Origin of the sequence: Curtobacterium sp. ZW137 (genome assembly GCF_003762905.1) — a bacterium.
In the GTDB taxonomy this organism is placed as follows: Bacteria; Actinomycetota; Actinomycetes; order Actinomycetales; family Microbacteriaceae; genus Curtobacterium.
In genome coordinates, this window is record NZ_RJKS01000002.1 from 344,185 (window position 1) to 401,855 (window position 57,671).

General features: G+C 71.4%; 51 protein-coding genes and 1 tRNA gene (2 of these 52 only partly in view). 16 read left to right on the plus strand and 36 right to left on the minus strand.

Annotated features, from left to right (window positions below; translation table 11 throughout):
- Both fbaA and EDF55_RS06805 read left to right on the plus strand, forming a co-directional pair.
- Positions 1–753: the 3' portion of a class II fructose-bisphosphate aldolase gene (fbaA, locus tag EDF55_RS06800; protein ID WP_123654182.1), read on the plus strand. Its footprint begins 276 nt before the window's first position; the window shows 753 of its 1,029 coding nt (coding positions 277–1,029); its start codon lies off the left edge, out of view; the stop codon is at positions 751–753.
- A 67-nt stretch (positions 754–820) separates the two neighbouring features.
- Positions 821–2,083, plus strand: a complete 1,263-nt coding sequence (locus EDF55_RS06805) for a M18 family aminopeptidase (protein ID WP_123654183.1) — start codon at positions 821–823, stop codon at positions 2,081–2,083.
- 141 nt (positions 2,084–2,224) lie between these two features.
- On the opposite strand, the gene EDF55_RS06810 is transcribed toward EDF55_RS06805, so the two are convergent.
- Positions 2,225–2,893, minus strand: coding sequence for a DUF6264 family protein (locus EDF55_RS06810; RefSeq protein WP_123654184.1), 669 nt, complete (start codon positions 2,891–2,893; stop codon positions 2,225–2,227).
- Positions 2,890–3,954: a 4-hydroxy-3-methylbut-2-enyl diphosphate reductase gene (locus tag EDF55_RS06815; protein ID WP_395869977.1), complete on the minus strand. Its 1,065-nt coding sequence runs from the start codon at positions 3,952–3,954 to the stop codon at positions 2,890–2,892. The genes EDF55_RS06810 and EDF55_RS06815 overlap by 4 nt, the downstream gene beginning before the upstream one ends.
- Positions 3,955–4,044: 90 nt before the next feature.
- Between EDF55_RS06815 and xseA the strand changes: the two genes are divergently transcribed.
- From xseA to EDF55_RS06840, 5 genes are read left to right on the plus strand one after another with little or no spacing between them, the layout of a single operon-like run.
- Entirely contained in the window at positions 4,045–5,283 is a 1,239-nt protein-coding gene (gene xseA, locus EDF55_RS06820; RefSeq protein ID WP_123654185.1) for an exodeoxyribonuclease VII large subunit, read from the plus strand.
- A gap of 36 nt (positions 5,284–5,319) precedes the next feature.
- Positions 5,320–5,553, plus strand: coding sequence for an exodeoxyribonuclease VII small subunit (locus EDF55_RS06825; protein ID WP_123654186.1), 234 nt, complete (start codon positions 5,320–5,322; stop codon positions 5,551–5,553).
- Complete coding sequence (locus EDF55_RS06830; RefSeq protein WP_165931448.1) at positions 5,550–6,188, plus strand: DUF4245 domain-containing protein; 639 nt, start codon at positions 5,550–5,552, stop codon at positions 6,186–6,188. Before EDF55_RS06825 ends, EDF55_RS06830 begins: the two co-directional genes overlap by 4 nt.
- A 37-nt stretch (positions 6,189–6,225) precedes the next feature.
- The gene (locus tag EDF55_RS06835) at positions 6,226–6,840 is read left to right on the plus strand and encodes a carbonic anhydrase (protein ID WP_123654188.1); all 615 of its coding nucleotides are present in this window, start codon (positions 6,226–6,228) and stop codon (positions 6,838–6,840) included.
- A 38-nt stretch (positions 6,841–6,878) separates the two neighbouring features.
- Positions 6,879–8,291 carry a class II fumarate hydratase gene (locus EDF55_RS06840; protein ID WP_123654189.1) on the plus strand — a complete coding sequence of 471 codons (1,413 nt, stop codon included), beginning with the start codon at positions 6,879–6,881 and terminating at the stop codon, positions 8,289–8,291.
- Positions 8,292–8,538: 247 nt separating this feature from the next.
- Here EDF55_RS06840 and EDF55_RS06845 read toward each other — a convergent pair whose 3' ends face one another.
- The 3 genes from EDF55_RS06845 to EDF55_RS06855 all read right to left on the minus strand — a co-directional run bounded on the left by EDF55_RS06845 (position 8,539) and on the right by EDF55_RS06855 (position 12,154).
- Positions 8,539–9,861, minus strand: a complete 1,323-nt coding sequence (locus tag EDF55_RS06845; RefSeq protein WP_243698327.1) for a PhoH family protein — start codon at positions 9,859–9,861, stop codon at positions 8,539–8,541.
- A 272-nt stretch (positions 9,862–10,133) separates the two neighbouring features.
- Entirely contained in the window at positions 10,134–11,267 is a 1,134-nt protein-coding gene (locus tag EDF55_RS06850; protein ID WP_123654190.1) for an aminotransferase class V-fold PLP-dependent enzyme, read from the minus strand.
- A gap of 101 nt (positions 11,268–11,368) precedes the next feature.
- The gene (locus EDF55_RS06855) at positions 11,369–12,154 is read right to left on the minus strand and encodes an isoprenyl transferase (RefSeq protein ID WP_185017199.1); all 786 of its coding nucleotides are present in this window, start codon (positions 12,152–12,154) and stop codon (positions 11,369–11,371) included.
- 75 nt (positions 12,155–12,229) lie between these two features.
- Between EDF55_RS06855 and EDF55_RS06860 the strand changes: the two genes are divergently transcribed.
- On the plus strand, positions 12,230–12,934 hold the full coding sequence (locus EDF55_RS06860) for a hemolysin III family protein (protein ID WP_123654191.1): 705 nt from the start codon (positions 12,230–12,232) through the stop codon (positions 12,932–12,934).
- Between the two features lie 303 nt (positions 12,935–13,237).
- Here the strand turns inward: EDF55_RS06860 and EDF55_RS06865 are convergent, their stop codons facing one another.
- Together EDF55_RS06865 and mca are read right to left on the minus strand one after the other, a co-directional pair.
- Positions 13,238–13,516: a hypothetical protein gene (locus EDF55_RS06865; protein WP_123654192.1), complete on the minus strand. Its 279-nt coding sequence runs from the start codon at positions 13,514–13,516 to the stop codon at positions 13,238–13,240.
- On the minus strand, positions 13,513–14,403 hold the full coding sequence (gene mca / locus EDF55_RS06870; protein WP_123654193.1) for a mycothiol conjugate amidase Mca: 891 nt from the start codon (positions 14,401–14,403) through the stop codon (positions 13,513–13,515). Before mca ends, EDF55_RS06865 begins: the two co-directional genes overlap by 4 nt.
- Positions 14,404–14,436: 33 nt before the next feature.
- Here mca and EDF55_RS06875 point away from each other — a divergent pair, with 33 nt between their 5' ends.
- Together EDF55_RS06875 and greA are read left to right on the plus strand one after the other, a co-directional pair.
- Positions 14,437–14,928: a DUF4307 domain-containing protein gene (locus EDF55_RS06875; RefSeq protein WP_123654194.1), complete on the plus strand. Its 492-nt coding sequence runs from the start codon at positions 14,437–14,439 to the stop codon at positions 14,926–14,928.
- 74 nt (positions 14,929–15,002) lie between these two features.
- Complete coding sequence (gene greA, locus EDF55_RS06880) at positions 15,003–15,491, plus strand: transcription elongation factor GreA (protein WP_123654195.1); 489 nt, start codon at positions 15,003–15,005, stop codon at positions 15,489–15,491.
- A gap of 80 nt (positions 15,492–15,571) precedes the next feature.
- Here greA and ilvA read toward each other — a convergent pair whose 3' ends face one another.
- Together ilvA and EDF55_RS06890 are read right to left on the minus strand one after the other, a co-directional pair.
- Positions 15,572–16,816 carry a threonine ammonia-lyase gene (gene ilvA, locus EDF55_RS06885; RefSeq protein WP_123654196.1) on the minus strand — a complete coding sequence of 415 codons (1,245 nt, stop codon included), beginning with the start codon at positions 16,814–16,816 and terminating at the stop codon, positions 15,572–15,574.
- A 45-nt stretch (positions 16,817–16,861) separates the two neighbouring features.
- Complete coding sequence (locus EDF55_RS06890; protein WP_243698305.1) at positions 16,862–18,151, minus strand: AI-2E family transporter; 1,290 nt, start codon at positions 18,149–18,151, stop codon at positions 16,862–16,864.
- 92 nt (positions 18,152–18,243) lie between these two features.
- On the opposite strand from EDF55_RS06890, the gene EDF55_RS06895 reads away from it, so the two are divergent.
- Positions 18,244–19,551: a winged helix-turn-helix domain-containing protein gene (locus tag EDF55_RS06895; RefSeq protein ID WP_123654197.1), complete on the plus strand. Its 1,308-nt coding sequence runs from the start codon at positions 18,244–18,246 to the stop codon at positions 19,549–19,551.
- Here the strand turns inward: EDF55_RS06895 and EDF55_RS06900 are convergent.
- Together EDF55_RS06900 and EDF55_RS06905 are read right to left on the minus strand one after the other, a co-directional pair.
- On the minus strand, positions 19,548–20,450 hold the full coding sequence (locus EDF55_RS06900; protein WP_123654198.1) for a M48 family metalloprotease: 903 nt from the start codon (positions 20,448–20,450) through the stop codon (positions 19,548–19,550). The two genes, EDF55_RS06895 and EDF55_RS06900, sit on opposite strands and share 4 nt — an antisense overlap.
- Before the next feature lie 22 nt (positions 20,451–20,472).
- On the minus strand, positions 20,473–21,039 hold the full coding sequence (locus tag EDF55_RS06905) for a LemA family protein (RefSeq protein WP_123654707.1): 567 nt from the start codon (positions 21,037–21,039) through the stop codon (positions 20,473–20,475).
- Positions 21,040–21,260: 221 nt separating this feature from the next.
- Between EDF55_RS06905 and EDF55_RS06910 the strand changes: the two genes are divergently transcribed.
- Both EDF55_RS06910 and EDF55_RS06915 read left to right on the plus strand, forming a co-directional pair.
- A complete protein-coding gene (locus EDF55_RS06910) occupies positions 21,261–23,627 on the plus strand; it encodes an Ig-like domain-containing protein (RefSeq protein ID WP_123654199.1) in 2,367 nt (788 codons plus the stop codon).
- Between the two features lie 200 nt (positions 23,628–23,827).
- On the plus strand, positions 23,828–25,507 hold the full coding sequence (locus tag EDF55_RS06915) for a class I adenylate-forming enzyme family protein (protein ID WP_123654200.1): 1,680 nt from the start codon (positions 23,828–23,830) through the stop codon (positions 25,505–25,507).
- Between the two features lie 42 nt (positions 25,508–25,549).
- Here EDF55_RS06915 and EDF55_RS06920 read toward each other — a convergent pair whose 3' ends face one another.
- Together EDF55_RS06920 and EDF55_RS06925 are read right to left on the minus strand one after the other, a co-directional pair.
- On the minus strand, positions 25,550–26,869 hold the full coding sequence (locus EDF55_RS06920; protein ID WP_260233432.1) for a threonine/serine exporter family protein: 1,320 nt from the start codon (positions 26,867–26,869) through the stop codon (positions 25,550–25,552).
- 48 nt (positions 26,870–26,917) lie between these two features.
- Positions 26,918–27,199, minus strand: a complete 282-nt coding sequence (locus EDF55_RS06925) for a hypothetical protein (RefSeq protein WP_123654201.1) — start codon at positions 27,197–27,199, stop codon at positions 26,918–26,920.
- A 154-nt stretch (positions 27,200–27,353) separates the two neighbouring features.
- On the opposite strand from EDF55_RS06925, the gene EDF55_RS06930 reads away from it, so the two are divergent.
- The gene (locus EDF55_RS06930) at positions 27,354–28,472 is read left to right on the plus strand and encodes an acyl-CoA desaturase (protein ID WP_260235850.1); all 1,119 of its coding nucleotides are present in this window, start codon (positions 27,354–27,356) and stop codon (positions 28,470–28,472) included.
- 73 nt (positions 28,473–28,545) lie between these two features.
- Here the strand turns inward: EDF55_RS06930 and EDF55_RS06935 are convergent.
- From EDF55_RS06935 to EDF55_RS06965, 7 genes are all read right to left on the minus strand, one after another.
- Positions 28,546–28,619, minus strand: a tRNA-Leu gene (locus EDF55_RS06935).
- A 125-nt stretch (positions 28,620–28,744) separates the two neighbouring features.
- Positions 28,745–30,223, minus strand: a complete 1,479-nt coding sequence (locus EDF55_RS06940; RefSeq protein ID WP_123654203.1) for an NAD(P)/FAD-dependent oxidoreductase — start codon at positions 30,221–30,223, stop codon at positions 28,745–28,747.
- A gap of 44 nt (positions 30,224–30,267) precedes the next feature.
- Complete coding sequence (locus EDF55_RS06945) at positions 30,268–30,816, minus strand: DUF501 domain-containing protein (protein ID WP_123654204.1); 549 nt, start codon at positions 30,814–30,816, stop codon at positions 30,268–30,270.
- Between the two features lie 56 nt (positions 30,817–30,872).
- Positions 30,873–31,409 (minus strand): septum formation initiator family protein, encoded by a 537-nt coding sequence (locus EDF55_RS06950; protein WP_185017203.1) that lies wholly within the window; start codon positions 31,407–31,409, stop codon positions 30,873–30,875.
- Between the two features lie 192 nt (positions 31,410–31,601).
- Positions 31,602–32,885, minus strand: coding sequence for a phosphopyruvate hydratase (gene eno / locus EDF55_RS06955; protein WP_123654205.1), 1,284 nt, complete (start codon positions 32,883–32,885; stop codon positions 31,602–31,604).
- Between the two features lie 99 nt (positions 32,886–32,984).
- Positions 32,985–34,229 carry a histidine--tRNA ligase gene (hisS, locus tag EDF55_RS06960; protein WP_123654206.1) on the minus strand — a complete coding sequence of 415 codons (1,245 nt, stop codon included), beginning with the start codon at positions 34,227–34,229 and terminating at the stop codon, positions 32,985–32,987.
- Between the two features lie 292 nt (positions 34,230–34,521).
- Positions 34,522–35,205, minus strand: a complete 684-nt coding sequence (locus tag EDF55_RS06965) for a MazG family protein (protein WP_123654207.1) — start codon at positions 35,203–35,205, stop codon at positions 34,522–34,524.
- 83 nt (positions 35,206–35,288) lie between these two features.
- Here EDF55_RS06965 and nhaA point away from each other — a divergent pair, with 83 nt between their 5' ends.
- Positions 35,289–36,467, plus strand: a complete 1,179-nt coding sequence (nhaA, locus tag EDF55_RS06970) for a Na+/H+ antiporter NhaA (protein ID WP_185017205.1) — start codon at positions 35,289–35,291, stop codon at positions 36,465–36,467.
- A 295-nt stretch (positions 36,468–36,762) separates the two neighbouring features.
- Here nhaA and mfd read toward each other — a convergent pair whose 3' ends face one another.
- The 16 genes from mfd to EDF55_RS07050 all read right to left on the minus strand — a co-directional run bounded on the left by mfd (position 36,763) and on the right by EDF55_RS07050 (position 56,934).
- The gene (mfd, locus tag EDF55_RS06975) at positions 36,763–40,356 is read right to left on the minus strand and encodes a transcription-repair coupling factor (protein ID WP_123654208.1); all 3,594 of its coding nucleotides are present in this window, start codon (positions 40,354–40,356) and stop codon (positions 36,763–36,765) included.
- A 77-nt stretch (positions 40,357–40,433) separates the two neighbouring features.
- A complete protein-coding gene (pth, locus tag EDF55_RS06980; RefSeq protein ID WP_123654209.1) occupies positions 40,434–41,018 on the minus strand; it encodes an aminoacyl-tRNA hydrolase in 585 nt (194 codons plus the stop codon).
- A 30-nt stretch (positions 41,019–41,048) separates the two neighbouring features.
- Positions 41,049–41,678, minus strand: coding sequence for a 50S ribosomal protein L25/general stress protein Ctc (locus tag EDF55_RS06985; protein ID WP_123654210.1), 630 nt, complete (start codon positions 41,676–41,678; stop codon positions 41,049–41,051).
- A gap of 412 nt (positions 41,679–42,090) precedes the next feature.
- On the minus strand, positions 42,091–43,491 hold the full coding sequence (locus tag EDF55_RS06990) for an RbtT/DalT/CsbX family MFS transporter (protein WP_123654211.1): 1,401 nt from the start codon (positions 43,489–43,491) through the stop codon (positions 42,091–42,093).
- A 585-nt stretch (positions 43,492–44,076) separates the two neighbouring features.
- Entirely contained in the window at positions 44,077–45,042 is a 966-nt protein-coding gene (locus EDF55_RS06995; RefSeq protein ID WP_123654212.1) for a hypothetical protein, read from the minus strand.
- 8 nt (positions 45,043–45,050) lie between these two features.
- On the minus strand, positions 45,051–45,701 hold the full coding sequence (locus tag EDF55_RS07000) for a response regulator transcription factor (RefSeq protein ID WP_123654213.1): 651 nt from the start codon (positions 45,699–45,701) through the stop codon (positions 45,051–45,053).
- Complete coding sequence (locus EDF55_RS07005) at positions 45,698–46,927, minus strand: sensor histidine kinase (RefSeq protein WP_123654214.1); 1,230 nt, start codon at positions 46,925–46,927, stop codon at positions 45,698–45,700. The genes EDF55_RS07000 and EDF55_RS07005 overlap by 4 nt, the downstream gene beginning before the upstream one ends.
- A 76-nt stretch (positions 46,928–47,003) precedes the next feature.
- Positions 47,004–47,915 (minus strand): hypothetical protein, encoded by a 912-nt coding sequence (locus EDF55_RS07010; RefSeq protein ID WP_123654215.1) that lies wholly within the window; start codon positions 47,913–47,915, stop codon positions 47,004–47,006.
- A gap of 41 nt (positions 47,916–47,956) precedes the next feature.
- Entirely contained in the window at positions 47,957–49,324 is a 1,368-nt protein-coding gene (gene manD / locus EDF55_RS07015; protein WP_243698307.1) for a D-mannonate dehydratase ManD, read from the minus strand.
- A complete protein-coding gene (locus EDF55_RS07020; RefSeq protein ID WP_123654216.1) occupies positions 49,321–50,592 on the minus strand; it encodes a mannitol dehydrogenase family protein in 1,272 nt (423 codons plus the stop codon). Before EDF55_RS07020 ends, manD begins: the two co-directional genes overlap by 4 nt.
- Complete coding sequence (locus EDF55_RS07025; RefSeq protein WP_123654217.1) at positions 50,589–51,476, minus strand: sugar phosphate isomerase/epimerase; 888 nt, start codon at positions 51,474–51,476, stop codon at positions 50,589–50,591. The genes EDF55_RS07020 and EDF55_RS07025 overlap by 4 nt, the downstream gene beginning before the upstream one ends.
- Positions 51,473–52,678, minus strand: coding sequence for a Gfo/Idh/MocA family protein (locus tag EDF55_RS07030; RefSeq protein ID WP_123654218.1), 1,206 nt, complete (start codon positions 52,676–52,678; stop codon positions 51,473–51,475). Before EDF55_RS07030 ends, EDF55_RS07025 begins: the two co-directional genes overlap by 4 nt.
- Entirely contained in the window at positions 52,675–53,511 is an 837-nt protein-coding gene (locus EDF55_RS07035) for a sugar phosphate isomerase/epimerase (protein ID WP_123654219.1), read from the minus strand. Before EDF55_RS07035 ends, EDF55_RS07030 begins: the two co-directional genes overlap by 4 nt.
- Before the next feature lie 128 nt (positions 53,512–53,639).
- Positions 53,640–54,590 carry a carbohydrate ABC transporter permease gene (locus tag EDF55_RS07040; RefSeq protein WP_243698308.1) on the minus strand — a complete coding sequence of 317 codons (951 nt, stop codon included), beginning with the start codon at positions 54,588–54,590 and terminating at the stop codon, positions 53,640–53,642.
- Positions 54,587–55,594: a carbohydrate ABC transporter permease gene (locus EDF55_RS07045; protein ID WP_123654220.1), complete on the minus strand. Its 1,008-nt coding sequence runs from the start codon at positions 55,592–55,594 to the stop codon at positions 54,587–54,589. The genes EDF55_RS07040 and EDF55_RS07045 overlap by 4 nt, the downstream gene beginning before the upstream one ends.
- Positions 55,594–56,934 (minus strand): ABC transporter substrate-binding protein, encoded by a 1,341-nt coding sequence (locus EDF55_RS07050; RefSeq protein ID WP_185017206.1) that lies wholly within the window; start codon positions 56,932–56,934, stop codon positions 55,594–55,596. Before EDF55_RS07050 ends, EDF55_RS07045 begins: the two co-directional genes overlap by 1 nt.
- Before the next feature lie 171 nt (positions 56,935–57,105).
- Here EDF55_RS07050 and EDF55_RS07055 point away from each other — a divergent pair, with 171 nt between their 5' ends.
- Positions 57,106–57,671, plus strand: the 5' portion of a protein-coding gene (locus EDF55_RS07055; RefSeq protein ID WP_123654221.1) for a LacI family DNA-binding transcriptional regulator. It continues 478 nt past the right edge of the window; 566 of the gene's 1,044 nt are visible here — the first part of the coding sequence; the start codon lies at positions 57,106–57,108; the stop codon falls past the right edge of the window.

A 57,671-nucleotide genomic window follows, 5' to 3' on the forward strand; every position in this document is an offset into this window, starting at 1 on the left:
CACACGGACCACTGCCCGAAGGACGCCCTCGACGGCTTCGTCCTCCCGCTCATCGCGGCGAGCGAGGAAGAGGTCCGCCACGGCCGCAACCCGATCTTCCAGTCGCACATGTGGGACGGCTCGGCCGTGCCCCTCGACGAGAACATCGAGATCGCCCGCACCATGATCGAGAAGACCCGCAACATCAACGCCATCCTCGAGGTCGAGATCGGCGTCGTCGGCGGCGAGGAGGACGGTGTCGAGCACGAGGGCACGAACGACGCCCTGTACACGACCTCCGGTGACGTGGAGCGCGTCGTCGACGCCCTCGGCCTGGGCGACAAGGGCCGCTGGATCGCCGCCCTCACCTTCGGCAACGTGCACGGCGTCTACAAGCCGGGCAACGTGAAGCTCCGACCCGAGCTCCTCGGCGAGATCCAGGCAGCGGTCGCGGCGAAGCACGGCACCGGCGAGAACCCCCTCGACCTCGTCTTCCACGGCGGCTCCGGCTCGACCGACGACGAGATCTCCGAGGCGGTCCGCAACGGCGTCATCAAGATGAACATCGACACCGACACGCAGTACGCGTTCACACGCTCGATCGCCGGGTCGATGTTCACCAACTACGAGGGCGTCCTGAAGATCGACGGCGAAGTCGGCAACAAGAAGCAGTACGACCCGCGCGCATGGGGCAAGGTCGCCGAGACGGCGATGGCCGCCCGCGTGGGCGAGGCCGCGAAGATCCTCGGCTCGGCCGGTCACAGCCAGAGCTGATCCACAGAGCACCATCCGGGAGGGCCGGGGCGCGTCCGCAGGGCGCGTCCCGTGCCACGATGGTCGGGTGACCGTCGACGCCATCGCCTCCGAGTTCGCCCACTTCGTCACCGAGTCGCCGACGGCGTTCCACGCCGCGGCCGTGACCCGCGACCGGCTCGTCGCCGCCGGCTTCGCCGAGCTCGCCGAGCAGGACGCCTGGCCGACCGAGCCCGGCGCGTACGTCGTCGTCCGTGACGGCGCGGTGATCGCCTGGCGCGTCCCGACCGGGGCGACCGCGACCACCCCGTTCCGCATCCTCGGCGCGCACACCGACTCCCCCGGCTTCCGCATCAAGCCGAACCCCGTCGTCCGTGTCGGCGGCTGGGAGCAGTTGAACGTCGAGGTCTACGGCGGTCCGATCCTGTCGACGTGGATCGACCGGGACCTGCGGATCGCCGGCCGGGTCGTCCACGCCGACGGCACGGTCACGCTGCTCGACACCGACGCCGTCGCCCGGATCCCGAACCTCGCGATCCACCTCGACCGCGGCGTCAACGCCGGGAACGAGATCGACCGGCAGCGGCACACCCTTCCCGTGGTCGGCACGGACGGCACCGCTGCCGGCGGCGTCGACGCGCTGCAGTGGCTCCGCGGCCGCGTCGGGGAGACCGCCGTCTCGTGGGACCTCTTCCTGGCCGACACGCAGGCTCCCGCGCGGGTCGGGATCGACGGGTCGTTCCTGGCGTCGGGCCGGATGGACAACCTCACCAGCGTGCACGCCGGACTCCGCGGGATCATCGACGCCCCGACCGACGGTGCGCACATCCCGGTGTTCGCGGCGTTCGACCACGAAGAAGTCGGCTCCGCGACCCCGTCCGGCGCGGGCGGCCCGTTCCTCGAGGACGTCCTCGGCCGCGTGCAGGAGGGCCTCGGCGCCACCCGCTCCGAGGCCGCCCGGGCGTTCCGCGCCTCGTGGCTGCTCTCGAGCGACGCCGGGCACCTGGTGCACCCGAACTACGCGGAGAAGCACGACCCGACCAACCGGCCGCGGCCGGGCGGCGGTCCGCTCCTCAAGATCAGCGCGAACCAGCGCTACATGACCGAGGCGAAGGGCGAAGCCGTCTTCGCTGCGGCCTGCGACGCGGCCGGGGTGGCGTACCAGCCGTTCGTGAACGTCAACACGATCCCGGGCGGCTCCACGATCGGTCCGATCGCGGCGACCCGGCTCGGGATCCCCACGGTCGACATCGGCGTCGGGCTGCTCTCGATGCACTCGGTCCGCGAACTCGTGCACGTCGAGGACCTCGCGGCGCTGCACGGCGCCGTCACGAGCTTCCTGGCGGGCTGACGGCGGCGGGCCCTGCCTCGGCGGCCCTCGGCTGGGCCCGAACCTGGGCTTGGGCTTGGGCTTGGGCCCGAGCCTGGGCCTGGGCCTGGGCCATGGCCTCGGCCTCGGCCTCGGCCTGGGCCTTGCCGGTCCGGGTCCCGGTCAGGAACCGGCGTGCTGCACGAGCCACGCCATGAAGTGGCCGTCCTGCATCACGACGGTGAGGAACGCCGACATCGTGACCACGGTCGCGACGACGCCACCGAGGAGCGGCACCCAGACGGTGCGCTTCCGGCGGCGGAGACGGACGATCGACCACCAGGCGACGAGGACGAACACCACGACGCTGCCGAGGGCGCTCACGATCGCCGCCGTCGTCAGCTCACCCGGGTCGGACAGTGCCGTGTACCGGAGCTCGAGTTCGCGGGCGACGCCGGACGCCACGGTGCCGACGGACAGCGACTGCACGACCGAGACGAGCCCGAACGCGAGCAGCATCACGGAGAGCAGGAAGTCGGCGGGCGATGCGCCGAAGCGGGCGGCGACGGGGCCGTCGGCCGGTGCCTGGTCCCGGGCCGGAGCGGGCGTCCGGGACGCTGTGGTCGTCGGTGGCGCAGTGCTCGTCCGGGGTGCCCCGGTGGCGGCTGCCTGCTGTGCGGCGCGGGCCTGTTCGCGGCGTTCCTGCTCCGCGAGGACCGGGTTGACCCAGCCGTCGGGGGCGTACTCGCCGTACTGCGGGGCCGGACGACCCTGGACGCGGACGTCCGCCGTGCCGGCGTGGTCAGGAGCCGCGCGGTCCGGGACCGCGGACCACCCGTCGTCGGCGCTCACCGGTTCCGCCCGCCCAGCGCGCGCGTCGGGTTGCCCGCCGCGTCGGTGCGGAGTTCCTTGGGCAGGGAGAACATCAGGTCCTCGTGCGCGGTCACGACCTCTTCCACGCTGCCGTAGCCCGCGTCCGCCAGCTGTTCGAGGACCTCGTGCACGAGTTCTTCGGGCACCGACGCACCGCTCGTGACGCCGACGGTCAGCACGCCGTCGAGCCACTCCTGCCGGATCTCCTCCGCGTAGTCCACGCGGTGGGCCGCACGTGCGCCGTGCTCCAACGCCACCTCGACCAGGCGGACGCTGTTCGACGAGTTCGCCGAGCCGACGACGATCACCAGGTCGGCCTGCGGGGCGACCTTCTTGATCGCGACCTGCCGGTTCTGCGTGGCGTAGCAGATGTCGTCCGAGGGCGGGTTCTCGATGGTGGGGAACTTCTCGCGCAGGAGCCGGACGGTCTCCATCGTCTCGTCGACGCTCAGCGTGGTCTGGGAGAGCCACACGAGGTTGTCGGGGTCGTCCACCACGAGGTCGGCGACGTCCTCGGGTCCGTTCACCAGGATCGTGCGCTCGGGTGCGTGCCCCATCGTGCCCTCGACCTCTTCGTGGCCGGTGTGCCCGATGAGGATGATCGTGCGCTCGGCCTTCGCGAACCGGGTGGCCTCGCGGTGCACCTTCGTGACGAGGGGGCAGGTCGCGTCGATGGCGTGCAGGTCGCGCTCGGCGGCACCGGCGACGACCGCGGGTGAGACGCCGTGGGCACTGAACACGACGTGCGATCCGCGGGGCACCTCGGAGACGTCGTCGACGAACACGGCACCGCGCTGCTCGAGCGTCGACACGACGTGCACGTTGTGGACGATCTGCTTCCGGACGTAGACGGGTTCGCCGTACTGTTCCAGGGCCTTCTCGACGGCGACGACGGCGCGGTCGACCCCGGCGCAGTACCCGCGGGGCGCTGCGAGCAGGACCTTCTTCGTCCCCGTGACCGGGTCGTTCCGCAGCCGACCGCGCGGCGCGGGGCTGCGCGGCGGGGCGAGTGGGACCGAGTGGCCGTTGGTGATCGTCACGTCCCCGATGATAGGTGAGCGGGACCGACACCGGCTGGGCGCACGTCAGCGGTGTCCGGCACGATGGGACCGCACCACCAGGAGGAGCGCATGGCGATCGAACAGGGACCCCCGACGGCCGACAACCCGTGGCCCGTCGCGCTGCTCGGCGCGAAGATGCGGGACTGGATCGACCGCCTCGGCACCGCCTGGGTCGAGGGCGAGATCACGCAGTGGAACGTCGCCGGCGGCAACGTCTACGGCAAGCTCAAGGACGTCGAGGTCGACGCGACCGTGTCGTTCTCGATCTGGTCGAGCGTCCGCTCCCGGGTCCCCGCCGACCTGAAGCAGGGCGCGCGGGTCGTCGCGGCCGTCAAGCCGAACTACTGGGTCAAGGGCGGCTCGCTGACGATGCAGGTCGTCGAGATGAAGCACGTCGGCCTCGGCGACCTCCTCGAGCGTCTCGAACGCCTGCGCCGGACCCTCGCGGAAGAGGGCCTCTTCGACCCCGCGCGCAAGCGTCGGCTGCCGTTCCTCCCCCACCGCATCGGGCTGGTCACCGGCAAGGACTCCGACGCCGAGAAGGACGTCAAGCGGAACGCCCAGCTGCGCTGGCCGCAGGTGGAGTTCCGGACGATCCACGCCGCGGTGCAAGGCGAGCGTGCCGTCGCCGAGGTGACCGCCGCGATCCAGGAACTCGACGCCGACCCCGAGGTCGACGTCATCATCATCGCCCGCGGTGGCGGCGACTTCCAGAACCTGCTCGGCTTCAGCGACGAAGGACTCGTCCGTGCCGCTGCCGCCGCGACGACCCCGATCGTCTCGGCGATCGGGCACGAAGCCGACCGACCGATCCTCGACGAGGTCGCGGACCTCCGGGCGTCGACCCCGACCGATGCCGCCAAGCGCGTGGTGCCCGACGTCGCCGAGGAACTCGCGAACGTCCGGCAGGCCCGGGCCCGGCTCGGGCTGCGGCTCTCGCACACCCTCTCGGTCGAGGCGGACCGGATCGCGGCGCTCCGCTCCCGTCCGGCGCTCGCCTCCACCGCCTGGCTCGTCGACACCCGCGCCGAAGAAGTGGCGCGCGACCTCTCCCGCGCCCGGGAACTCCTCGACCGCCGCATCGAGCGGTCGCACTCGGACGTCGGACACCTGACCGGCCGACTCCGGGCGCTCTCGCCGCGCGACACCCTGCGTCGCGGCTACGCCATCGTGCAGACCACGGACGGCGCGGTCGTCCGTGCCGCGGCCGACCTCGACGGCCGGGCGGACGTCCGGGTCACCCTCGGCGCCGGCACCGCGACCGGAACGCTCGAGTCGGAGGGCCCGGGCCCCGACGGCGAAGGCTGATCCGGAGCGTCGGTGGACCCTCGGTAGGATCAGGGGGTGTCATCCGAGGAACAGTCCGAGTCCGACGTCCGGTCCCTGAGCTACGAGGCCGCGCGCGACGAACTCGTGCGCGTCGTCGCCGAGCTCGAGCAGGGCTCGGCCACGCTCGAGCGCTCGCTGTCGCTCTGGGAACGCGGTGAGGCGCTCGCCGCCCGCTGCGAGGAGTGGCTCGTCGGCGCGCGCGCCCGACTCGACGCCGCCCGTGCCGCAACCGAGGACGCCGACCGGTGACCGACCCCGAGACCGGCCGCCCGATCGTCGCGGAGCTCGGCCGCCCCGAGACCGCCGAAGAGACCTGGGCCCGCAAGGACACCGCGCGCCGCGCCCGTCGGCAGCACCAGACCGCGTTCAACCTCGTCCTCGCGCTGATCGCATCGCTCGGCATCGTGGTCTTCCTCGTCGCCGTCGTCGCACGCCCCGACAGCACCGTCGACCGTGACGTCGACTACCGTCAGGTCGCCTCGCAGGCGGACGTCCCCGGCGTCACCCTCGCGGCGCCGGCGCTCCCGAGCTCGTACACGTCGAACCGTGCGGACTACAAGGACCGGGCCGCGGACGGCGTCGACGTCTGGACGGTCGGCTTCCTCACCCCGGACGACCAGTTCGTCGGCCTGCAGCAGGGCATCGGCGCGAACCCGACGTGGGTCGCGAACCAGCTCGACCAGCACGCCGCGACCGGCAGCCGCACGATCAGCGGCACGAAGTGGACCGTGTACGACCGCCGCGACGAAGGCAAGGACGCCGGCAACCAGGCGTACTCGCTCGTCGCGACCTTCGGCAAGAGCACCATCGTGCTCGCCGGCACGGCGGACGAGAAGTCCTTCACGACCATCGCCACGGCCGTGGCGAAGCAGCTCGGCGCCTGAGCGCGCAGCACCACCCGAACCCGAGGAGCAGGACCCCATGACCGATCGCGCCGCGTCCACCCCCGCCGAGGCACTCCGTCTCCTCGTCGAGGGGAACGCCCGGTTCGCCGCCGACAAGCGACGCACCGGCCGCATCGACCCCGAGCGTCGCAGCGAACTCGCCGGCTCGCAGGCCCCGTTCGCCACGGTCCTCGGCTGCTCCGACTCCCGCGTGCCGTTCGAGCACGTGTTCGACGCCGGCATCGGTGACGTCTTCGCCATCCGCAACGCCGGCCAGATCGTCGACGACGTCGTCCTCGGCTCGATCGAGTTCGCGGTCGTCGCGCTCGGCACCCCGCTCGTCGTGGTCCTGCGGCACACCAAGTGCGGGGCCGTCGCCGCGGCCCGTTCCGGCGAGCCGGTCCCCGCACCGCACCTGCAGGTCCTCGTCGACGCGATCGCCCCGAGCGTCGAACGGGTGCGCGCGACCGACGCCGACCTGCCCCAGGAAGCCATCGGAGCCGCCCACCTCGAAGCCACGCTCGCCGCCGTGCTCGAGCGCTCCGGTGCCGTGTCCGACGCCATCGCCGAGGGTAGATTGGCCGTCGTCGGTGCGACCTACGACCTCACCACGGGCGAAGTGTCGATCGACACCGTCGTGGGCGACGCCTGATCCACGACATCAGCCCCACCAGGAAGGACCACGACGACGTGACCGACACCACCACGCAGCCCGCGACGACCGACTACCGGATCGAACACGACACGATGGGCGAGGTCCGCGTGCCCGCGTCCGCGCTCTACCGCGCGCAGACGCAGCGCGCCGTCGAGAACTTCCCGATCTCCGGCACCGGGCTCGAGTCGGCGCAGATCGTCGCCCTGGCCCGGATCAAGCGCGCCGCCGCGATCGTGAACGGCCAGCTCGGCATCGTCGACGCCGCCGTCGCGGACGCCATCGTGCAGGCCGCCGACACGATCATCGCCGGTGAGCACCACGACCAGTTCCCGGTCGACGTCTACCAGACCGGCAGCGGCACCTCCTCGAACATGAACATGAACGAGGTCCTGGCGACCCTCGCGTCGCGGAGCGGCACGGACGTGCACCCGAACGACCACGTGAACGCCTCGCAGTCCTCGAACGACGTCTTCCCGACCTCGGTCCACGTCGCCGTGACGGACGCGCTGATCCGGTCGCTCGTCCCTGCGCTCACGCACCTGGCCGAGTCGCTCGAGGCCAAGGCCACGCTCTGGGCCGACGCGGTGAAGTCGGGCCGCACGCACCTGATGGACGCCACCCCGGTCACCCTCGGCCAGGAGTTCGGCGGGTACGCGCGCCAGATCCGTCTCGGCATCGAGCGTGTCAACGCCACGCTCCCCCGCGTCGCCGAGGTCCCGCTCGGCGGCACCGCCGTCGGTACCGGCATCAACACGCCCACCGGCTTCCCGCAGCGGGTCATCGCCCAGCTCGCCGAGGACACCGGCCTGCCGATCACCGAGGCGCTCGACCACTTCGAGGCGCAGGGCGCACGTGACGCCCTCGTCGAGGCGTCGGGCGCGCTCAAGGTCCTCGCCGTCAGCCTGACCAAGATCAACAACGACCTGCGCTGGATGGGTTCCGGCCCGAACACCGGCCTCGGCGAACTGCACATCCCGGACCTGCAGCCCGGCTCGTCGATCATGCCCGGCAAGGTGAACCCGGTCATCCCGGAGGCCACCCTGATGGTCGCCGCGCGGGTCATCGGCAACGACGCCACGGTCTCGTGGGCCGGTGCGTCCGGTGCCTTCGAGCTCAACGTCGCGATCCCGGTGATGGGCACCGCGCTGCTCGAGTCGATCCGCCTGCTCGCCAACAGCTCCCGCGTGCTCGCCGACAAGACCGTCGACGGGCTCCAGGCGAACCTCGAACGCGCCCGCGCCTTCGCGGAGTCGTCGCCGTCGATCGTGACGCCACTGAACCGGGTCATCGGCTACGAGGCCGCGGCCAAGGTCGCGAAGTACGCCGTCGCCGAGGGCATCACCGTCCGCGAAGCGGTCGTGGCGCTCGGCCACGTCGAGCGTGGCGAGGTCACCGAGGCCCAGCTCGACGAGGCCCTCGACGTCCTCAGCATGACCCACCCGAACTGAGCCGACGCGCGTCGCCACCACGACGGCTGACGCGACCACACGGCCGACGGGAGGCCCGGTGCCAGCTGGCACCGGGCCTCCCGTCCGTCCCGGCGTCCCCACGTCGGCCAGCGCGTGCTGGCGGCGCACAACGGAAACCGCCTCGAACCACGGACGTCCGTGGTTCGAGGCGGTTTCCGTTGTGCAAGTCCGGCCCGCACCAGCCGCGGCCGCGGCGGGCGGCGCGGGCGGCGCCGCGGCCGCGGCGCTACACCAGGTCGGGCGAGTCGAGCATCTCCGTCACCAGGGCGGCGATCGCCGAGCGCTCGGACCGCGTCAGCGTGACGTGTGCGAACAGCGGGTGTCCCTTGAGCCGCTCGATGACCGACGCGACCCCGTCGTGCCGACCGACCCGCAGGTTGTCGCGCTGGGCGACGTCGTGGGTGAGCACGACCCGCGAGTTCTGCCCGATGCGGGAGAGCATCGTGAGGAGCACGTTGCGCTCGAGCGACTGCGCCTCGTCCACGATCACGAAGGCGTCGTGCAGGGAGCGACCACGGATGTGGGTGAGCGGGAGCACCTCGAGCATGCCGCGCTCGACCACCTCGTCCAGCACGTTGTCGGAGACCAGCGCGCCGAGCGTGTCGTACACGGCCTGCGCCCACGGGTTCATCTTCTCGCCGGCGTCGCCGGGCAGGAAGCCGAGCTCCTGGCCGCCCACCGCGTAGAGCGGCCGGAACACCATGATCTTCTTGTGCTGCTGCCGTTCGAGCACCGCCTCGAGACCGGCGCACAGGGCGAGCGCCGACTTCCCCGTGCCGGCACTGCCGCCGAGGGACACGATGCCGATCTCCGGGTCGAGGAGCGCGTCGATCGCGAGACGCTGTTCGGCAGAACGACCGCGGAGGCCGAACACCTCACGGTCGCCGCGCACCAGGGCGACGGAGCCGGCGGTGTGTACCCGACCGAGTGCGGATCCGCGCTCGGAGTGGATGACCACGCCGGTGTTCACCGGGACTCCGGCCAGCTGCGCGGACGCGATCTCCTCACGCTCGTAGAGGTCGGACATCTGCTCGCCGGACACCTGCAGCTCGGCGATGCCCGTGTAGCCGGAGTCGACGGCGAGTTCGGCGCGGTACTCCTCGGCGGCGAGGCCGACGGACGCCGCCTTGACGCGGAGCGGGAGGTCCTTCGAGACCACCACCACGTCGAGGCCGTCGTTCGCCAGGTTCATCGCGACCGCGAGGATCCGCGAGTCGTTGTCGCCGAGCTGGAGCCCGGACGGCAGGACAGACTGGTTGGAGTGGTTCAGCTCGACGCGGAGCGAGCCGCCCGCGCCGACCGCCACCGGGAAGTCGAGCCGCTCGTGTTCGACACGGAGCTCGTCGAGGATGCGGAGGGCCTGCCGCGCGAAGTACCCGATCTCCGGGTCGTTGCGCTTGGACTCGAGTTCACTGACGACCACGACGGGCAGCACCACGGCGTGCTCGTCGAAGCGGAACAGGGCCCGCGGATCGCTCAGCAGGACCGAGGTGTCCAGCACGTAGGTGCGCTGGGCGGTCCTGGTCGACGCGTCGACCGAAGCCGACACCGACGCTGCTGACGAGGTTCCGTGGGAGACGTTCTGAGAGGTCACGACCACTCCATCCCCGGGCCGCGAACGACCCGGTCCTTGTCCTCGACACGGCCACGGAGCGGGTCCCGAAGCACCGACTGTGGCCGCTTCGATCGGGCGCGGTGCCCGATGCGGCAAAGCTACGTCCGGCCACCGACAGGGTCGCCATCGACACGCGGATCGCTCGGTTACGTTCGCGTGAACGGGACCTGAGAGCGAGCGGCGGGCGAGCCGGCCCCGCCGCGCGACTAGAAGGAGGTGGCGTAGGAGATGCAGGCGTCCCGGAACATGTCGAGCGTCTCGTCCGTCGTCGACGCGAACACCGACACGCGGACGGTCCCGAGCCGGGTGCTGGTCGTCACGCCGTGGTTGTGCAGCGCGGCGGACAGCGCGGTGAGGCGCCCCTCGGCCGGCCGGAGCACCACGATGCCGGCACGCTCGGCCGGGTCGCGGCTCGACTCGACCTCGAGCCCGAACTCGTCGGCGATCGCGAAGACCCGCTCGACCCGGTCCGCGACGCGCTCCTGCACCGCCCGGACCCCCACGGCCGTGAGGCGCTCGAGCGAGACCGCGAGCCGTGCCTGGGCGACGGGGTCGATCCGCGTCATCGTGAACCCGGCGGCACCCGGGCGGACCGAGGGCACCTCGACGGGCCAGCCGGTGGTGCCGTGCGGGCCGGAGAGCGCCGGCTGGAGGCGCTCGAGCGCACGGTCACTGAAGGCGGTGAAGCCGGTGCCCCACCCGGCGTGCAGCCACTTCTGGCCGCCGGTGGCGACGACGTCGGCGACCTCGTACGGGGCGTCGACCACGCCGAAGCCCTGGATCGCGTCGACGATGAGCAGGCGGTCGCCGATCACGTCACGGATCCCGGCCAGGTCGGCGAGGTACCCGGTGCGCCAGTCGACGAGCGACACGGCGACGGCGGTGATCGCGTCCTCGGGCGAGGCGGGCGTGGCGGCCAGCCAGGACTCGACGAGGGACGGCGTGACCCAGCCGGCACCGGACTCGATGACGACGGGACGGACGCGGCCGCCGGTGGCGGACGCGGCGCTGGCGAGTGCGAGCGGCATCGACGGGTACTCGTCCGCGGCGACGAGCACGCCGCCGGTGAGGCCGAACGCGGTGTGCAGGAGCCCGGGGGTCGTCGCGGTCTGCGAGACGACCTGGTCCGCGCGGCGACCGACCAGGCGCGCGGCAACGGCGCGGACGCGGGCGTCCTGCTCGTCGAGCGTCTCCATGGCGCCGAAGCGCATGTGCTCCTGGATGGTGCCGAGGACGCGCTGTTCCTCGAGCACGGCGGTCTGCACCGGGCCGAACGCGGCGTGGTCGAGGTACCCGGGTTCCTCGGCGAAGCCGGCGACGTACTCGTCGATCTCGATCACAGTGGTGCACCTTTCACAGAAGCAGAACCCTGTGAGTGTACTGGGACCCGACCCGGCCGCCGAACCGGAGGGCCCGACGCGTCAGCCGCCGAACCGACGCGTCAGCCGCCGAACCGACGCGACCGCAGCCCGAAGTCACGCACGGCCCGGAGGAAGTCGACCTCGCGCAGGTCCGGGTAGAACGCCTCGACGAAGTAGAACTCGCTGTGCGCGCTCTGCCACAGCATGAAGTCCGACAGGCGCTGCTCCCCCGAGGTGCGGATCATCAGGTCCGGGTCCGGCTGGCCCTGCGTGTACAGGTGGTCGCCGATGAGCTCCGGCGTGAGCACCTCGGCGAGGGTGTCGAGCGTGCCGCCGCCCTCACCGTGCGCCCGGACGATGCTCCGCATGGCGTCGGCGATCTCCCGCCGGCCGCCGTACCCGACCGCCAGGTTGATGTGCAGCCCGGTGTGGTCGGCACTCCGTGCCTCGGCCTCGGACAGTGCGGTGACGAGCTCCTCCGGCAGGCCGTCGTTCGACCCGACGTGCTGCACGCGCCACGACCGGTGGTGCGAGAGGCGGTCGGCCAGCGCGGCGATGATGCCGATGAGCTGCTCGAGTTCGTCGCCGCCGCGGCCCTTGAGGTTGTCTGCGGAGAGCAGGTAGAGCGTGACGACCTGGACGCCGAGGTCGTCGCACCAGGACAGGAACTCGGGGATCTTCGCCGCGCCGGCCCGGTGGCCGTGCGCCGCGGTCTCGAGCCCGAGCTGCTTCGCCCAGCGACGGTTCCCGTCGACGATCATCGCGACGTGCTTCGGCTTCGGTGCGTCCTCGATCTGGCGACGGATGCGCTGCTGGTACGCGCGGTAGAGGATCCCGCGTCCCGCCCAACCCAGCTTGCCCGTCACGCGACGAGCGTAGTGCACCGGACCTCGGTGCGGACTCCCAGCCGTCGGTCTGCCGGCCCTCCGTATCGTCGGAGCATGCAGCAGGACCTGGACACCGGAACCCTCCCCCACGTCCCGTTCACGGAAGAAGCGGCGACCGCCGTCGACGAACGGCCCGCCTGGCGTGGGTGGATCCACCTCGGCACGTTCCCGTTCGCCGTCGCGATGGGGATCGTCCTGGTCACCCTCGCCGCCTCACCCGCCGCGAAGGCCGGTTCAGCGGTGTTCATGGCGACGTCGCTGATCATGTTCGGCGTCTCCGCGACCTACCACCGCTTCCCCTGGGGGCCGGTCGTCAAGCGCGTCCTGAAGCGCATCGACCACACGAACATCTTCCTGCTCATCGCGGGGACGTACACGCCCGTCGCGGTGTGTGCGCTGCCGCACACGCTGATGCTCGTGGTGCTGTGGGTGATGTGGGGCGGCGCGCTCCTCGGCATCGCCTTCCGGGTCTTCTGGATCGGCGCGCCCCGGTGGCTCTACGTGCCGCTGTACCTCGCGCTCGGATGCGCGGCACTCGGGATCCTGCCGCAGCTCTTCGCCGCGAGCGTCCCGATGACGGTCCTGGTCCTGTCCGGTGGACTCGCGTACGTCGTGGGTGCGCTGGTCTACGGGTTCAAGCGACCGAACCCCTCGCCGACGTTCTTCGGCTTCCACGAGGTCTTCCACGCACTCACCGTCGCCGCCTTCGCGGCGCAGTGGGCGGGCATCCTGTTGGTGGCGCTGCACCCGGTGCGTTGACGCTCGGCCCCGGTTCGCCCGGCGGCGCACCACGCGCGTTCCTTCCCATGACGCCCGCACTGGGAAGTCGAATCGCGCGTACGAGGTGGAAAGAAAGCACCCCCTACGCGCGATTCCACTCCCTACGCGCGATTCCGCTCACCACGCGCGGGTCGACCCACCACGCGGGGGTCGACCCACCACGCGGGATTCCACCCACCACGCGCGGGCCGACCCACCACGCGCGAGTGAGCGCACCGACAGGGCGGACGGGAGGCCCGTGGCGGGACCGCCACGGGCCTCCCGTCCGCCGATGGGTCGCGTCTACCCGCGTTCCGTGTCGTCGCCGACGTCGGTACGGCCCGGCTCGTCCGTGGGGACGGTCTCGCCACGCGCCTCGGCTTCCAGGCGCTCCCGGATCTCGGCGCGGTAGCGGGTCCGTCGGATGCGGCGGGTCATGTCGATGACGAGCAGGATCGTCACGACGGCGACGAGGGCGATCGCGATGAACCCGACGACGCCCGGTGTGACGTCCACGTCCGGGACGGTCGAGGTCGGGCTGGGGCTCGGGGTGGCGGCGAGTACTGCCGCGATGGTGCTCACGCGTTGACGTCCTGTTCCGGTGGGATCCCCGCGAAGAGGTCGGACTCCGGCAGGTCGGTGGGCACACGTGCCTCCACCAGCTGGTAGTCCTCGGTCGGCCACACCGTCGCGAGGAGGTCGTTCGGCCAGTAGAAGAAGGGGCTGTCGGGCGGCACCTGGGACGCGTGCGCACGGAGCGCTGCGTCCCGGGCGTCGAAGTACTCGTGCACGTCCACGTGCGTCGTCGCGAGGTCCGGGCGGTCCGCGAAGCGCTCCACCCACTCGCCGAGCTGCGGGACCAGGGGGCTGTCCGGGTCGCGTTCCTTCAGGGCCTCGTAGAAGGCGGTGAAGCGGCGCGGGTTCATGGTGCGCTCGTAGTACAGCTTCGAGATCGCCCAGGGTTCCCCGGCGTCCGGGTACTTGTCCGGGTCGGCGGCGTCGCGCCAGGCGGCCACCGAGACCTCGTGCGTGCGGATGTGATCCGGGTGCGGGTAGCCACCGTTCTCGTCGTACGTGACCAGCACGTGCGGGCGGAACCGGCGGACCACGCGGACCAGTGCCTCGGTCGAGAACTCGAGCGGGACGGTCGAGAACGTGCCCGGGCGGACGGTCTCGCCCTTCTCCGCGTCCGGCAGGCCGGAGTCGTGGTACCCGAGCCAGAGGTGGTCGATCCCGAGCGCCGCCTGTGCCGCCGCCATCTCCCCGCGGCGGAAGCCCGCCATGTCGCGGTGCGCACGACTGGTCGCGGGTTCGCCGAGCTGGTCGTTGAGGATGTCGCCGGCTTCGCCGCCGGTGCAGGAGACGACCAGGACGTCGTCGCCCGCGGCCGCGTACTTCGCCGCGGTGGCCGCTCCCTTGCTCGACTCGTCGTCGGGATGGGCGTGGACGGCCATCAGACGGTGTGGCACGGGGATCCTCACGGTTCTCGATCGGGGACGCGGGTGATCCACGGAGACCGTGAACTACCCTGGGATCAGGATAATCACCCCGGGAGCCCCGAACTGTCCGAACAGCACAACCCGAGCACCACACGAACCACCGCAGCCGCCCTGGACGACCGCTACGGGCGGACCGCCGGCCGCACCCGCCGGACCCGGACGATCGCGATCGCCGCGGCCGCCGCGATCGTCGTCGTGTTCGGCGCCTGGGTGATCTGGGCGGGCCCCGGCCAGACCTCGCACGGCATCGACAGCGACGACGTGGGCTACGAGATCCTCTCGGCACACCGCGCGGTCGTGCACTCGCAGGTGTCGGTCGACCCGGGCACCGAGATGGACTGCGCCATCCAGGTGCTCGACAAGTCGTACACGATCGTCGGCTGGAAGGTCGTCTCGCTCCCCGCGGTGACCGAGCGCACCCGGTCCATCTCGACCGAGGTGAACACCACGACACGCGGCGTGACCGGCTTGATCCACACCTGCTGGGTTCCCTAGACTGCCGTGATTCGCCTGACGAGACCGACCGCTCCGGTCGGTCTCGTTCTTTCATGGCCGAAGGGATGACTTCCATGAGCAACGACACGCAGGCCATCTGGCTCACGCAAGAGGCACACGACCGTCTCACCGCTGAGCTCGAGGAGCTGAGCGGCGAAGGCCGTGCCGAGATCGCCCGCCGCATCGAAGCCGCGCGCGAAGAAGGCGACCTCAAGGAGAACGGCGGCTACCACGCAGCCAAGGACGAGCAGGGCAAGATCGAGGCGCGCATCCGCGTCCTCACCGAGCTCCTCAAGCACGCCACGGTGAGCGAAGCCGAGTTCGACGGCACCGTCGAACCCGGCACCGTCGTGACCGCGACGATCGCCGGCGACCCGTCGACGTTCCTCGTCGGCAGCCGCGAGATCGTGGCCGAAGGCTCGGACCTGACCGTCTACAGCCCGGTCAGCCCGGTGGGTGCCGCGATCGTCGGTCTCCGTGCCGGTGACACCGCGACGTACACCGCGCCGAACGGCAAGGAGATCACCGTCGAGGTGACGGACGTCGAGCGCTACGAGCCGTAGGGCCCGCACCCCGCACCGACAGGAGGCCCGTGGCGGGATCGCCACGGGCCTCCTGTCCGTCGTCGGGAGAGCCGACCGCCTCAGTGCAGCAGCTGCTCCGGGCGGAAGCCCGCCTCGTGGAGCCGCTGGATGACCTCTTCGGCGTGCTCGGGGCCGCGGGCTTCGATCGAGAGGTCCAGGGCGACCTCGCTGATCACGAGCCCCTGGCCGTGGCGGGTGTGCAGGACCTCCACCACGTTCGCGCCGGCGTCGGAGATGACCTGGGAGACCCGGGCGAGCTGCCCCGGGCGGTCCGGCAGCATGATCCGGATGCCGATGTAGCGCGACGCGGCGACGAGCCCGCGCGTGATGACCCGCTCCATCATGAGCGGGTCGATGTTGCCGCCGCTGAGGAGCACCACCGTGCGCCCGGTGTCCCGCACCGCGCCGGCCATGATCGCCGCGACGCCCACCGCACCGGCGGCTTCGACCACGAGCTTCGCGCGCTCGAGGAGGACCAGGAGCGCCCGGGCGGTGTCGTCGTCGGAGACCGTGACGATCTCGTCCACGAGGTCGCGGATGATCGGGAAGTTCAGTTCGCCGGGGCGGGCGACCGCGATGCCGTCGGCGATGGTCGGGCTCGTGGTGATCGTGACCGGTTCGCCGGCGTCGAGCGAGTCCGGGTACGACGCTGCGTTCTCGGCCTGCACACCGATGACCCGGATCGGCCGCCCGAGACGCTCGGCGAGGCCCTTCACGGCGATCGCGATGCCGGAGATCACACCGCCGCCGCCGATCGGCACGACGACCGTGTCGACGTCGGGGACCTGGTCGACGATCTCGAGGCCGAGCGTGCCCTGCCCGGCGATCACGTCGGGGTGGTCGAACGGCGGGATGAACACGGCGCCGGTCCGGGCCGCGAAGTCCTTGGCGGCCGACAGCGCTTCTTCGACGGAGTGCCCGCGGAGCACGACCTCGGCGCCGTAGTGCCGGGTGGCCTGCAGCTTCGGCAGCGCCACCCCGACCGGCGTGAAGATCGTCGCCGGGATGCCGAGCTCCCGAGCGGCGAGGGCGACGCCCTGCGCGTGGTTGCCCGCGCTCGCGGCGACGACGCCCTTCGCGCGCTGCTCGGCGGTCAGGGCGGAGAGCCGGTTGTAGGCGCCCCGGACCTTGTACGCACCGGTGCGCTGCAGGTTCTCGCACTTCAGGTGCACCGGGGAACCGAGGACCTCGGCGAGGAACTGCGAGGTCTCCATCGGGGTGACCCGAGCCACGCCCGCAATCGTCACGCGCGCCCGCTCGATGTCGTCGATGGTCGGGATCGTCGGCGCAGTGGTGTCGGTCACGGTCCCATCATCGTCGGTCCGGCCCGTCCTGACGAACCCGTGACGTCAGTTCGTGCTGGCGGTTCCCGGAGCGGCAGCCGGTTCCTTGTCGCTGCCGGGAGCCGGGACGTCGTCACGCGTGGTGTGGCGGCGTCGGCGCAGCAGCTGCAGCTGCCCGTGCTGCCCGCGCTTCGGTGTCGCTTCGAGGACGTGGTCCGAGTCGAGCCGGCGCCAGCGACCGCTCGCGATCGTGGTGACCATCGCGTTCAGTGTGGCGATGAGCGGCACGGCGAAGAACGCGCCGGCGATGCCCGCGAGACCGGACGCCGCGGTGACGCCGAGGACGACCGCGAGCGGGTGCACCTTGACCGCGTTGCCCATCACGAGCGGCTGGAGGATGTGCCCCTCGATCTGCTGGACCAGCAGGACGACCGCGAGCACGAGGACCGCGGCGACCGGCCCGTTGAAGATCAGGGCGACGAAGACGGCCAGGAAGCCGGTGACGATCGCACCGACGACGGGGATGAACGCGCCGAGGAACACGAACGCCGCGATCGGGATCACGAGCGGCATCCCGCCGAAGAACAGCCCGACGATGAACGCACCGAGGCCGATGCCGACCGCGTCGACGAACGCGACGAAGATCTGCACCCGGATGAAGCTCGTCAGGGTGATCCAGCCGGCCACGCCGGCACCGTCCACCGCGGCACGGGCCTTCTTCGGGAAGAGCCGGACAGTCCAGCGCCAGACGTTCTTGCCGTCGACGAGCAGGAAGATCGTCGTGAACAGGATGATGAACAGCGCTTCGAACGCGTGGGTCGCCCCCGAGCCGGCGCTCGCGACGCCGGACAGGATCGACGCCGAGTTGTCCTGCAGCCACTTCGTGCCGTCGTCGAGCCACCCGTTGACGTCGCTCTGGGTGATGCCGAGGCCGGAGTTCAGGACGAGGTCGCGGATGTTCGCGTACTGCGACACCGTGCGGTCACGGAGCGACGGGTACGACGCGATGACCTGGTCGACGACGAGCCACAGCAGCGCACCGATGGCCGCGAGACCGCCGAGCAGGCTGATCACGATCGCGAGCCACTTCGGCACGTGGTGCCGCTGCATCCAGTTCGAGATCGGCACGAGGAGCGCCGAGACCACGATGCCGACGAGGAACGGGATCAGGATCTCGCTGAAGATCGTCATCAGCCAGATGAAGAGCGCGATCACGCCGACGACGACGAGCACCCGCCAGGACCACGCGCCGGCGATCCGGATCCCCGTGGGCACCGACTCCTCGACCACGGGGTCGGGGTGCGACTTCCGCTCCACGACCACTGGTTCGACGACCGTCTTCCTGCCCCATGCCATGGCTGGAGTGTATCTGCGCGGCGGCCGACGTGTTCCAGATGCGGCATATGACCAGAGCGTCGCACGTCGGCGGTGCTCAGTAGGGTCGAGGCGTGCCCAGGACCACGCTCTCCGCCGCCGAGGCCCGCCGCGTCGCACTCGCCGCGCAGGGATTCGGACGGCCGCCGCTCGACACCGTCCCGACCCGGGGCATCAGCGCCGGGATCGGTCGGCTGGGGCTGCTGCAGATCGACTCGGTGAACGTCTTCGAGCGCAGCCACTACCTGCCGCTCTTCGCCCGGCTCGGCGCCTACGACCGGCAGGCCCTCGACCGCCTCACCCTGACCAAGCGCGGCTCGCACCTGGAGTACTGGGCCCACGAAGCGGCGTTCATCCCGCGCGACGACCTCCGGCTGTTCCGCTGGAAGATGGACGCGTTCCGGGTGCGTGACGCCGGCCCGACGCGGATCGACGGCGTCACCCGCACCGAGGCGGTCCGGCGCGAGCTGCACGCGCTCCTGGCGAGCGAGGGCCCGATGCCGGCGAGCGCGGTCGAGCACGAGTCGAACGTCCGGCGCGGTCCCTGGTGGGGCTGGAGCGACGTGAAGCTCGGGCTCGAGCAGATGTTCCGCTGGGGCGAAGCGGTGAGCGCCGGCCGGTCCGGGTTCGAGCGCGTGTACGCGCTGCCCGACCAGGTCCTGCCCGCCGGGTTCCTGGACACCGCACCGGCACGCCCCGACGCCATCCGCGAACTCGTCGCCCGGGCGTCCCGCGCCCTCGGGGTCGGCACGCGGGCGGACATCGCCGACTACTACCGGCTCCGGTCGGACGACACCGGCACGGCGATCGCCGAACTGCAGGACGCCGGCGTGCTCCTGCCCGTCCAGGTGGAGGGCTGGCGCGAGCGGGCGTGGATGCATGCCGAGGCCCGGGTGCCGCGGGCGCTCACGACCGACGCGGTCGTCAGCCCGTTCGACCCGGTCGTGTGGTTCCGGCGGCGGGCCGAGCGGATGTACGGCTTCCACTACCGGATCGAGATCTACACACCGGCGCCGAAGCGGGTCTTCGGCTACTACGTGCTCCCGGTGCTGCAGGACGACGCCCTGGTCGGTCGTGTCGACCTCAAGAGCGACCGGCAGCGCGGGGTCCTCCGCGTGCGGACGGCGTGGGAAGAGCCCGACGCCACGCTCGACCCGGAGCGCCTGGCCGCGACGATCCGCCGGGCCGCTGCGTGGCAGGGGCTCGACGACATCGAGGTGACCGACCGCGGCACCGCAGCCGCACGGCTCGCCGGAGCGCTGGGCGTCCCGCTCGCGCCCCACGTCGAGGCGGACGACGCCGACGCGCCCGAACCTGCCGAGGGCGACCCGCTCGAACCGGCCGGGCTCGCGGCACAGGACGCCGCGCAGGACGTCGGCTAGAAGCGGTCCTGGATGCCGCGGAGCCGCGCGATGCGGTCCGGCAGCGGCGGGTGCGTCGAGAAGAGCCGGTCCATCACACCCGGCTTCATCGGGTCCGCGATCCACAGGTGCGCCATCGAGGAGTTCTGCGTCCGCATCGGCTGCCCGTAGGCGCCGAGCTTCTCGAGCGCCCGCGCCAGCCCCTCGGGGTGCCGGGTGGTGAGCGCCCCGGTGGCGTCGGCGAGGTACTCGCGCTGCCGGGACACCGCCGCCTGCACGCCCATCGCGGCGATCGGTGCCACGATCACGGCGACGATCCCGGCGATGAGCAGGATCGGGTTCGCGCCGCCGCCGTTGTCGTTGTTCCGGTTCCGCCCGCCGGACAGTCCGCTGAAGATCGAGATGCGCAGGAGCACGTCGGCGATGAGCCCGACCGCGACCACCAGCCCGAAGACCATCGTCGACACCCGGATGTCGTAGTTCCGGACGTGTCCGAGTTCGTGCGCCATGACGCCCTCGAGCTCCTGGTCGTCCATGATCTCGAGCAGCCCGGTCGTCGCGGCCACGACCGCGTGCTCCGGGTCCCGGCCGGTCGCGAAGGCGTTCGGGGACGGATCGCGGATGACGAAGACGCGGGGCATCGGCATGCCGGTGGCGATCGCCAGGTTCTCCACCGTCCGCCAGAGCCGCGGCTCGGTGTTCCGGTCGATCTCGATGCCGCCCGCGATGGCGGTGGCCTGCCGCGCGGCGGTGAAGTACTGCAGCACGGCGTAGCCGAGTGCGACGACGAGGACGATGACGCCGATCGAGACGTTCCCCGCCAGGTACCCGCCGAGGAACCCGAGCGCGCCGATGATGACCAGGAACACCAGGACGATGACGACGGTGTTGCGCTTGTTCCGCGCGATCGCGCTGTACATCAGCGGCTTCCGGGACGGTGGGTCAGAACTGGACGCGCGGCGGTTCGGCGATCGCCGAGGGCTCGGCGGTCTCGAAGAAGGACGCTTCGCTGAACCCGCGGCGCTTGGCGAACGTGGAGTTCGGGAAGACCTTGATCTTCGTGTTGAGCTCGCGGACCCCGCCGTTGTAGAACCGCCGGGCCGACTGGATCTTGTCCTCGGTGTCGACGAGCTGGGTCTGCAGCTGCAGGAAGTTCTGGCTCGACTGCAGCTGCGGGTAGCCCTCGGCCACGGCGAACACGCTCTTCAGCGCCTTCTGCATGTGGCCCTCGGCGGCGGAGGCGGCGTCCGCGTCCCCGGCGCTGAGCGTCTCCGCACGGGCCTTCGTGACGTCGGTGAAGACGGCCTTCTCGTGGGTGGCGTACCCCTTCACCGTGTCGACGATGGTGGGGATCAGGTCGGCGCGCCGCTTGAGCTGCACCGAGATGTCACTCCATGCTTCGTCCACGCGGACCTTCAGCGTGACGAGCGAGTTGTACGTGACCCAGAGGTAGATCCCGACGATCACGAGGACCACGACCACCACGCCGACGACGATCAGGGTCGTGATGAGTCCGGTGTCCATGCGGGAGTGCTCCTCGTCGGGTCGGGTTCGGCCAGGTCAGGCCATCGACGATTCTAACGACGCTGCGTGCACGTGCCGCGCGCGAGCGGTGGTTCACGGGCGATTCCCCAGGCACGCACACCGGGCGTCCGGACAGGGGCCGGATCGCGCGGATCATCCGCGAGGTGTATTGACCGATGGGCCGTCGTCACGTGGGATGGAGGGGCATGAACACGCACGGGGACGACGTGGACACCAGGGCAGTCGGGGGCGACGGCCCCGTTCGTCGTGCCCGCGTGGGGGTGCTCGGCGGTCTCACCGCAGCCCTCGCGGCGGCGCTGCTCGCGCTGAGCGTCGCGCCCGCCGCGGCCGCGACGGGAGCCACCACTGCCGCGGCGGCGAACGGCGCCACCGCCGCCGCAGTCCCCGCGACGCCGACACCGACACCGGCGCCCACCCAGTCGCTGACCCGCCCGAGCGCCGCACCGACCGGCACCCCGACGTCGACCCCGAGCACCCCGCCGACCGGCCGACCGCCCGTCGACCCGACGATCGCCGACCCGGGCGACCTCACGAGCGCCACGGGCCGCTTCCACGGCACCGCGACCCCCGCCCACCGGGTCCGCGTGATCGATCCGAGGGTGACGAGTTCCTCGGTCTGCACGGCGACGACGAGCACCACCGGCGCCTGGTCCTGCTTCGGCCGCGTGCACACCGGCGCACAGCAGGTCTTCACGGTGCAGGACGTCTCCGACACCTCGCGCCACACCGCCGACGCTCCGGCTGCCGACGTCGTCGTGCCGCCCACCATCACCACGCGGGACCCCACCACCGGCACCGTCGTCGGCAGCGGCGACACGGGGACCACCGTGACCGTGTCGGTCTCCGGCTCGCCCGCGGTCCGCACGGCCACGGTCGGGTCCGACGGCCGCTGGGTCGTGTCCTGGTCGACCGGCGCGGCACCGCACCCGAGCGGCACGGTCACGATGACGGCCACCCAGACCGTCAGCACCGCGCGGGGCTACCGGTCCGACCTCCGGAGCGCCGCGTCCGCCCCGGTCTCGGTCACGTTCGACCGGACGCCACCGGCAGCGCCTCGGATCACCGCGCCGCGGACCGGACAGCGCGTCGCCGACCAGCCGCTCACCGTGCGCGGGACCGGGGAGCCCGCGGCTGCGGTGACGGTCTACGTCGACCGTGCCCCCGTCTGCGGTGCGACCGTCGGCAGCGACGGCGCGTGGTCGTGCTCGACCCGGGGCGTCCCGCTCGCCGCGGGCGCACGATCGGTCACCGCACTGCAGCACGACGCCGCGGGCAACCACTCGGCGTCCTCGACCGCCGTCGTGGTCCGGGTCGTCGGCGCATCCGGCAGCACCCCGGGTGCCACGGCCACCGGTCCGGGCAGCACCGCGTCCGGCAGCACGACCCCCGGCGGCCCGACGGCCGGCGGGACGACGCCGGACCCGGGCGGGGACGGCAGCAGCACGGGTGCACCGGGCACGGGCACGGGCGGCTCCGGTGGTGGCGCGGGCGGGAACGGCTCCGGCGACGGCAGCGCAGGCGCTGGCGCGGGTTCGAGCGGCGGCGCGGGCCACGGCATCGACTGGTCCGGTCCCGCCGGCGACTGGTCCGTCGCGACGACGTTCGACCAGACCGTCCCCACGATCCAGTCCTCGTTCTCCTGGCGCACCCTGCTGGTCGCCGCGGCCGTCGCAGCGGCGTTCCTCCTCCTCGTCGCGGGCCCGGTCCGACTCGTCGCCCGGTCGCTCCGCGGCCGCGTGTCCCTGCGACTCGCCTCGTTCACCGGCCGGAACCGTCCGCGTTCCGAGCGCCGCCGCGGGGACGACTCCCTGCCCGGGTGGGTGTCGGTCGGCATCGCCGTGGTGCTCGCCGCCGTCCTGACCCTGCTCGGGGTCGGCGTCGAACTCGAGGCGCGCTACGTCCGCCTCGCCATCGCCGTCCTCCTCGGCACCGCGGTGCTCACAGCAGGGGCGGTCCTGGCGACGCGGTGGGCCGCCGGAGCGGACCGGCACATGGTCGGCTACCGGGTCTCACCGTGGCTCGTGCTCACCGCCCTCGTGGCCTGCGCCGTCACCCGTACGGCGGACCTCTCCCCCGCGGTCGTGGTCGGCGTGCTGCTCGTCCCGGTCGGCCGGACCGACGTGGACACCGGCGCGATGCGCCTCGGGGCCGGGGTCGCCGCCTGCGCTCGGAGCGCCACTTGGCGGTCCGCCGCGCTCCTCGTCCTCGCCGCAGCGGGGTGGGTGCTGCACAGCCTCACGCTCGGCTCCGGGTTGTGGGTCTCGCTCGTGTCGGAGTTCGCGATCACGCTCTGCGTCGGCGGCCTCGGCTCGTTCGTGGTCACCCTCCTCCCCCTGCCCGGCTCGGCGGGCGGCGCGCTCTGGGCGCACTCGCGGACCCGGTACGCGTCGATCGCCGCCGTGGGCGTCGCGCTCGGTGCCGCCGTGTACTCCGGCACCGCCGGCACGCACGTCTCCCCCGTCGTGATGGCCGTCGTCGCCTGCGGGTGCGTCGCCGTCGCGGCCGCCACCTGGGTGTGGGTGCGCGTGCTGGAACCGGACACGCGCGCCTGAGCCGAACCGCGCCTCCCGACCGGGTGCACGTCCGGCAGAGCACCGGACCGGACCGGCCTGGAGGCTCGTCCCACCTCCGCCACGGCGACCCGCGTCGCCGACGCGGCCGGTCTCCGAGCGCGGCGCGTGCCACCCGGATCGGCGCGCGGATACGCTGACGGACGGTGCGACGGCAGCACCGGACGAGCCAGGGAGCGACGATGACCGAGACCCGATCCGACTACGACCCGACCCGCTTCCGCGAGGTCTTCGAGGGCAGCTACACCTACGCCAACGGCTTCGCGCGGAACACGCACCGCTTCGCCGCGCGGCCGGCCCTCCGAGACCCGGACTCCGACCGGTCGTGGACGTACGCCGAGCTCGGCGACGTGGTCGACCGGGTCGGCGGCTGGCTCGTCCGGCACGGGGTGGAGCGCGGTTCGGTCGTGATGGTGGAGCTGTTCAACTCCCCCGAGTTCGCGATGCTCTACCTGGCCTGCCACCGGATCGGCGCGGTGTTCTCGCCGACGAACTTCCGGCTCGCACCCGACGAGGTCGCCTTCATCGTCGACGACTCCGCCCCCGTCGTGCTCGTGTACGACGCGGCACGCGCGGAGGACCTCGCAGCTGCCCGCACCTCGGCGTCGCACCGGCCGGCACACGTCGTCGTGGTCGGCTCCGGTGATCCCGCGGTCGGCTCCGACGTCCCGTTCGCCGACCTCCTCGCCGACGAGCCCGTCACTGCCGACGAGCTCGCCGCCACCGAGCCGCGCTCCACGTACGACGAGACCACCCGCCTGTACACCTCGGGCACCACGGGACGGCCGAAGCCGGTCCCGCTGCCGAGCCTGGTGGAGGTGCTCAGCGCGCACGACGTCATCATGCACTTCCCGCTGAGCCCGTTCGACAAGACGCTCAACATGTCGCCGCTGTTCCACCGTGGCGGTCTGTACTCGGGCGGTCCGAACCCGGTGTTCTACGTCGGCGCCGAGCTCACCACGCTCCGGCACTTCGACCCAGACCGGGTGCTCGACCTCGTCGAGTCCGAGCGGCTGACCTTCCTGATCGGCGCGCCGCCGAACCTCGTGCAGCTCGCGAACGCGCAGGAGCGCCGACCGCGCGACCTCTCCTCCCTGAACGGCATCGTCACGATGGGCGCACCGCTCGACCGGGCAGCGGCGCTCCGCTACCAGGAGCTGCTCTCCCCGCGGATCTTCAACGGCTACGGCACCACCGAGACCTTCTGGAACACGTTCCTGCGCCCCGAGGACTTCCCGGACGGTGCCGGCTCGACCGGCCGCGCCTCCACCGACGACGACGTCGCCGTGGTCCGGGTGCACACGGACAAGCTGGCCGATCCGAGCGACACCGTGCCGAAGGACGGCAGCGAGATCGGCGAGTTCGCGGTGCGCACCGTGAAGTCCGGGTACTCGTACCGGAACCCGGGGCTCGAGGCGGAGAAGTTCGCGAACGGGTGGTTCTACCCGGGCGACCTCGCGACGTGGGACGAGCACGAGCGCGTGACGATCGTCGGGCGCAAGGACGACATGATCATCTCCGGCGGCGAGAACGTGCACCCGGTGCAGGTCGAGGCAGTGCTGCAGGAGCACGCGGGCGTCGCGGACTCCGTGGTGGTCGGGGTGCCCGACGACCGCTGGGGCGAGGTGGTCGTGGCGTTCGTGATCCGCGCGGACCAGGGGCTGCCCGCCGACGACGTGGCCGCGGCGGCGGCGCTCGAGGAGTGGACCGGGACGCACCCGGGGCTCGCGCGGTACAAGCGGCCGCGGCGGTACCGGTTCGTCACCGAGCTGCCGTACAACGCGACGGGCAAGAAGGTGCACTACCTCGCGAAGGCGACCGCCGCCGAGGACCAGGCCGCCGGCCGCTTCATCGAGCCGTAGGGGCGCTGGTCGCGCGGCCAGGAGGCGCTCTGGTCGCGCGCGTCAGTGTGTCGGCGTGCGGCGGGCGAAGAGGCCGGGCAGCAGCCCGCCGATCTTCGTGCCCACACACAGGCTCACGAACGTCGCGAGCGGCGTGGCAAGCGACTCCGGGTCGAACGTGGCGACGGCGACGAGCCCGACCGTGCCCGGCACGAGCAGCAGGAAGGCCGGCAGGAACGACACCGTCGCGGGGATCACCGGCACGAGCCGCTCGAGCCACCGCGTCGCGACGAACAGCACGGCCGCCGCGATGCCCGTCGCGACGACGCTCCCGACGAGCGGCGCGAGGCCGGACACGAGCGCGTAGGCCAGCACCATCACCACGATCGACGCGGCCGTGAGCTTCCAGCCGGCGCCGAACACCAGCCCGATCCCGATGGCGAGCACCCCGACGGCGACCCAGGACAGCCAGTACGGCGGGACGGACTCCCAGCCCGCCAGGTCGTTGCCGACCCCCGCGACCTCCCCCACGAGTGCGGCCGACGTCGGGTCGACGTGCAGGCCGGTGACGGCGCTGCCGGCGGCGATCCCGGCTGCCATGAACCCGAGGATGATGAGCCCCTGCATGAGCCGGGCCGACCCGGTCACGATGTCGGCCGCGGTGAGCTCGAGGAGCGCGTTCGTGATGAGCGCGCCGGGGACGAAGACCGCGACGGGTGCGCAGACGGCGAACAGCGGCACGTGGTCGAACCCGGTGCCGGCGGCCACGAGGCCGACGACCGCGGTCGAGACGAAGGCGGCGAGGAACGGGACGACGGCGACGGCCTCGCGGTACCGGCGGAGCAGCAGCCCGATGACGCCGACGACCGCGCCGACGCCGAGCGCGACGAGGATCGCCCACCACGGGCACCGGAACACGACGGCGAGCCCCGCAGAGGTCAGCGCGTTCCCGAGCACCCACGGCAGCGGTGCGGGCGGCCGGGTGCCGTCGCGGATCGCCCGGACCCGCGCCGGGATCTCGGCGAGGGCGATCGACCCGCTCTCCAGCCCGAGCACCAGGCGGTTCGCCCTGGCGGCCTGGCGGAAGGAGAGCTCGACGCCCTCGGCGTTCACGATCGTGGCAGCACCCGTCGAGGTCTCGCTCACGATCACCAGCGCGGGGAGCACCCCGACCGCGAGTTCCGGGCCGATGCCGGCGGCGTCGCGGGCCTTCTCGAGCGCCGAACGGACGTCGGTGACCGAGCTGCCGGCGTCGAGGAGCAGGGTGCCGAGCGTGCCGAGGAGCATCCCGACCGGGACGGTCTCGCCGTCGACGACCTCGACGTGCGCCTCTGGCTGCCGGAGGACTCCACGGAGGTTCGCGATCGCACTGCCGAATCCCACCACCGGAGCATGCTAACGGTCGCGGGTCACCCCGATGAGCAGGGGCGCTCAGCCCGTCGTCTGGACCGCCTGGGTCCGCAGCCGCATCTCGGTCGTGAACCCCTCGGTCTCCGGGTGCAGCTCGTCGTCCGGAGCGGACTGCACGAGCACCCCGATCGCCGGCGCGAGGAGGATGCTCGACGTCGTCGCCATGCCCCACCGGTCGACCGTCGGGACGTGCACGGTGTCGGCCAGACCGGCCTGGGCGAGGGCGGCGGCGTACTCCAGCACGGCGTACGCGGCGTCGTCCGTGGTGAGCACGGACGCAAGGCCGTAGATGATGTGTTTCACGGGCGGGGACCTCCCGGCCCGGAATCGCCACGAGACGGGGGACGACCTCGGCCGAACGGTACGCGCACTCCACGGTGCTTGCCCAGGTTCAGCCCATAGGTTTCGGGGAACCGCAGTTGCGGGAACTCTGAGTTCGGCCGAAGGGCTGTTCCTGATGGAAGCAGCCTCCATGCCGTCTTCATCGACCCTGTACCGACCCACCACCCCGCGTGCTCCGGGCGCCACCTCCGGCACCTCCACGTACAAGGACCTCCTCGAAGAGGTCCGCTCGGCTGGCCTCCTGGAACGCCGTGTCGGCTTCTACTGGACCGTGTTCGCCGTGCTCGTCGGTCTCGTCGCCGTCTGCTGGGCCGCCGTCGCCATGCTCGGTGGCTCGTGGTTCCAGCTGATCCCCGCCGCCGTCCTCGGCGCCCTGTTCACCCAGTTCGCGTTCCTGGCGCACGAAGCCGCACACCGGCAGGTGTTCGCCTCCCGCAAGTGGAACGACCACGCCGGGCGGGTGCTCGGCACCTTCCTCGTGGGGCTCTCCTACACGTGGTGGATGAACAAGCACAACCGTCACCACGGCAACCCGAACACCATCGGCAAGGACCCCGACATCGCGCAGGACACGGTGTCCTTCATCGAGGAAGACGCCGCCGAGCGTCGCGGACTGCTCCGCTACCTCACCCGTGTGCAGGGCTGGGCGTTCTTCCCGCTGCTGACGATGGAAGGCGCGAACCTGCACTTCCTCGGCGTCCGCGCACTCGTCACCGGCCAGCACATCAAGGGCACCGGGCGTGACCGCATCATCGAGGCCGTCCTGCTCGTCGCACGCTTCGCGCTGTACTTCTGGGCGATCTTCACGCTGATGCCGCTCGGCGTCGGCTTCGCGTTCCTCGGTGTCCAGCTCGCCGTCTTCGGTGTGATGATGGGCGGCTCGTTCGCGCCGAACCACAAGGGCATGCCGATCATCGCGGAGGGCGCCCGCATCGACTTCCTCTCCCGCCAGGTCCGCACCTCCCGCAACATCACGGGCGGCATCTGGGCCGACCACCTCTTCGGTGGCCTCAACCACCAGGCGGAGCACCACCTCTTCCCGAGCATGGCGCGGCCGAACCTGCGCCTCGCGAAGCCGATGGTGAAGGCGCACTGCGAGAAGCACAACATCCCCTACACCGAGGCGAGCCTCGGCAAGTCGTACGGCATCGTCGTCGCCTACCTCAACCGGGTCGGGCTCGCGGCGCGTGACCCGTTCACCTGCCCCATGGTCACGGGCTACCGCCTGCACTGAGGCGCGCACGGAACCACGAGACGGACACAGCACCGCGGGATCCCCGCGGTGCTGTTTCGTTGCTCGGTATCGGTACCCCCGGAGGGACTCGAACCCTCAGCTCAGCGATTTTAAGTCGCGTGCCTCTACCGATTGGGCCACGGGGGCAGGCTGCAACAGCCTAGCGACCAGCGCACACGCCTCGAACGGCTCGAACGCGAACGCCTCGAACGCCCCGAACGCCGAAGGGCGGCCACCCGGTGGGGTGACCGCCCTTCGGCGTGAGCGGAGTGCTACTTCGCGGTGGCCTTCTCGCCGTCGACCGGAGCGGCGTCCTTCGAGACGTCCTCGGCCGGGGTGGCGTACGCCGGACCGGCAGCGCCGGCGGGCGTGCCCGCTTCCGGAGCCGGAGCGGCAACGGCCGCGGGCTCCTCGGTCGCGGCGGGCTTCGGACGGGACGCGAACGCCTCGAACGCGGCGCGCGGGGTCTCACGGTCGTCGAGGGACGCGATGTCGCGGCCCAGGAAGAAGCCGCCGACCCAGTCGCCGATGACGCGCCACTTGCGCTCCCACGACGGCATCGCCATGCCGTGGTAGCCACGGTGCGCGCCCCAGGCGAGGAAGCCCTTCATGGCGAACTTGCCGGACTGGAAGACACCGATGCCGATGCCGAGACCCGCGACGGCGCCGAGGTTCTCGTGCTTGTAGTCGACCGTCGCCTCGCCGCGGAGCGTCGCGACGAGGTTCTTCGCGAGCTGCTTGGCCTGACGGACCGCGTGCTGGGCGTTCGGCACGCACATGCCGCCGACGCCACCACCGGTGAGGTCCGGCACGGCTGCGACGTCGCCACAGGCCCAGGCGTCCGCGATGACCGTGTCCTCGTCGACGACGCGGAGGTCGGGCTGCACGGTGATGCGGCCGCGCGGCTCGAGCGGGAAGTCGGTGCCCTTGACCATCGGGTTCGCCATCACGCCGGCGGTCCAGATGATGAGGTCGGACTCGACCGTCTGGATCGACTCGTCCTTGGCCTTGAGCTGGCAGACGCCACCGACGGCCGAGGCGAGCTGCGTGTCGAGGTGCACGTTCGCACCGCGCTGCGCGAGGTTCTTGAGCACCCAGTGCGAGGTCTCGAGCGAGACCTCGGGCATGATTCGGCCCATCGCCTCGACGAGGTGGAAGTGCGTGTCGTCGAAGGACAGCTCCGGGTAGCTCTTCAGCAGGTCGGTGACGAACGAGCGGAGCTCGGCGAACACCTCGATGCCGGCGAAGCCACCACCGACGACGACGACGGTGAGCAGGCGGTCACGCTCGGGACCGGCCGGCAGGTTCGACGCCTTGGCGAAGTTGGTGAGGACCTTGTCGCGGATCGCGGCGGCCTCTTCGATGGTCTTGAGGCCGATCGCCTCGTCCGCGACGCCCGCGATGGGGAACGTGCGGGAGACGGCACCGGCGGTCATCACGATCTGGTCGTAGGACTCTTCCCACGGCTCGCCGATCTCCGGCGTGATGGTCGCGGTCTTCGTGGCGTGGTCGACCTTCGTGACCTTCGCCGTGACGACGCGGGTCTTCTTGAGGTGACGACGGTGCGAGACGACCGCGTGGCGCGGCTCGATCGAACCGGCAGCCACCTCCGGCAGGAACGGCTGGTACGTCATGTACGGCAGCGGATCCACCATCACGACCTCAGCTTCGCCCTGGCGAAGGTGCTTCTCGAGCTTCCAGGCGGTGTAGAAGCCGGCGTAACCGCCGCCGACGACGAGGATCTTGGGCACGGGGAATGGTCTCCTTGGAGTGGGGGTGGTTGCCGGGCGGCTGGTCAGACTTCGCCGCCACCCGCCCCGACTCCAGCGTCTGCACCCTCATCATACGCCCGGCATTCGCACCGGTCGGGCGACCACGATGCGCGTTCGAGCGCGAGGTCGCCGATGGGGTTCACGCCGGGTCCGGCAGCGAGTGAGTGACCGACGAGGGCGTGCAGGCACTTCACGCGGACGGGCATGCCGCCCGCGCTGATGCCGTCGATCTCGTCGACGTGCTCGATGGACTCGCGGTCCGCGAGGTAGGCCTCGTGCGCCGCGCGGTAGCGCTCGGCGGTGTCGGGGTCATCGAGCAGCGCGGCGAGCTCGGGCATGACCCCGGTCGCCTCGAGTGTGCTGACGGCAGCGGTGGCCGCCGGGTGGCACAGGTAGTACAGCGTGGGGAACGGTGTGCCGTTCGACAGCCGCGGCTTCGTGGCGACCACCGTCGGGTTGCCGCAGACGCAGCGTGCCGCGATGCCGACGACGTCGCGAGCGGGGCGGCCCAGCTGGGCCGACACCACCTGCACGTCGTGGTCGGACGGCGGGTCGAACGGAGGGGTCGTCACGGGTACAAGAGGCTACCCGAGTTCCGCGGCTCCCCGCACCGTGTGACGACGGGCGGTCAGTTCGAGGAGTTCCCCGTGCCGGAGACGTCGGGTGCGACGAGCTCCTGCGTGGTCTCCTCGGACAGGCCGGACTTCAGCACGGACGACATCATCGCCTGCACCCAGTCCACCTTCGGCGTCTGCACCTTCGCGCTCACGGGGGTCCCGGAGTCCGTCGTCGGGGAGTCGTCGGAGGTGCTCGTGCCCTCGCCCATCACCAGGAAGCTCTGCTCCCCCGGGTACACGTAGAGCAGCCGGTCACGGGCCTGCGCCTCGATGTAGGCGGGGTCGTCCCAGCGCGCGACGTCCTTCTGCTTCTGCGCGACGTCGGACTTCTGCGCCGCCACCTCACGCTGCTGCTGCGCGATCTGCTCCTGCTGCTGGATGAGCGTCCGGAGCGACGGGGCGAGGACCACGACGAACAGCACGATGATCGCGAGCATGAGCAGGCTGAACCCGGAGAACCGGATCGAGCGGTACCACGGCTGCTCGGCCGTGCCGCCCTCGGGCATCGCCACGGGGACGCGGCGGACGCGGGGCTTCTGGCTGGGCACGTCACGACGATAACCCGGCCGTCGGCATGGTCCGCGCCGCCGCGCCTGCGTTTCGGCCCCTTCCCAGCCGGGCGCACGGGACGACACGCAGACGCGCCCCGTGCCGTGGTCCGGATGAGCGGACGGGAGGCACGGGGCGCGTCGGGTGGACGACCTGCGTCCGGTGTGCTGCTCGCTAGAGGGTCTGTGCCCCTACAGCGCTGCGGCGCGCGGGAACGCGGTGCGGCCGGCGTAGACCGCGGCGTCGCCGAGCTCTTCCTCGATGCGGAGGAGCTGGTTGTACTTCGCGACGCGGTCCGAGCGGGCCGGGGCGCCGGTCTTGATCTGGCCACCGTCGACAGCCACCGCGATGTCCGCGATGGTGGTGTCCTCGGTCTCGCCGGAGCGGTGCGAGAGGATCGCCGTCATGCCGTGGCGCTGCGCGAGCGACACCGCGTCGAGGGTCTCGGTCAGCGTGCCGATCTGGTTCACCTTGACCAGGATCGAGTTGCCGGCCTTCTCGTCGATGCCCCGCTGCAGGCGCTTCGGGTTGGTGACGTAGAGGTCGTCGCCGACGATCTGCACCTTGCCACCGAGCTCGGCGGTGAGGTGGGTCCAGCCTTCCCAGTCGTCCTCGGCCAGCGGGTCCTCGATGGTGACGAGCGGGTAGTTCGCGACCAGGTCGGAGAAGTAGCTCGTGAACTCCTGCGAGGAGAGCTGCTTGCCCTCGAAGTTGTACTTGCCGTCCGCGAAGAACTCGGTGGAGGCGACGTCGAGCCCGAGGGCGATGTCCTTGCCCGGGGTGAAGCCGGCCTTCTCGATCGCGGCGACGAGGAAGTCGAGCGCCGCACGGTTCGACGCGAGCTCCGGCGCGAAGCCGCCCTCGTCGCCGAGGCCGGTCGCCAGGCCCTGCTTCTTCAGCTCGCCCTTGAGGGCGTGGTAGGTCTCGACGCCCCAGCGGAGCGCTTCGGAGAACGACTCGGCGCCGTAGGGCACCAGGAAGAACTCCTGGATGTCGACGTTGGTGTCGGCGTGCGCGCCACCGTTGACGACGTTCATCAGCGGGACGGGCAGCGTGTGCGCGTTCGGGCCGCCGAGGTACCGGAAGAGCGGCAGGTCGGCCGAGTCGGCGGCGGCGCGGGCGACGGCGAGCGAGGCGCCGAGGATCGCGTTCGCACCGAGGCGCGACTTGTTCTCGGTGCCGTCGAGCTCGATGAGCGCGGCGTCGACGAGACGCTGGTCGGTGGCGTCGAAGCCCTCGAGCGCGGGGCCGATCTCGTCGAGCACCGCCTCCACTGCCTTGAGGACGCCCTTGCCGCCGTAGCGGGATGCGTCTCCGTCGCGCAGCTCATATGCCTCGAAGGCGCCGGTGGAGGCACCGGACGGGACGAGCGCGCGCGAGACGACGCCGTCGTCGAGGAGGACCTCGACCTCGACCGTCGGGTTGCCTCGGGAATCGAGGACTTCGCGTGCTCCTACGGCATCGATCACGGCCACGGGGTACTCCCTACACGTTGCGGTTGTGGTTCTTGCGGGGTCGATCCTACCGACGACGGGTGAACGGTTTCGCGCCGCGTCGGACGGACTGTGGAGAACTCAGGCGAGCGGGCGGAACTCCACACCCGCGAGCGAGGTGGTGTCGGCGTTCACGGTGGCGAAGGAGCCGAAGCCCTGCGCCGCCAGCCCCGCGAGCAGGTTCTTCGTGTTCTTGGTCCGTCGTTCGAGGCGGACACGCTGGTGCTGCTCGAGCGCCTCGCCCTTGAGCGCCGCGAGCCGCACCGGGTCGACGTCCTTGTCGTACACGAGCACCACGGCATCGGAGGTCGCCGCTTCCGGCAGGGTCACGAGGTCCACGAGCCGCTCGAAGCCGAGCGAGAAGCCGACCGCCGGGACGTCCTGGCCGAGGAAGCGACCGATCATGCCGTCGTACCGGCCACCACCGCCCAGGCTGTAGCCGAAGTCCGGGTGCGCCACCTCGAAGATCGTCCCCGTGTAGTACCCCATGCCGCGCACGAGCGTCGGGTCGAAGCGGAGGTCGACGCCCGGCAGCGCCTCGCGCAGTCGGAGGAGGTCGGCGAACGCGTCCGCGTCGAGCCAAGGCGCGCCGGTCACGCTCGCCCAGTCGGCGTCCTCGAGTGCACGGATCGTCTGCTCGAGGTCGGGGACGTCGACGCCGACGGTGTCGACGAGTTCGCGGGCGACGCCGTTCGGGCCGATCTTGTCGAGCTTGTCGATCGTGATGAGCGCCCGGTCCGCCGCGGTCGGGTCGGTGACGCCCCACGAGGCGAGGAGCGCGATGAGGATGCGCCGGTCGTTGATGCGGATCGACGTCCCGGTGATCCCGAGCGCGTCGAGTGCGGCCGTCGTGGCGCGGATGAGCTCGATCTCCGCGAGCTGTCCCGGCTCACCGAGGATGTCGATGTCGCACTGCACGAACTGCCGGTAGCGCCCCTTCTGCGGACGCTCGGCACGCCAGACCGGGGCGATCTGCACGGAGCGGAACACGGTCGGCAGCTCCGCGCGGTGCGAGGCGTAGAACCGGGCGAGCGGCACCGTGAGGTCGAAGCGGAGCCCGAGGTCGGCGAGGTCGAGCGGGGCCTCGGCGCTCCGGAGGTCCTCGACGGTGAGGCCGCGCCGCATCACGCCGAACGCGAGCTTCTCGTTGTCCCCGCCGAGCCCGGAGTGCAGCCGCGCGGCGTCCTCGACGACGGGGGTCTCGATCTCGTCGAAGCCGTGCCGCGCGTACACGCCACGGATCACGCCGAGGACGTGCTCGCGACGCGCCTTGTCCGCGGGGAGGAAGTCACGCATGCCACGGGGTGCCGTCACGGTCGTCGCCATGGGGTCAATCCTGTCAGATCGGGACGCGAGCTTGCGGACCATCCGACCTACTGACATACTGGATCCAGAACCTCGGTTCATGAAGCGCCTGATCCGCTTCCGAACCGATCGCGTGGGCAACGTGCTGCAGTGTGCCCCGCGGTTCGAGCGGGCTTCCCTGCCGGCGCCACTATCCCTGGTGGCGTCGTCTGCCCGCTCGCGGGCGTCCTCCTTTTTTCGGGTTGGGAGGACGCCCGCACTCTCGTCTTGCTCGTCGACGGTCGGGCCTCGGCTCGTCGCTGTCCGACTCTGGTCAGGCCTCGGCTGCTGCGCGCCCCTCGGTCTCCAGCAGCCGCACCGCCGCGCGGAGGCTCTCGATCGCATCGATCCCGTCGCGCTCAGCGGCCGCGACCGACGCGAGCATCGACACGCCCCACGCGACGTCGGACGTGGCGACCGGACCGCCGGACGCACCGACGGGCGTGGCGCCGGCCCCGGCCAGCTCCACGACGGACGCGACCACCGCGTCGGCGGACCCACGTTCTTCCAGGCGTTCCAGCAGTTTCACCGCCCGCTCCAGCGGCGGCATCGCGCGCGGCACCCCGTCGAACGCACTCGTCCGCGACGACTTCTCGGCCGCCTTCGCGGCACGCCAGACCCGGACCACGTCCTCGACGGTGTCGGCCCGCTCGTCGCCGAAGACGTGCGGGTGGCGGCGGACCATCTTGTCCCGCACGGACGCCGCCACGTCCTCGAGGTCGAACTCCCCGGCACGTGCGGCGATGCCCGCGTGCAAGACCACCTGGTACAGCACGTCGCCGAGCTCCTCACGGAGTTCGCCGACGTCCTCGTCCTCGATGGCGTCGACGAGTTCGTACGCCTCCTCGACCGCGTACCGCGCGAGGGTGCGGTGCGTCTGCTCGCGGTTCCAGACGCATCCGCCGTCCGGGTCCAGCAGGCGGTCGACGACGGCGATGAGGTCGGAGACGGCGGTCATCGGGCCAGTATCCGGTATCGTTGCGAGTGGCGTGTCGGGAAGTCTGGTCGACGGACCGTTTCCCGACCCTCGTACGGAGTCCCATGCTGGCAGTCGTCCGCTCCCCCCGCTTCAGCGCCGTCGCCCTGCTCACCGCGGCCGTGTTCGGCCTCGTCCTGGCGAACACCCCCGCCGGCCCGGGCCTCGAACACCTGCTGCACCTGCGCGCACCCTGGGGTGCGGTGGGCCTCGACCTCTCGGTGGCGCACTGGATCAGCGACGGACTCCTCGCGGTGTTCTTCCTGCTCGTCGCGATCGAGCTGAAGCACGAACTCGTCGTGGGCGAGCTGTCGAACGCGAAGACCGCGATCGTCCCCGCGATCGCGGCCGTCGGCGGTGTGCTGGTCCCCGCCGGCATCTACCTCGCGGTGACCGCCGGCACGCAGTACACGCACGGCTGGCCGATCCCCACGGCGACCGACATCGCGTTCGCGCTCGGGGTCCTCGCGATGTTCGGGCGCGGGCTGCCGTCGACGCTCCGGGTGTTCCTGCTGGCGTTGGCGGTGCTCGACGACCTCATCGCGATCGTCATCATCGCCGTGGTGTTCGCGCACGACACGAACTTCCTCGCCCTCGGCGGTGCCGCCGTCGTCCTGGTCCTGTTCTGGCTGCTCGGACGCATGCTCCGTCCCGGTCGACCGGGACAGGCGTGGATGATCGCGGCGATGGTCGTGCTCGGCGTCCTGACCTGGTGGCTCGTCTACCACTCGGGCGTGCACGCGACGATCGCCGGGGTCGCGCTCGGGCTCGTGCTGCCCCGGCGCCCCGGGCACACCCTGCACGAGCGCGTGGAGCCCTGGTCGAACGCGATCGTCCTGCCGGTGTTCGCGTTCGCGTCGGCCGCGGTGATGATCCCCGCCGTCGGCATCAGCGAGCTCTCCCCCACCTTCTGGGCCGTCGTCCTGGCGCTGCCCGTCGGCAAGGTGATCGGCATCACGCTGTTCGGGTCAGTCGCCACGCGGATCTTCCGCGGTCCGGGGCGTCCCTCGCTGTCGTTCATGTCGATCGTCACCGTCGGGGTGCTCGGCGGCATCGGCTTCACCGTCTCGCTGCTGATGAACGAGCTCGCGTTCGCGTCGAACGAGGAGATCGTCGACGAGGGCGTGCTCGCGGTCCTGGTGGGCTCGGGCATCGCGATGGTCGCCTCGGCGATCGTCGTCAGCATCCGGGCGCGCCAGTACCGCGCGCGCCGCGAGCTCTCCGAGGCCGAGTCCACCGAGTAGCGCCGCGGGGTGCGTCCGCCACGACCCGCTCCGCCCGGCGCCCGCGGACTCGGAACGACTCCCTCGCTGTCGTACGACAACGGTCTCGTCGTTGCTTGCGGACGCAACGATCTCGGCGGAGTCGGTACGACAGGGTCGCTGTCGTACGACAACGGTCTTGTCGCTGGTTGCGAGCGCGCGCAAACGCGCGCGCGGTGAGCGTGCGCAGACGCGAGCGCAGTGAGCGCGAGCAGCACCGGACGGGAGGCCCGGTGCCAGCTGGCACCGGGCCTCCCGTCCGGGGTGGCGCAGCGTGCTACGCGGCCGGCGCCTCCGCCGGGGCGGCCGCGCCGTAGACCGCGGTGAGGATGCTCTCGACCCACTCGATCAGGCCGTCGTCGGGCAGGGCCTCGCCGTGCGGACGCGGCATCGGGATGCTCGACGCGTTCTGCTGCGGGAACCACTTCGCGCCGGGGTACATCCGCTTCAGCCGGACCTGGGACGAGTCGGCGAGCTCCTTGCCCGCGACCCGCAGGTTCGACCCCATGACGACCACGTCGGAGAGCCCGACCTGCTGCGCCATCCGCCGGAGCCGGGAGACCTCGACCAGGGTCTGGACAGCCTGCGGCGGCTGCCCGTACCGGTCGGTGAGCTCGTCGAGCACCATGTCGATCGCGTCGTGCTGCGCCGTCGGGGCGGAGGCGGCGGAGAGCTTCTGGTACGCCTCGAGCCGGAGCCGCTCGGACTCGACGTAGTCCTCGGGGATGTGCGCGTCGACGGGGATCTCGAGCCGGAGCTCGGTCTGCCCCTCGGCGACGTCCCCGCGGAACTGGGACACGGCTTCGCCGATCATGCGGAGGTACAGGTCGAAGCCGACGCCCGCGATGTGGCCGGACTGCTCACCGCCGAGCAGGTTGCCCGCACCGCGGATCTCGAGGTCCTTCATCGCTACCTGCATGCCCGCGCCGAGCTCGTTGTTCGCCGCGATGGTCTCGAGGCGGTCCTGCGCGGTCTCGGAGAGGGGCTTGTCGGCGTCGTAGAGGAAGTACGCGTACCCGCGCTCACGTCCACGACCGACACGACCACGGAGCTGGTGCAGCTGCGACAGCCCGTACTTGTCGGCGCGGTCGATGATGAGCGTGTTCGCGTTCGCGATGTCGAGGCCCGTCTCGATGATGGTCGTCGAGACGAGCACGTCGAAGCGGCGCTCCCAGAAGTCGACCATCACCTGCTCGAGGGTCTGCTCGGACATCTGCCCGTGCGCGACGGCGATGCGGGCGTCCGGGACGATCTCGGCGAGGTGCGCCGCGACCGACTGGATGTCCTTCACACGGTTGTGCACGTAGAAGACCTGGCCCTCGCGGAGCATCTCGCGCCGGATCGCCGCGGCCACCTGCAGGTCGGACTGCGGGCCGACGAAGGTCAGGATGGGGTGGCGGTCTTCCGGCGGGGTGGCGAGGGTCGACATCTCACGGATGCCCGTCACCGCCATCTCGAGCGAACGCGGGATCGGCGTCGCGGACATCGCCAGGACGTCCACGTTGGTCTTGAGCTTCTTGAGCTGGTCCTTGTGCTCGACGCCGAAGCGCTGCTCCTCGTCGATGATGACCAGGCCGACGTCCTTGAACTGCACGCCCTGCGAGAGGATCCGGTGCGTGCCGATGACGATGTCGACGGTGCCGTCGGCGAGGCCCGCGAGCGTCTCCTTCGACTCCTTCTCGGTCTGGAACCGGCTGAGCGCGCGGAGGTGCACCGGGAACCCGGCGAAGCGCTCCTGGAAGGTCTCCATGTGCTGGCGGACCAGCAGCGTGGTCGGGACGAGCATCGCGACCTGCTTGCCGTCCTGTACGGCCTTGAACGCGGCACGGATCGCGACCTCGGTCTTGCCGTACCCGACGTCACCGGAGAGCAGGCGGTCCATCGGGATCGGGCGCTCCATGTCGCGCTTGATCTCGTCGATGGTGGTGAGCTGGTCGGCGGTCTCGGCGAACGGGAAGGCCTCTTCGAGTTCGCGCTGCCACGGGGTGTCCGGGCCGAACGCGTGCCCCTTCGACGCCATGCGCGCGGAGTAGAGCTTCACGAGGTCGACGGCGATGTCGCGGACGGCCTTGCGCGCCTTGCTCTTCGCCGCGGACCAGTCCGATCCGCCCATCTTCGACAGGCTCGGGGACTCGCCGCCGACGTAGCGGGAGAGCTGGTCGAGCTGGTCGGTCGGCACGAAGAGCTTGTCGCCCGGGTAGCCGCGCTTGGACGGCGCGTACTCGAGCACGAGGTACTCGCGCTGCGTCTTGACGGCGTTGCGGCCGCCCGACGAGACCTCGCGCGAGACCAGCTCCACGAACTTGCCGATGCCGTGCGTGGCGTGCACGACGACGTCGCCCGGCTTGAGCTGCAGCGGGTCGACGACGTTCTTGCGCCGGCTCGCCAGCTTCTTGACGGTGCGGGCGCCCTGCTGCGCGGTGCGGCCGTAGAACTCGGCCTCGGACAGGACGGCGATGCGGGGGTCCGGGATGGAGAACCCGTGCTCGACCACTGCGGTCGTGACGATCGCGATGCCGGGCTGCGGCGGCGCGGTGACCGCTTCGGCGCGGGCCGCGACCCCGGCGTCGGCGAGCACCTGCACGGCGCGCTCGACGAGGCCCTGCCCCTGTGCGGTGACCACGACGGCCCAGCCGTCGTCGGTGAGCGCCTTGACGTGCGCGATGGCCCCGTCGGCGCTGCCGGCGAAGCTGGGGACGGCGTCGGCGCGGACGCGGACGTACTCCCCCGCCTCGGCCGCGGCGTCGGCGTCGCTCAGCGGTTCGTCGAGGCCCGAGTCGAACGGCGAGACCGTCCACCAGGTGCGGTCGCCCCGCGTGGCGCGGAGCTGCGGGACGGTGAGGAAGTTGCCGGCGTCGAGGTCGATCGGCGCCTGGGCCCCGGCGACCGCGGCGCTCCACGCGGCCTGCAGGAACTCCTGGTTCGTCTCGGCGAGGCTGTGCGCACGGCCGCTCACCCGCTCCGGCGAGAACACCGCGATGGTGGCGTCCGCGGGCAGGTAGTTCGTCATGGGGACGAGTTCCTCGACCAGGGCCGGTGCCAGGGACTCCATGCCCTCCACCGGGATGCCCTCGGCGACCTTCGCGAGCATCTGCGACAGGTTCGGGAACTCGTGCAGCATCTCCCGCGCACGCTGGCGCACGTCGTCACTGAGCAGGAGTTCGCGCGAGGCGGTCAGCTCGACGGAGCCGAGGTCGTCCTCTGTCGAGCGCTGGTCCGCGACGGAGAACGCCTTGATACCGTCGATCTCGTCGCCGAAGAAGTCGATGCGGACCGGGTGGTCGGCGGTCGGCGGGAAGACGTCGAGGATGCCACCGCGGACGGCGAACTCGCCACGACGAGTGACCAGGTCGACGCGGGCGTAGGCGAGGTCGACCAGCTGCGCGGCGATCGCCCCGAGGTCGTTGCCCCGCGACCCGGTGCGCAGCACGACGGGTGCGAGCGCGGTGAGGTTGCCGGCGATGGGCTGCAGCGCTGCGCGGACGCTGGCGACGACGACCGTGGTCGGCCGGTCGGCGGCGGGGGCGTCGTCCCAGGCCTGGAGCGCCCGGAGCGTCGCGATGCGCGTGCCGACGGTCTGCGCGCTCGGCGACAGGCGCTCGTGCGGCAGGGTCTCCCACGCGGGGAACTCGAGGACCTGCGCCTCGGGGAGGTAGCTCGACACGGCACCACGGACCGCCTCGGCTTCACGACCCGTGGCCGTGATCACGAGGACGCACTGCGGGCCCTTCCGCTCGGCCATCAGCGCGGCGAGCAGTGGCACACGCAGGCCGTCGACCACCGAGAAGTCGGCGTCACGGGGTGCGGCGCGGAGGACGCGATCGAACGCGGAGGCGCGCGAGAGCGCAGGGATGATGCCCGAGATCGTCACTCAGGACATGGTACCGGCGACGTCCGACAAGGACCGCCCGGTGCGCGACGGGCGAACGGAGCGCCGGGCGCCAGAGGTCAGGACGGCGCGTGCACGCGCTGCTGCGCGGCGACGAGCCCGAGGTCCACGATCGCCTCGACCGCGTCCGCGGCGTCGCCGATCAGGATCGGCAGCGACTTCTTCTCCGTCGGGGAGAAGTCGCGGAGGACGTAGTCGGCCGGGTCCTGACGACCGGGCGGGCGGCCGATGCCGACGCGCACCCGGGCGAACTCGTTCGTGCCCGTGGCCTTGATGATGTCGCGGAGCCCGTTGTGCCCGCCGTGTCCGCCGTTGCCCTTGAGGCGCACGGTGTCGAACGGCAGGTCGAGCTCGTCGTGCACGACGATCAGGTCGGCAGCGGTGGCACCGTAGAACCCGAGCACCGACGACACCGGGCCGCCGGAGGTGTTCATGAACGACCCCGGCTTGGCGAGCACCAGGCGGGGGCCACCCGGCACCAGGCGCCCCTCGGCGAGCTGGTTCGGGGTCTTGTGCTTCTTGAAGCTCGCGCCCATGCGCGCAGCGAGTTCGTCGAGGACCATCTGGCCGACGTTGTGACGGTTGCCCGCGTAGTCGGGCCCGGGGTTCCCGAGCCCGACCACGACGTGCAAACGATCAGTCACCAGCGTCGACCAGACGTCCCGAACGGGGTGTTACTCGGAGACCGGCTCGGAGCCGCCCTCGGCACCGGACTCGGCGCCGGCCTCAGCCGATGCCTCGTCCGCGGCGTCGTCGTCAGCGGTGCCGCGCGGGGTGACGATCGCGACGACCAGCGCCTCGGCGTCGGTCTCGAGCTCGGCACCCTCGGGGAGGGTGAGCTGCGATGCGTGGATCTGCGTGCCGTCCTCGAGGCCCTCGACGTCGACGACGACGTGCTCGGGGATGTCCGTCGCGAGGACGAGCAGCGAGATCGTGTTGAGGTCCTGCACGTGGATGGTGCCGGAGAAGGACTCGCCCTCGATGACGACGGGGACGTCGACGGTGACCTTCTCGCCACGGCGGAGGACGACGAGGTCGATGTGCTCGATGATCTGGCGCACCGGGTCACGCTGGACGTCCTTGACGAGGGCGAGCTGCGCGGTGCCGTCGATGTCGAGGTCCACGACCGCGTTCGCGGTACGGACGAGCAGCATGGTCTCGTGACCCGGCAGCGAGATGTGCACCGGCTCGGTGCCGTGGCCGTAGACGACCGCGGGGATCTTGTCGCTGGCACGGATCTTGCGCGCAGCGCCCTTGCCGAACTTGGTGCGGACTTCCGCTGCGAGCTTGGTGTAGTCGGCCATGGTGCCTCCTGGTGTGGGGAACGACACCGGGATGCCGGCATCGTGGGGTCTGTGGTGTTGCAACTCGAACGCGTGCACGCGTGAGGAACGTTCCCAGAGGTCAGCCGGGTCTCCCACCGCGTCGATCACGGCCGCGCGTACGCGACCCTCGCCGAAGTCGTCCGCAAGTCTAGCAGGACCCGTCCGGGCGTGTCGCACACGGCCCGGAACGGCGCGTGGGAAGTCGAATCGCGCGTAGGGGGTCGAAACGCGCGTAGGGGGTCGAATCGCGCGTAGGAGGTCGGTTCTTTCGACCGCCTACGCGCGTTTCGACTTTCGATCGCGCGCGCGTTGGGTGAAAACCCGCATCCACGGCGGACGGGAGGCTCGGTGCCAGCTGGCACCGAGCCTCCCGTCCGCCCTTCGGTCCGGCCTAGTGCCCGGACGCCTCCGCCTCGCGTGGCACCTTGAGGAAGCACAGGACCGTGAACGCGAGTGCGTAGAGGACGACGAACGTCCAGACCACGCCGCCGGGTCCGCCCCACGGCAGGACCGCGCTGACGACGGCGTTGCCGAGGAAGGTGGCCCCGCCGGCCGCGGTCGCGTACATCGCCATCGCCGCGCCGCGACGCTCCTCGCCCGCGAAGGCCGGGACGATCGCGCCCATCGGCGTGAAGCCGGCGAGCATGATGCCGAAGACGGTGCCTGCGGCGGTCGCGAGCCAGAAGCCCCACTCCGAACCGGCCGGGACGAGGTGCGGGACGTACCACCAGGCCAGCAGACCGACGGCCGAGGCGGCGATGCCGAACCACTTCACGGTGCGGATCCAGCCGATGCGGTCGCCGAGTGCGCCGAAGAACGCGTTGAAGACGATGTTGCCCGCGTAGACGATGACGGTCATGGTGAGCCACTTCGACTGCCCCCAGCCGAGCTCGGTGCCGATGATGGCCGGCATGATCACGAACATGCCGAACTCCGGCGCCGTGTTCACGAGGCGGATCACGACGGCCAGCAGGACCTTGGGGCGCGTGATGCAGACCTCGATGCCGCTCGCGATCACCCGGGCGGCGGAGTGCTCGCGCGGGGCGATGCGCCCGAGGCCGGTGCGCTCGTGCACGCCGAAGCGGACGAACGCCCACCCCGCGACGACGAACAGCAGGGAGAGCGCCATCGACCAGGTCTCCCCCGTCGCCCCGCCGCCGAACGCGGGGATGCTGCCGATCGCGATGAGGGAGCCGAGCGTCGGCAGGCCTCCCGTGAACACCACGTAGAACCAGCCGACGGCGGTGGCGTTCCGCTCGCGGGCGACGGTGTGGTTCACCCAGCAGAGGAACGAGAACGCGAACAGCGGGAAGCCGAGACCGCGGAGGAAGTACGTCAGCGCGATGAGTCCGACGGACCCGGTCGGCAGCGCCGCGAGGAACGTGATCTGGAACACGACCCAGAGCGCCGCGCCGATGGTCATCACCCGGCGCGGTCCCCAGAGTTCGGAGAGCACGCCCGCGAAGTACGAGGCGACCAGGACGGCGACGCCGTAGATCCCGATGACCATCGCGGCGCTGTCGGTGCCGCCGGCCCCGAGGGCACCCGCGATGTGCGGGGCGATGAAGTTCGACTCGATGCCGTCGCCGGTCATGAAGACGAGGACCCCGAGGAAGCCCCAGCGGAGCGGGTGCGGGATGCCGAGGCGGGCGAGGAGGCCCTCCCGGGAAGCGACGGCGTCGCCGGGACCTGCGGATGGCGCCTCGTCCGGTGACGGTGTGTCGTTGGGTGGGGCGGTGACCCCGTTGGGCGGCGTGAGTGTGGCAGCGCGGTTGCGGTTGACGTCCGACATGCGTCGTCTCTCTGGTGTGCCCCGGAGTGCTCGACCCGGCATCGCGGCATGTCTCCGGGGTGCGCCGCGCGCCGTTCCGCGCTGCCCGCGCAGTGGCTGCGGGCAGCGGGAGGTCGGCGATGATGCGAGTCCTGTACCCGGGGCTCGGCCCCGGCGGACCATCGCCGGCCCGAAGCATGGTGTCCGAGATTAGACCGCTCCAACGGGTTTCGTCAAAGACGACAACTGTTGGGTAACGATGTGTGGTGCGGGGTGTGCGGGGTGGCCGTTCCACGCGTAGGGGGTCGAATCGCGCGTAGGGGGTCGAATCGCGCGTAGGGGGTCGAATCGCGCGTAGGGGGTCGAATCGCGCGTAGGAGGTCGGTTCTTTCGACCTCCTACGCGCGATTCGTGTTCCCAGTGCGCGCGTGATGGGTGGGAACGCGCGTGGGTGCCGGACGGGAGGCTCGGTGCGGGCCGGCACCGAGCCTCCCGTCGGGTGGTGACGCACGCTGAGCGCGGGGCGCTCCCCCCATGGCAGCTCCCCGCACCCGACGCGCGGCGCCCGACGCCCGGCACCCGGAGCGCGGCGCGTCGCGGCGACCGTCAGTCGACGTCGGCCGGTGCGGCCGGCGCGAGGCGCCGGATCGTCGCGTCGAGTCGGCGATCGACGGCGAGCTGGTCCGCCTCCGCCTTCCGGAGCACGGACGCGTCGCTCGCCGTGACGTGCCGGAGGCGGTTCCACTCCGCGTCGTACAACGCACTCCGGTAGCCGGAGGACTCCTGGCAGGCGACGTCCCGCTTCGCGATGGCGATCTCCGGGTCCTGCACGGGCGTCGAGGAGATGTTCGTTCCGTAGTCCATCCGGATCGACCGCGAGGGCATCCCGTTCGGCGACGCCGGGAGGTCCGCGAGCCCGGCCGGCGCCATGCACGCGTGCCACTTCGCGGCTGCTGCGACGACGGTGTCGTCCTCGCGGGCAGCGGTCGCGGCGAGGTACGTCAAGCGCTTCGCGACGATCGATGCGCTCTGCACGGCGCCGCTCGCGTCGTCGGTGCCGAGCGTGCGGTACCCCTGCCGGAAGCACCGGGTGGTCTCCTGCTCGGAGGCATCGGCGAACGCCGCGTTCCGCTTCGGGTCCTCACCCCACGCCGTCATGCCGTCCTCGTTCGCGCCGACCGTCGACGGGCCGTGGTAGCCGCGTGTCCGAGCTGTCTCGGCGTCGAGCGGTTGGCTCCAGGCGAGGGCGGGTGACGTGTTGCCCCGCTCCGGTGTCTCGTCCTGGTCGGAGACCGCGTCGAGCCCGGCGATCGTCGCCCACGGCACCGGGAAGTCGATGCCGGCCGCGCGGAGACACGGCTGGATGACCAGGTTCAGTGCGTAGGTGTCCTTCCGGCCCCCCGGCTGGACGTAGCCGTCGAGGGGCATCGTCCAGGCTCCCGGATCCCGTTCGGTCGTCGGCGAGACGGCGACGTCGGCGGGCTCGGGCAGGCCGTGCACGACGCCGGCGGCGAGGCCGATGACGACCAGGGCGAGCGTGCCGGTCTTCGCGGCGCGACTGGTGATCTGCATGGTTCCCCCTAGGCGCGGACGAGGCCGCGTTCGTGTGCGGTGATGACGACCTGGATCCGGTTCCGGAGGCCGAGCTTCATCAGCACGGCGCGGACGTGGGTCTTCACGGTGGCCTCGCTGAGGAACACGCTCGCGGCGATCTCGGCGTTGCTGAGGCCCTTCGCGACGAGCAGGAACACCTCGCGCTCGCGGGCCGTGAGGGCGTCGAGGACCTCGTCCCGGCGGTCCGGCTCGACAGGGGTGCCCTGCGCGCGGAGGAGTTCGAGGGCCTCGGACTCGGTCGGCGCCGGTCTGCCCTCGTGGACGTCCCGGATGGTGGCCGTCACGACCTCGGGGAGCGCGTCCTTCGTCAGGAACGCGGCGGCTCCGGCGCGGAGGGCGGCGAGGACCGCGTCGTCGCGGCGGATCGTCGTCAGGGCGACGACGCGGGGCCGGTCGTCGTCCGCGGCAGCCAGGCGAGCGAGGGTCTCGATGCCGTTCATCACGGGCATCCGCAGGTCGAGCAGGAGCACGTCGGGGTGCTCGGCGGCACAGAGTTCGAGGGCTTCGGCGCCGTCGGCCGCGGTCCCGACGCAGGTCATGTCGTCCTGGGCGTCGACGAGCATCCGCATGCCGGAGGCGAAGAGCCGCTGGTCGTCGACGACGGCGACGCGGATCACCGTGCGACCTCGAGCATCGGCGCCACGGCGGGGGCATCGACGGTCGGCAGCCACGCCGTCACCACCCACTCGTGCTCCGCGTCACCGGTTCCGGCGCGCAGCCACCCGCCCGCGAGCCGTGCCCGCTCCTGCATCCCGGCGATCCCGGAACCCGCGCCGTCGAGTTCGACGAGCGGTGCGCCCCCGGTCGACGTCACCACGACGCCGAGGCCCGGACCGCGCCAGTCGAGGACCACACGGGCGGTGGCGGTCCGGCCCTGGTGCTTGAGGACGTTCGTCAGGCTCTCCTGGACGATGCGGTGCACGGCGGAGCCGACCGCCGGAGCCACGGCGGACGGTGCGCCGTGCTGCTCGAACGACGCGGTCATCCCGAGCTCGCGCATGTCCTCGACCAGGGGCGGCACGTCCTCGAGACCATGCCGTGCGTCGTCGCCCGCGCCCTGGATCCGTTCCACGAGTGCGCGGACGTCCCCGAGTGCCGAGCGGCTCACATCGGCGATGTCCTGCAGCGCCCGCGCCGCGTGCTCGTCCCGCACAGCGATCGCCGCGGCCCCCTGGGCCTGCGACACGACGACCGCGAGCGAGTGCGCCAGCGAGTCGTGCACGTCCCGGGCGATCCGCGCCCGCTCCTGCTCCGCGTGGAGTTCACCGGTCGTCACCTCGGTCTCCCGCTCGGCCTCGACGACGCGCACCCGAGCGAGCCCGATCCGCCACGTCGCGCCGATCGCGACGCCGATCGCCCACCCGATGCCGCTCGCCCCGGCGATCGCCAGCGCGATGAACGCCAGGTTCGTCCGGGTCCCGGTCGACGAGCCGACCCAGAGTCCCCACACGTCGGGGTCCGCGACCGTGGGGACGACCATCGCCCACGCGGCGGCGACACTGGCGACCGCGAGGACGGGCACCGCGAGCCATCGCAGGAGGTCCGACCGTCCGGCACCCACGATGCCGACGACGATCGCGATGGCCAGGTACTCCGGCCAGGTCGTGTCGGTCGGCCGGTGCAGCAACCGGAACGCCTGCAGGAGCGGCACCACGACGACGAGCCCGAGGGCGGTCGAGGGCATCCAGTTCGCCAGACCGATCGCCACCGCGAGGGCGGACACCACGACGACGTGGTCCGCGAGCCCGGAGCGGCCGGCCTCGGCGACGATCCAGAGCACGAGGTACACGGCGCCGGCAGCGGGTGCCAGGAGGTGCCGGAACCGGCGGAGGGTGGAGGTCATGACGCCGAGCGTATGGGGACGCTCGGGCGGTCAGCGAGCGGCGGTGGCGCTTTTCATCCGAGGTGATGAGGGACGGTCAGCGGCCGAGGTCGCGGCGGTGCCGTTGCGCGGCGGCGAGGAGTTCCCGCGCGCTGTCGCTCGCGGCCTCGGCGTCGTCCCGAGCGTGTTCGAGGCGCTCGATCTCGGCGGTCGCGCGCTCGAGGTCGCGCTGGAGTTCGGCTCGGCGCTCCTCGGCGGCCTCGAGGTCGGTCTCGGCCGCGTCGAGTGCCGCGTCGGCATCGCGGGACTCCGCCCGCGCGGCGGTCTCGGCCTGGCGGGCGGCGCGGCGGTCGGCAGCGGGGTCGCGCTTCGGTTCGGGTTCCGGGGTCGGCTGCGGCTCGTCTCGGGACTCCGGCCGGGAGGCTCGGGCCGGCTTGTGCTTCCGTCTCCCCTCCGAGATGGGGATGGGTGGGGCATCGCTGCCGGACCAGGCATCGGGGACCGCGTCCGGCACCGCGAGCGCGCCGTCCAGGTCGACGTCGTCGAACCCCGCGCTCTCGAGCGGCTGGACCAGGAGTCCCGAGCGGACCGCCGCCCCCGCGTGCGGATCGGCCATCGCGGCCTCGATCGTGGCGCGGACCTGGTCGACCACCGCCGCGGTGACCTCGTGTCCCGCTTCGGAAGCGAGGTCCGCGCCGGCCTGCGCGAGGGCGCCGACGACGCTCGACCGCTGGCGCCGGAGGGCCGCGATCTCCTTCGGGTCGGCGTTCGCCTGGGCCTCGCGGATCGCGGGACCCAGGTCGACCGCCTCGTCAAGCGAACCGTCCGCTGCCAGGAGGTCGATCACCCAGGCGGCCGGCGCGGGCTTCCGGAGCTTCCCGATCGCTGCCGCGAGGTCCCGGTCGTCCTTCCGGGCGGCCCGCTGCCGTGCGGTGCGTTCGGCGACGAAGTCCGCCGGCGCGCTCCGGAGGAGGTCGCGGGCTGCCTCCGCGAGCGTGTCGATGTCCACGCCCCGGAGGCTACCCGCGCCCGCTCACCGGTCGCGCCCGCTCACCAGTCGTGGACGGTGCCGTCGGCCAGGCGGTTGAACGGCAGGTACGCCTGCTCGTAGGGGTACTTGCCCGCTTCGTCCACGTCGAGCGAGACACCGAGACCCGGCTGGTCGCCCGGGTGCAGGTAGCCGTCGGTGAACGTGAAGGTCTGCTGGAAGACCTGGTTCGTGCGGTCCCCGTGCTGCATGTACTCCTGGATGCCGAAGTTGTGGATCGCCATACCGAGGTGCATCTGCGCCGCGAGCCCGACCGGCGAGATGTCGGTCGGCCCGTGGAACCCGGACTTGATCTGGTACATCGCGGCGTAGTCCATCGTCTTCTTCAGCGGGGTCACGCCGCCCATGTGGGTGACGGCACCGCGGACGTAGTCGATGAGCTGGTCGCGGATGATGTCCTTGAAGTCCCAGATCGTGTTGAAGACCTCACCGATCGCGAGCGGCGTCGTGGTGTGCTGCCGGACGAGCTTCAGGGCTTCCTGGTTCTCCGCCGGGGTGCAGTCCTCGAGCCAGAACAGGTCGTACGGCTCGAGCGACTTGCCGAGCTTCGCGGCCTGCAGCGGGGTCATCCGGTGGTGGCCGTCGTGCAGCAGGGGCAGCTCGGGGCCGAACTCGTTGCGGACGGCTTCGAACACGGTGGGCACGTGCCGGAGGTACGCGCGGGTGTCCCAGTCCTCCATCGCCGGGAAGGCACCACGCTGCGCCGGCTCGAAGTCGTACCGGACGCCGGTGTTGCCCTCGGTGGTCTTGTTCGACGCGATGCCGTAGATCGACTCCAGCCCGGGGACACCCGTCTGCACGCGGATCGAGCGGTAGCCCTCTTCCTGGTGCGCGCGGATCGAGTCGAACAGCTCGGGCAGTTCCTTGCCGGAGGCGTGCCCGTACGCCATCAGCCCGGTGCGCGATGCGCCGCCGAGCAGCTGGTAGAGCGGCATCCCTGCGACCTTCGCCTTGATGTCCCAGAGCGCCATGTCCACGGCGGCGATCGCGGCCATCGTGACCGGGCCGCGACGCCAGTACGACGAGCGGTAGAGGAACTGCCAGGCGTCCTCGATGCGGCTGGCATCGCGGCCGATGAGCAGCGGGACGACGTGCTCGGACAGGTACGCGGCAGCCGCGAGTTCACGGCCGTTCAGCGTGGCGTCGCCGAGGCCCGTGACGCCGTCAGCGGTGGTGATCTTCAGCGTGACGAAGTTGCGGTCGGGGCTGGTGACGATCACCTCGGCCTGCTCGATGAGCTGCCCGCGGTCGGCGGACGGCCAGGTGTCCGGACGACCCGATGTCGCGTCGGCGGCTCGGTCGTCCGTCGCGCCGGGGACGGGGGCCGCCGGGTTCGTGGTGCCGGTCGGGGCCTGGTCGGCGTCGGTCATGCTGGTACTCCTTCGGATGCGCGGGCACTGGCCGCGCGGATGCGGTCGGCTGCGGCGGTCACCGCGGCGACGACGGGGGTGGTGTCGAGGTCAGGGGCGATCACGGCGAGGACGTCGTGCACGTCCGAGCCTGCACCGGGAGCGCCCGGGTCGTTCACGAGCTCCGGCTGCGTGGTCACGTGCAGCCACCACGCGGCGACGAGGGTCGCGGCACCGGGGCCGATGCCGGCCGACGGGTCGCGGGCGAGGCGGTGCCGCAGGACGTCCACGACCCGGACGGGCAGCTTCTCGGAACCGCCGGAGGCGATCTGGGTGAGGGTGTGCCGGATGCGCGGGTTCTCGAACCGGTCGACGAGCGCCGCGCGGGCGTCGGCGATCTCCTCGGCGGGGAGGGGCAGCTCGAGCGCGGCTTCGTCCCACAGCTGCTCGACCGCCGTCCGGCAGGTCGGGTCGGCCATGGCGTCGGCGACGGTCTCGTGCCCGAGCTGCAGGCCGAGGTAGGCGAGCAGGGAGTGCGAGCCGTTCAGGAGCCAGAGCTTCCGCTGCTCGTACGGGGTGACGTCGTCGACGACGCGCGCGCCGGCGGTCTCCCACGCGGGGCGCTCGACCCCGGGGAACGCGTCCTCGATCACCCACTCCGCGAAGGGCTCGGTGACGACGGGGACGCGGTCCCCGTCGAGCGCCCCGGGCAGCGCGTCGAGCCCGGCGACGTCCGCGGCCGTGGTCGCCGGGGTGATCCGGTCCACCATCGAGCTCGGGAACGACACGTTCGCGTCGATCCAGGCGCGGAGCGCTTCGTCGGTCACGGCACCGAGGACCGCGTCGCGCAGCACCGAACCGTTGTGCGTGAGGTTGTCGAGGCTCATCAGCGCGATCGGCCCCGCTCCGGCCCGGCGTCGGGCGTCGAGGCCGGCGACCAGGCGAGCCGGGACGTCGGCCCCCGATCGGTAGCCCTGCTCCGTGACCGTCAGTGTGACGATCGCGGTCTCCGGGGACGCGAGCGCGTTCGTCCAAGCGTCGGAGTCGCTGCCCGGGTGGGCGGCGACGATCGTGTCGATCACCTCGGCGGAGTCACCGTCCGCCGCCCGGGTGACCAGGGTGTACCGGCAGTCCTGCGCCGTCAGGGCATCGGCCGCGTCCGGCGAGCGACCGGTGAACGCGGTGATCCCCCACGGCGCTCCGGACGCGTGCTGGGTGTACCAGGCGAGGTGGGCGCGCGCGAACGCACCCACCCCGAGGTGCACGATGCCGCGACGGCGCTCGGTCATGCCGACACCGGGACAAGCGACTTGAGGTACGCCAGGTTGTCCGCGGTGCGGGCCGCGAGCGGCAGGTCGGTGGAGAAGTCCTCCACCGTGACCCAGCCGTCGTACCCGTGGGTGCCGAGCGCCGCGAAGTAGTCCGACACGGATGCCTGACCGGCACGGAGCGGTGCCCACTGGTTCTGCCAGATGGCGCTGCCGTCGGCCCGGGTGTCGCCGGTGTCGACCCAGCGGGCGTTCTTCACGTGGACGTGGGCCAGGTACGGGCCGAGGAGCTCGAACGCGGCGAGGTGGTCTTCCTGCCCCTCGATGACGAGGTTGCCGAGGTCGTGGATGACGCCGACGTGCTCCGGGTCGAGGCCGTCGACGAGCCGCAGGGCAGCCGAGGCCGACGGGGTGATCGTCATGTGGTGCAGCTCGACCAGCGCCTTCACACCGAGTTCGGTCGCGCGGGACACCGCCCACTCGAGGTCGGCGCGGGTCCGGTCGAAGACCTGGGCGTAGGTCTCGCCGGTGCGCTCCTTCTCCTGCCGGTACATCGGCATGCTGACACGGACCTGGCGGGCGCCGAGCTCGCTGGTGACGCGGAGCATCGTCTCGACGCCGTCGTGGTTCGCCGCCTGCTGGTAGCCACCGATGCCGGAGTACTCGAGCCCCGCGGCGTCCGTGATGCGGGCGATGTCGCCGACGCGGTCCTGGATGCCGGTGAACTGCCACGTGGCGTTGTTGCCCGCCCAGAAGGACTGCTCGGCCGGCACCGTGGTGCCCTCGGCCGGGCGGTCGTCGACGATGCGCCACTCGATGCCGTCCCAGCCCTGTTCGGCCAGGGTCGTCGCGGCCGCTTCCGGGGTCCAGTCCGGGGTGGATGCGGTGAACACGGAGAACTTCATCGGTTCGCTCCTTCTGCTGCGGTTGCTGCCGGGACGACGGGGACGACGTCGTCGTACTTGCCCTCGATCACGTCGTCGATGCGGACGGGCTGGCCGAGCGTCGCGCTGACGTACAGCCCGCGGACCGTGGCCAGCGAGACCAGCGCGGCGTCGACGGTCACGCCGGGTTCCCGCCCGTTGCGGATCGCGTCCACGATGTCGCTGTACTGGCGCCCGTGGCCGGCGAGGAAGTGCTCTGACTCCTGCGGGCCGCCGACGACGTGCTCCGGGGGGACGATGTCGGCCTTCTGGTCGACGGCGTCCGCGACCGCCGTGGCGTTCGCGGTCGTCGATGCGGACTCGAGGGTGGCGGCGTCCGGCGCGACGTGGAAGTAGGCCAGCCGGTCGTCGTCGACGATGGCGGACCCGTGCGTGCCGTAGATCGCGTAGCGCGCGGAGAGACCCGGGTACGCGGCGGTGGTGCAGTGGATGACGCCGAGCGCGCCGTTCTCGAAGCGGACCGTGGCGACCGCCGTGTCCTCGACCTCGATCCGGTCGTGCGCGAGGAGCCCGATCTGGGCGGAGATCTCCACCGGGCGACCGAGGGTCCACACGAGGAGGTCGACGGTGTGCACGCCCTGGTTCATCACCGCGCCGCCGCCGTCGAGGTCCCAGGTACCCCGCCAGTCGCCGGAGTCGTAGTAGCCCTGCGAGCGGTACCAGGCGACGCTCGCGAGGCCGGAGGTCACCCGTCCGAAGCCCCCGCCGTGCGCGGCCTGCGCCACGGCGACCGAGGCCGGGTCGAACCGGTGCTGGCTGATCACGCTGACGACGAGGCCGCGGTCACGAGCGGACGCGGCGAGCGCGGCGATCTGACGGGCCCGGGGCATCGTGGTGTCGAGCGGCTTCTCGATGACGACGTGCTTGCCCGCGGCGAGCGCCGCTTCGGCGAGTGCGACGTGCATGCCGGACGGGGAGCAGATCGCGACGACGTCGATGTCGGTCTGCGCGATGGCTGCTTCGATCGTCGACGTGGTGAGCGGGCGGGGTGCACCCGATGCCTCGATCTCGTCGGCGGCGCTGGTGGCGGCTTCGGGGATGGCGTCGACGAGGGCGACGACGTCGAGGCCGTCGTTCGCGAGCGCGACGCGGGCGTGGTGGCGACCGATGACGCCGGCGCCGACGACGGCGAGCTTGAGGGGTGCTGTGGTGTCTGCGGTCATCGCAGGGTCACTCCGATCTGGTCGGTGAGGGTGCGGAGGGCTCGTCCCGCGCGGCCGAACGCCGCGGGGCCGGAGAACCCGCCGAGGGAGGTGAAGTCGCTGAGGTGCGGTTCGAGGGACGCGTACCCGGAGTACCCGGCGTCGCGCAGGGCGGTGAGGGTCTCGAGGAGTTCCCCGTCGCCTTCCCCGGCCGGGACCACGGACGAGTCGGCGGCGAGGGCGTCCTTCACCTGGAGGTACTGGACGTACGGGGCGAGCTGCGCCCAGCCGTCGGTGTACGGCTGGACGCCGCACTGGACGTAGTTCGCGTTGTCCCAGGCGAGCCGGAGTGCCGGGGAACCGACGCTCTCGACGATGTCGAGCACGCGCGAGGGGACGTCGCCGTAGATGTCCTTCTCGTTCTCGTGCAGCAGGACCACGCCTTCGCGCGACGCCAGCTCGGCGAGTGCGCGCATCCGCGTGAGGACGGCGTCACGGACGTCCTCCGGCTGGCGGCCCTCGTAGTAGAAGGAGAAGATCCGGATGTACTTCGTGCCGAGCGCGTGGGCCGCGGCGATCGCACGGCCGAGTCGCTGGAGCTCGTGCTCGACGGGTTCGTCGACGGAGACCTTGCCGATCGGCGATGCGATCGCGGACACGGTCTGGCCGCGTTCTTCGAACAGGCGGTGCAGCCCGGCGAGCTGGTCGTCGTCGAGGTCGACGACGTTCACCCCCCAGGCGCTCCGGACCTCGATCGCACTGGCGCCGAGCGCCTGCAGGACCGCGACCTGGATCGCGGGGTCGGCGTCGATCTCGTCACCGAAGCCGGTGAGCTCCCAACTGAGCTGGGTCATTTCGTTCCCTTCATGAGGACCAGGGTGGCCGACGCGGCGGACGCGCGCCGGGCCTCCCGTCCGATCTGTGGACAACTCGCTACTCGACGGAGCCGGCTGCCTTGGTGGGTTCTGCCCGCCGACCAGGTTCACTTGACGGAGCCGGCTGTGAGACCGCCCACCAGGTACCGCTGGAAGATGAGGTAGAGCGCGACGACCGGCGCCGCACACACGATGGAGGCAGCCATCATCTGGCCGTAGATCGGGACGGCTCCGCCCTCCTGCGTGGTGCCGAGCACCTGCAGGACCACGGCGACGGTGCGCGTGTTCGGGGTCGTCATGATCGTGGAGAACAGGACGTCGTTCCACCCGAGCAGGAAGGCGAAGATCGCCGACACGACGATGCCCGGCCACGAGAGCGGCAGCACGATCTTCGTGAGGATCTTCGTCGACGAGGCGCCGTCGATGCGGGCGGCCTCCTCGAGTTCCTTCGGCAGCCCACGGAGGTACGTGACCATCACCCACGTCGAGAACGGCAGGGCGAACGTCAGGTACGTCACGAACAGCCCCCACCGGGTGCCGATGATCTGCACGCCGGTCGCACTCGCGATGTTCGAGAACACCACGAAGACGGGCAGCAGCAGGAGCGTGCCGGGGATGGACTGCAGCGCGAGCAGGCCGCGGAGGAACGTCAGGCGCCCGAGGAACCGGAACCGGACGAGCACGTAGGCGGTCGACACGGCGAGTGCGGCACTCGCCACGGCGACGGCACCGGCGGTCAGGATGCTGTTGACCAGCCCCTCGCCGAGGGCGACCGTCGACCAGATGTCGACGTAGTTCGCGAGCGTGAACTCGGACGGGAAGTACTCGCCGCGGGCGACCGCGACGTCCGAGTTGACCGAGCCGAAGACGATGTAGAGCACCGGCACGGCGATGAACGCGATGATGACGGCGATCACGACGATGAGCAGCCAGCGCGGCAGGAGCCGGGTGACGTCGGTGTCGTACGGGCGCTTGTGGCGCTTGGTGTTGCCGGCCGAGGTGATGCTCTCGGTGAGCGTTGCGGTCGGTCGGGTCCTGGTGGCGCTGTAGCCGCTCATGCGCGTGCTCCCTCGATGTCGGCGGCGGCCGGGGCGGCGAGCGTTGCGCGGTCGGCGCGACGCTGCTTGCGGCTGGGCCCGGCGTCGTCACCGGTGTCGAGCTGGACGGCCCGCAGGTAGACGAACAGCGGGATGGCGACGATGACCAGCGAGCAGATCGCCATCGCCGCGGACAGGCCGAAGCGGAACGACTGGAAGCTCGCGATGTACGTCAGGACCGGCATGACCTCGACGCTCGAGGGCAGCGGGATGCCGAACAGCACGAACGGCAGCGTGAAGTTGTTGATGTTGTGCAGGATCGCGATGATCACCGCGAGGCTGAGCGGTCCGCGGAGGTACGGGAAGACCACGTAGCGGAGCTTGATCCACCAGGTCGCGCCGTCGAGCGATGCGGCTTCGTGGACCTCGAGGTCGACGGCCTGGAGGCCCGCCAGGCTGAGCAGGTACACGAACGGCCACGACGTCCAGACCATGACCGCGGCGAGGGCCCAGTAGGACGCGGCCCCGTTCAGCCAGAGGACGTCGGTGTGGAAGATCGCGTTCACGACGCCCTGCGGCTGCAGCATCGTCCGGAAGAACGTGCCGACGACGAAGGCGGGGAGCACGTACGGGATGAGGTAGATCGAGCGGACCAGACCGCGGCCCGGGAACCGGTTCTGGGTGGAGATCGCCGCCGCGACGCCGATCGGCACGGTCACGGCGGTGACGAGCACCGCGAGCGACGACGAGATCCAGATGGAGTGCAGGAGCGGCGAGTCCGTGATCGCCTCGGCGAAGTTCGCGAACCCGACGAACGGGGCGCTGAACCACTGGCGCAGCGTGTACTGGTCGAGGTCGAGCATCGCGATCCAGAAGCCGACGAGCAGCGGGACCACGATGATGGCGAGCATCAGCACGCCGCCGGGGATGAGCATCCAGAGCGGACGCTCGCGCTTGTAGAGCGGGGTGGTGCCGTGCGGGCGCACCTCGTGGTGCGTCTGGGGCTTGGCCTGCGTGGTCGTCATCACAGACCTCCGTTCTTCTGACGGTCGAGCGTGGACTGGGCGTCCTCCTGCGCGTCCTGCAGACGCTTCCGGAGCTGGTCGTCGGTGACCTCGCCGCTCTTCAGCGAGGGGATCGACTGCACGACGACGTCGACGAGGGCGAGCTGGATGTCGGACCACGCCCCGGTGAAGGCGGTCGGCTTCGAGAGCTTCCCGGCGTCGATGATCGGCTTGAGTTGCGGGTTCTGGTCCGCGAGCTGCTTGGCTGCGTCGACGTTCGTCGGCAGGTTGCCGAAGAGGTCGTAGTACTCGAGCTGCGCCTTCTTCGAGCTGACCTGCTTGATGAAGTCGAACGACAGGTCCTGCTTCGTGCCGTAGTCCGCGACGACGAAGTTGTCGCCGGAGAGGATGCTCGCCGCCTCGATCCCGTCGGCCGGACGTTCGGTCGCACCCGGGGGCACGGTGGGCAGCAGCGCGAACTCGTAGTCGCCGTCCACCTTGGTGCCCTTGAAGGAGTTGATCGCCGTGGTGGTGGTCATCGGGAAGAACGCGGCCTTGCCGTCGGTGAACTGCGCGAGGGCCTGCGCGTTGTTCCAGCCGATCGCGGCCTTGTCGACGACGCCGTCCTCGGTCACCCAGTCGAAGTAGGTGCGGTAGGCGTTCTGCACGGCGTCCGCGTCGAGTTCGGCCTTGCTGCCGTCCACGATCGTGTTGCCGGCGTTCTCGGCCATGCCCCAGATGAACTTCCACGGGTCGAAGCCGTCGGCGTACGCGACGGCCAGGCCGTGCACGTCACCACTGGTGGTCGCCTTCGCGTCCGCGGTGAGCTCGTCCCACGTGGTCGGCATCTCGGTGATCCCGGCCTTCGCGAGGAGGTCCTTGTTCACCGCCATCACGAAGGGACGGCTGGCGAACGGGATCCCGATCTGCTTCGAGGCGCTCGGCCCCGAGATCCCGAAGGACGCCGGATCGAACTGGTCCTTGCCGCCGACCTCCTTCCACTCCTTCGCGCCCATCTGGACGAAGGCGCCGGTGGCGTAGGCGGTCGGGGTGAAGGTGGTGCCGATCGCGTAGACGTCCGGGCCCTGCCCGGAGATGACGCTCGTCTGGATGGCGGTCAGTTCCTCTTGTGCAGAGGAGTACGTCTCCCACTGGATGTCGGCTCCGGTGGTGCGCTTGAACTCAGCGGCCGTGTCCCGCTGCCACTGCTTGCGTTCCTTGGGGTAGGTCGTGTCCGCGCCCATCATCACGCGGAGGGTGTTCGGGTCGTCGCCGCTGCCGTTCACGATCGCGCATCCCTGCAGGGACAACGCGGCGAGGGCGACCACGACCACGGAACCGATCAGGGTCCGTGTCTTCATGGGGGTTTCCTCCTCGGAGCCTCCGTCCGGGCGGCACTGCCCGGGGTGACCACCACTGTTGCGTCCGTGGCAACATCCGGCAACCGGTTGCCACTTGTTGCCAGATCCGAATACGTTTCCGACATCGGAGCACCGCCGCTCCGCACTGTCCACCCGTCAAGGAGGCCGCGTGTGACCGAGATCGACACGTCCCGCCGGGTCACGATCCGTGACGTGGCCGACGCCACCGGAGTCGCCCCGTCCACGGTCTCCCGTGCGCTCTCGATGCCGGATCGCGTGAACCGTGCCACGCAGCAGCGCATCCAGGAAGCCGCACGCGAACTCGGCTACGTCCCGAACTCGCAGGCCCGTGCCCTGACGTCCGGGCGGACCCGCGCGGTCGCCGTGCTCGTCTCCGACATCACGAACCCGTTCTACTTCGACGTCATCCGCGGCACGCAGCACCAGCTGGCCGCCGCCGGGTGGACGCAGCTGCTCGTCGACACCGAGGAGTCCGCCGACGCCGAGACCGCCGCGCTCAGCGCCGTCGCCGCGAAGGCCGACGGCGTGGTGCTCACCGCGTCCCGCCTCTCCGACACGCAGATCGCCCGGTACGCCGAACGGATCCCGCTCGTCGTCGTCAACCGCCGCCCGGCCGGCGTGCCCTCCGTGCTGATCGACACCCCCGGCGGGGTCGAGCAGGCCGTGCAGCACCTCGTGTCGCTCGGGCACCGCGACGTCCTCTACGTCGCCGGCCC

Excerpts from the sequence above, each read along its gene's own strand:
- EDF55_RS07020 (WP_123654216.1), bottom strand. The coding sequence starts at position 50,592 with ATGACCGAGCGCCGTCGCGGCATCGTGCACCTCGGGGTGGGTGCGTTC.
- xseA (WP_123654185.1), top strand. The coding sequence starts at position 4,045 with ATGGCGATCGAACAGGGACCCCCGACGGCCGACAACCCGTGGCCCGTC.
- EDF55_RS07030 (WP_123654218.1), bottom strand. The coding sequence starts at position 52,678 with ATGACCGCAGACACCACAGCACCCCTCAAGCTCGCCGTCGTCGGCGCC.
- EDF55_RS06990 (WP_123654211.1), bottom strand. The coding sequence starts at position 43,491 with ATGTCGGACGTCAACCGCAACCGCGCTGCCACACTCACGCCGCCCAAC.
- EDF55_RS06900 (WP_123654198.1), bottom strand. The coding sequence starts at position 20,450 with ATGTACAGCGCGATCGCGCGGAACAAGCGCAACACCGTCGTCATCGTC.
- EDF55_RS06890 (WP_243698305.1), bottom strand. The coding sequence starts at position 18,151 with ATGGCATGGGGCAGGAAGACGGTCGTCGAACCAGTGGTCGTGGAGCGG.
- manD (WP_243698307.1), bottom strand. The coding sequence starts at position 49,324 with ATGACCGACGCCGACCAGGCCCCGACCGGCACCACGAACCCGGCGGCC.
- EDF55_RS06915 (WP_123654200.1), top strand. The coding sequence starts at position 23,828 with ATGACCGAGACCCGATCCGACTACGACCCGACCCGCTTCCGCGAGGTC.
- EDF55_RS07025 (WP_123654217.1), bottom strand. The coding sequence starts at position 51,476 with ATGAAGTTCTCCGTGTTCACCGCATCCACCCCGGACTGGACCCCGGAA.
- EDF55_RS06985 (WP_123654210.1), bottom strand. The coding sequence starts at position 41,678 with ATGGCCGACTACACCAAGCTCGCAGCGGAAGTCCGCACCAAGTTCGGC.
- hisS (WP_123654206.1), bottom strand. The coding sequence starts at position 34,229 with ATGGCGACGACCGTGACGGCACCCCGTGGCATGCGTGACTTCCTCCCC.
- greA (WP_123654195.1), top strand. The coding sequence starts at position 15,003 with ATGAGCAACGACACGCAGGCCATCTGGCTCACGCAAGAGGCACACGAC.
- EDF55_RS07040 (WP_243698308.1), bottom strand. The coding sequence starts at position 54,590 with ATGAGCGGCTACAGCGCCACCAGGACCCGACCGACCGCAACGCTCACC.
- EDF55_RS07035 (WP_123654219.1), bottom strand. The coding sequence starts at position 53,511 with ATGACCCAGCTCAGTTGGGAGCTCACCGGCTTCGGTGACGAGATCGAC.
- EDF55_RS06910 (WP_123654199.1), top strand. The coding sequence starts at position 21,261 with ATGAACACGCACGGGGACGACGTGGACACCAGGGCAGTCGGGGGCGAC.
- EDF55_RS06860 (WP_123654191.1), top strand. The coding sequence starts at position 12,230 with ATGCAGCAGGACCTGGACACCGGAACCCTCCCCCACGTCCCGTTCACG.
- EDF55_RS07005 (WP_123654214.1), bottom strand. The coding sequence starts at position 46,927 with ATGACCTCCACCCTCCGCCGGTTCCGGCACCTCCTGGCACCCGCTGCC.
- EDF55_RS07050 (WP_185017206.1), bottom strand. The coding sequence starts at position 56,934 with ATGAAGACACGGACCCTGATCGGTTCCGTGGTCGTGGTCGCCCTCGCC.
- nhaA (WP_185017205.1), top strand. The coding sequence starts at position 35,289 with ATGCTGGCAGTCGTCCGCTCCCCCCGCTTCAGCGCCGTCGCCCTGCTC.
- EDF55_RS07045 (WP_123654220.1), bottom strand. The coding sequence starts at position 55,594 with ATGACGACCACGCAGGCCAAGCCCCAGACGCACCACGAGGTGCGCCCG.
- EDF55_RS06995 (WP_123654212.1), bottom strand. The coding sequence starts at position 45,042 with ATGCAGATCACCAGTCGCGCCGCGAAGACCGGCACGCTCGCCCTGGTC.
- EDF55_RS06965 (WP_123654207.1), bottom strand. The coding sequence starts at position 35,205 with ATGACCGCCGTCTCCGACCTCATCGCCGTCGTCGACCGCCTGCTGGAC.
- EDF55_RS06930 (WP_260235850.1), top strand. The coding sequence starts at position 27,354 with ATGGAAGCAGCCTCCATGCCGTCTTCATCGACCCTGTACCGACCCACC.
- EDF55_RS06835 (WP_123654188.1), top strand. The coding sequence starts at position 6,226 with ATGACCGATCGCGCCGCGTCCACCCCCGCCGAGGCACTCCGTCTCCTC.